A 57,671-nucleotide genomic window follows, 5' to 3' on the forward strand; every position below is an offset into this window, starting at 1 on the left:
AGTACTCCAAATGTAGAATCATTCCGTCCAGCGTCTCCACCGCTTCAAGCGTCAGATCGAACTTGGCGGTGCGACTTTTGCATTCCGTTGCGGTAAAGACGGCGCTACTGCCCTTCATGGCCAGCGGTTCAAGCGCTTCATGCTGAAAAACATACATCACATCAAATAGCGGATTCCGGCTCATATCCCGATCATCATTCAGTCGAGGAAGCAACCGCTCCAGCGGGAACTCTTGATGCTCGAACGCTTGAATCGAGCCAGCTTGCACCGCTTGCACCAACTCGGCGAATGCTATATCCGGGGATACATGATTCCATAGAGGCATCGTGTGGACGAACATACCTGTAACGCGCTCAATATCGGGATGGACTCGCCCAGATACTGACGTTCCGACTATGATATCCTCCTGATTAGCATATTTGGACAGCAACACGCAATAAGCAGCCAGCAAGTAGTTGTACAAGGTAATCCCGTTAGTCGAAGCGAATTCCCTGATGCTCTTCAATGATTCATAGTCAAGACTGAAGGAGTAGCGTTCTCCTTCAAAGCTGCGAACAGCAGGCCGCGGGTAATCTGTCGTCCAATCAAGCCGAGGGATGTCACCTTGAAGCTGACGGCTCCAGTATTTCTCCCCTTCTCGCAGATAACCGGCTCCGATTCTGCCAAGCTGCCACTGGCTGTAATCCTTGAAATGAATCTTCAACTCCGGCAGACTTTCCCCGGAATATATCCGGATCAATTCATCAAAGATCATATTGGCTGAGATCCCGTCTGCTATCATATGATGCATGTCCAGAAGGAGATACTGCTTGCCGCTTACCTCCCCTTGCCACGCTTCAATCCGTAGTAATGGCGCAGACTCCAGATCAAACGGCTTGATCGTTTCCAAAATCGACCCCACGTCCCCTGAATGAACCAGTGTATGCTCGGGAATATCAATGGATAGTCCTTCATGTATCCGTTGTACAGGTTCATTGTCCTCCAGGTGGAAGGAAGTTCGCAGACTTTCGTGCCTTTGGACTAACTTATTGGCGGCATGCTTCAAGCGATCAAGATCCAGTTCCCCTTCTATCGTAATTAGTCCGGTGACATTGTATGCCGTTCCGGCACCACCCAACTGCTCGACCGCGAATATGGAACGCTGCGCTGCGGACTGCGGATAGTGTGTGGCGAATTCTGCCTGCGGTATCCGCATGGCTCCGGAATTCGGTCTGTTGTCCAATTCCTTGGCCAATTCCTTGATCGTTGTATATTGAAACAGCAGGTTTAAAGGAATCACCTTGCCAAGCTCAGCCTGCAACTTGGCGGCGAGGATAGTGGCGGCTAGCGAATTGCCACCCAGTTCAAAAAAATGATCGGTTATACCGATATACTTACGCTTTAGAACCTCTTGCCACAATTGTTGCAGCAGCTTCTCCATGTCCGTATTGGGCTTGGCGAGTGAGTTCTCCGACTCGGCATGTACAGTGAACAACATTTCATAATCTACATCTCTGGATTTCTTGAAGAACTGGGTAGTGTTAGTATAAGAACCGGGCAGCCGTTTCTTCTTAGGTAAAGGTCCTGCAACTTTTACCCAACGGGTTGGAATTAATGATTCCGGCAACACCGAAACCGCATATTCCCGTCTTTCGCGATCATCCGGTTCATTCTCGCTGTCTGGTTCATAGTATGCAATTAGGTGAACTACGCCTTGGATGTCAGTCTCAAGCGCAACGGCAACGGCAGACAACCAAGGAAGCTGCTCCAATTGAGCCTCCAACTGATCGAGGTGAATGCGGAATCCGCTCACACAGACAAGCCGCTCCATACGGCCAAGTAGAAGAAGTTGTCCTTCTGCCCCGTAGACCGCCGCTAATTCTGTGGCATGGCCTTCACTGGTTTCTCGGTCGGCTCTCAAGTATAGTTGGCCTGGAATCCCCGGCAGACAGGGAAGTCCGTGGCTGTCCACTACGAAGCCGATTTCGTCCAAATCGGACATTCCGTCGAGCAACTCAGGCACTGGATGTTCTGGAATTCCGCATTCTTTTTCCGTAGAATCAGGCAATCCATATAACCGAAGCTCTTTCCCGTCATCGGCAAAAATGTCTTCAAGCAGACGGCAGTAGGTACTCAGCCAAGCCACTGCGTCTGCATCTGCGCATACACCATTCTCATAGTCCAATTCGAGAACCAGTTCCTGTTCCAGATCCAGAATATTCAAGCTTACAGGGTATTTGACTGCATCCGTCGGAGCTGGCTCAAGCGTCGCTTCCAGATTTCCAAACTGAAATACCGAGGGCTTGTCAAAGTTGAAAATCGTGCGGATGGTCGGAAAAAATACCGCCGCCCCCGTTATGCCTAGTTCTTTGACGATTTCTGCATAAGAACACTGCTGATGATCCAACATTACAAGCAGCTCTTTCTTCATCTGGGACAGATATAGAGCAAAGCTTGCTGACTTCGGAAGCTTGCTTGAAAAAGGGAGCAGATTAACACATTGGCCGACCAAATGCGCGGTGCCCATTTGGAGCTGGCCGGATGTCGGAATACCGACTGTAATATCCTGAAGACCCGAAATTCTGGATAACAAGATGTTATAGGTTGCGAGCATGAGCATGTACAGCGAAGTTCCGTTACGTCTGCAGTATGCTTTCAGATCTGAGGTCAAACGTGAATTGATAACCTTATGGATTCTTCTTCCCCGTCGTGCGGATGTATTGCCCAGAACGTTCGATGCAGGAAAGATTAAATCCGTGACAGGAGCTGACAGCTTGGCAGACCAGTACTCTCGGGCACGGAGGGATTCCTCCGAAGAAATCCGGCGTTGCCAATCGACGAAAGCAGAGAATGACACAGCTTCCGGCACCCGATAGCGGTCCTGATCACTGTAATATCCGGCAATTTCCTCTAAAATTCGGATAAATGACCAACCGTCGGCCACAATATGATGGGCCTGAATAACAAATAGATGCTCTTGCTTACTAACATGAAGCAGTCCGAACCGGATTAGTGGGCCCGTTGACAAATCGAAAGCTGCCGCTGTCTCTGGGAGCAAGGGTGTCGGAAGCTCGCCAGCCCTCTCATCCACATCGGCTTCATAAAGCGCGTAGCGCGAAAGACCGTTTCCAAAAGGTACCGTATATTGAACGCTTCCATCTTCGGCGAATCTCGTTCTCAGCATGTCGTGTCTTCGAATCACTTGATATATCGCAGTTTGCAGCTGGCCCGAATTCACGTTTCCTCGCAGTCTCAGAACGGCCGTTTCCGTATAGGCTGCTGATATCTCCGGCTTCATCCGCGAGACGAACCAAAGCTGCCGTTGTTCTTCCGTTAGAGGTGTAATCTGGGTCTCCATAGAATCTGTGGACTGCTCCGAAAGTTCTTGTCCGCTTCCAGGTGAGGGCGAGGGCGGAAGGAAACCTGCATTCCGCAGTTCTTCAATGCTGGATTTGACAGCGTTGATAATCTGCTCTACATCCCCCATCGTATGGGCGGTTGACAGAAAGCAGTTCCGGCCTTCCCAGATATAAACGCCCTTCTCAATCAACAAATAATAAAGCAATTCCAAATCGGTCTTTTGGACAAACCGGAATAGAGAGCCAAACCGGGCAATGTGAAGCGGTAACTGTTCTGCTTTGAAATAAATGTTAAGAGTATCGGCCAGTACAGCCGTCTTCCGATTCACTTCCTCCTGCAGGGCGGGACCTTCCTCCTGCAGCCGCTGCAATACTGCTAATGCAGCATTCATGGTCAGAGGATGCTGGCAAAAGGTTCCCGCCACGAAGGTCCTCCGCTCTTCATATGGTGGAAATGTATCGTTGCCGAAGGTCCACATGCCGCCATCAATGCAGTCTAAATATTGAGGTTTGCCCGCGACAATACCGATCGGCAGTCCTCCGCCAATAATTTTTCCATATACCGCCATATCGGCTTCTACATCGAACCAGGCCTGTGCCCCTCCCGGATGGATTCGAAAGCCGGTAATGACTTCATCGAAGATAAGCGCGATTCCGTACTGGGCAGTCAGGGTCCGAAGTTGCTTTAGGAACTCCGCAGGCTGCACATCCGGTTTTCGGCTCTGCACAGGTTCGACCAGAACTGCGGCCAGTTCTCCCGACCGCTCCTCGATGATGCGCAGCGATTCGGGATGGTCATAGTTCAGCACGATAACGTCATCGATCATGCCGGCTGGTATTCCCAGAGCAATTGGTGTTCCTTCACCGTTCGTACCAGAACTCATCGTCAGCACACCGTCAAAGGTACCGTGATAGGAGCCCGAGAAAATGGCGATTTTGGACCTTCCCGTTCCGGCACGAGCCAGACGCATGGCAACCATAACCGCTTCTGTTCCTGAATTGAAGAAGGCGGTCCGGTCCATTCCGGTTAAGTCGCGCAAAGCGGATGCCACTTGCCCTGCAGTATCATTAATCGGTCCGATGCACATTCCCTTCTTCAAAGCTCCGTCTACTGCTTCATTGATAAACGAATTATTATGTCCAAATAAATTCACGCCAAAGCCCATCGTCAGGTCAATGTATTCGTTACCATCGATATCGCGGATGGAAGAGCCTTCGGCACGATCCACAACAATCTGGTATACGATATCTTTCCAGTAAGGTCTAAACCCAGCTACGTTCCGGTTGTTGGCGATAACCTCGCGATATGCTTGTGTATGGAGCTGTGACTTCTTCGTCTTCTCCGTATATCTTACGATAAATTCATCGATAAACCGCTGTTGTGGCAAAGTGAAACCTGACTTTACCAATCGCTCAATCTTCTGGTAGGGCACATAGGGGCGATCCTGGGAACGTGTGGACAATGGCATAGTCGGCTCCACTTGTCTTTCCGTCCGGAGCTTAACGACAACTGCATCCTTTTCAGCCTTCTTCGCGGCGATATGTTGCATCGTGGACGCAACGGAACTCGACTTAGCGGATGGGCGATTCTCCATGATGATAAGCTGCTGGGCCATAAGGTCCAACTGTTTATGGATGATTCCCTCCACTCCCGTTGGCATCCCCGCGTACTGTTCGACTGGACATTCCTCGCTTTCATTCTCATCCACTGCAAGTGCAGAGGCGATCTCCTGCACAGCCTTTTCAGCCCGCAGCTCAGTTACCGGTGTCGGAAGTTCCGGGGATAGACCGGCTATATATCGTCCCACATCCGCTACCGTTGATAGTTCCTCGAAGAAAAGTCGCATCGGAATATCGATACCGAACCGATCCTTTATGGCATGCCTTGCATTTACCAGCATGATGGAATCCAGACCCATTTCCATAAAGCTTTTAGTGCTTCCGATGTTTTCATGTTCGTATCCGGAAATGTTCGCAATAATTCCGCGTACTGACTCCGTAACCAAATGATTGTGTTCCGTTTCACTGCTGAGCGTCATTCCTCGATCAACCTCCTTATTCTCCGTCCTGTCTTTAACAGCGGTATCTGAATTGTTCCCTTCAGAAGAGGCTGTCCAGTGCCTGAGTTTGTTAAATGCATAGGTCGGTGCTGACACTACTCTTCTGCTCTTTCCAGCGTGTAGATCATCCCAATCAAGACTAGCTCCGTTGGCATAGCGGTTGGCTACCTGCTGCCAGAAATTGTCCTTGAGTGGTTCTAGCTCACATTCCATCTTTTCAACCGGGTCCGGTTTATTCTCTGCATCCGGTCCGCCGAACCAGACGCCTTCCTCCAGTTCACCATATGTAGAGGAGAAAGACGCATACCGAAGTCCAGCCAATTTCTCTCTCATCTCTTGTGGGTCCCACGCCACAACGGCCAGTCTGTATTCATAATGCCCTCTCCCAATATTTGAGGTGTAGCAGATGTCCCTAAAAGAGTTCGGATCGGCTGTGATCAAGAACAGGCGATATTTCTCAATTAATGAACGCAATGATGTCATTGATTTAGCGGACAGGGTCAAGAGCACCGGCTGAACTTCATCAATCGGCAACAGACGGTGCCGCGTATTCTCCCCTGCTTCCTCCAGAATGACATGACAGTTTGTTCCGCTCATTCCGAACGAACTGACGCCACATCTTCGGACTTCTTCACTCCTTTTCCATTCGGCCAGATCCGCATTGACATATACAGGTGATTGCTGAAAGTTGATTCGGGAGTTGGGTCTTTCAAAATGAATGGATGGTGGGATCTGTTCACGTTGCAGCGCAAGCGCCGACTTGATCAGACTGACAATTCCCGCCGCGTGATACAAATGCCCGATGTTGGGTTTTAGCGAACCGACGGCGCAGAATTGTCTCCTGTCTGTATACTTACGAAAAGCGTTCTGAATGGCATGGATCTCGATGGGATCTCCAATAGGAGTCCCCGTTCCATGGGTTTCAATATAAGATATGGTTACCGGATCAATGCCGGCCCTTTCCCATGCGCTGATCAATAGTCGCTCTTGAGCCGCCATATTTGGAGCTGTAATGCCTATGGACTTCCCATCCTGATTGGAGACGCTGCTTTTGATCACTGCATAGACAAGATCATTATCGGCAATCGCTCTGGATAAAGGCTTCAGGAGCACCGCTCCCATTCCCTCTCCCCTGACTGTGCCATCAGCATCTTCATCAAATGCTTTCACAGTCGAAGAAGACGATTCTATTCCGATCTTGGGTTGGTGACCGGATAGATTGACCATTAATTGAATACCTCCGGCAATGGCCATGTCGCACTCCCGCAGCGCCAAAGACTGACAAGCGAGATGAACGGCCAGAAGGGAAGAGGAGCAGGCAGTATCAACGACTAAACTTGGGCCTGTCAAATCCAGCAGGTAAGATATTCGGCTGGCAATGACAGGAGGCAGGTTGCCCGTCACTGCCGCCGAGAGAAGATCAGGGTTCATGGTAGCAATCATTTGTTTATACTCGTGTTCATGCCCAGAACCGACATAAACTCCGGTTCGGCTGCCCTTCAGTCTGTCTCCTCCGTATCCTGCATCTTCAATAACACACCATGCCGTTTCGAGAAACAGCCTTTGATACGGGTCCATCAAATCGGCCTCTTTGGGGGGAATACGGAAGAACAGTGAGTCAAAGGTATCCACCTCCCCTAAATATCCTCCTCGCGGCGGAAGATCTCGGGATAGCTGGAGAGCTCCAGCCTTTAGTCTCGATGGTGGCGCCTCTCCGATCCAATCTTCACCTCGGCAAAGATTGCTCCAAAACTGATCCAGCGTATCAGCTCCTGGCACCTTTATCGCCATTCCGATAATCGCTATATCCCGGCCCGACAGCTCCTCAATTGCAGGGGGAGTACTGCTTTCTTTTTCCGTCCGAGATAGCAAATTCTTCTTCATCGCTAGCCCTCTCCTTTCTGAATTATTGTTGTGCCGTTTCGGCAGCTATAGCCTCTAGGCTCAGCAAAGATTCCAATGCATCTGCATACGACAGAAATAGCTCGCGCATCCGAGTTCCGTTCATTCTTGCAGCGTTGTAGCCGAAATTAAACACTGCTGCACCGGGAGCTTCTTCCCATTCGAGCATCATATCAAAATGGTCCGGCAGACCGCCTCGCTGTGGCTTCCATTCCTTTCGGCCCAAGTAGCAGAGTGCCTGACCCTTCTTCGGACGGGCGACCTCTGTGCCAATATCATCGATGTGGTATAGGAGGGCCTCCCCCGGTTTTTTCTTCGCGTTGGCAAGATTGAGGAGTTCGTCGATGGTATCAATGGTGGCAAAGTCGACGCAAAAGGGAATGATCCAGCCAGGACCGTCTATCATGGTATGAACAGACACTTTCGATTCTGTGCTGATTTCATACAACATGTTAGCCAGCAAAGCAAGATATACCGCCTCCTCTGCAACATGACGATTCAGGCAGAATGACCGCAACCGGTTTCGTTTCGTTCCTGATAGGATCATTCGATAGTGGTTCTCCGCCCCGTTCTCCGCCGCTTCAAAATATGGAGGAGAGAGGTGCACGGTCTCCATATGAAACCGGATCTGCTTAGGCTCGCACGAGCCTGATATCAGCCGTGACAGCCGGGCTACCGAGGGAGAACCATAAATATCGGTCAATCTAATAACGCCTGGATAAAGCTCCTCAATCTGCTCGAACAATTGCACAACCAGCATAGATGTGCCTCCGAGTTCAAAGAAACTGTCCTCGAGATCAAAGCGTTCTCTTCTTAGAAGGTCGCTCCATAACCGGAACAACGTTTCCTCGATTTCACCATCTGGTTTCCTTCCCGTTAAATGGGCTGCGGCTTCACGATCTCGCTGCAGACGAGTCAGTTCAGCTTCAATCTCACGATAGGAGCCTACCTTGTATTTCGCAGCATATTTGTATCTTTGCAGCTTGCCGCTGGTTGTCTGGTAGATCTTGTGAACCGGAAGGATAACGGAGATCTGCAGACCCAACACGCGGTTCAAATGTCTGCGAATCTGCTCGGAAACACTCAGGAATTCTTCGGGCTTGTCCCTATAAAGTATGAATAATGCAGCTTCCTCGGTGCCTGTCCTTTCATTGTATATTCCACATGCGACCATTCTTTTGACCTTTAAATCCGCCCCCTCTTCCGCAATTCGCTCAATATCATGGGGGAAATAATTGGACCCGTTGATAAAAATGATATCTTTAGTTCTCCCAGTTACGATCAGTCGCTCCTCTACCAGAAATCCTAAGTCTCCTGTTCGGGCCCAGCCGTCGGATGTGAACAGCTTCTCTGTTGCTTCCGCGTTGTTATAGTATCCGGATGTCACATTGTCACCGGTGATCTGGATATGCCCTATAGTGCCTTCCGGCAGTTGGCGATCCAGATCATCGCATATCCTTACACGGCAATCCTGTATGGGTGTTCCCGTTCCTACCAGCGCCAAAGTATCGCCCTGACTATCTTCTGGTAGAAAAACCGCTGAGTCTCCAACTAGCAAAAAGTCCCTTCGCACATAATAGGTTCTAAAAGCCTCATCCTGTTCCTGAATGCATACGCCGACACAAGCTTCGGCCATTCCGTAGCCCATTTTCATTGCTTTTCTTTCAAGGCCATATGGATTCAGTTCTTCGAGAAACAGTTCGCATACCCCGACATCAATAGGTTCTGCGCCATTGACAATTGCATGGATGGAGCTTAAATCCCAAGCGTAATCTCGTTTCGATGCAGTTTTGTGGTAAGCGGTTAAAAAATATTTGAGTCCAAAATTGGGGGAGGCCAGAATTGTTGCACCAAACTGATCCGCTTTCTGCATCCAGAGAATCGGACGCCTGATGAACAGCCAGGTCGGCATGAGGTATTGGCTTGTCCCACAGAATAATGGAAGGAGATGGAACATAATCATTCCCAGATCGTGAGTCAGTGGCATCCAGCTAAGAAAGACATCTTCAGCGCCGGCTCCAATACGTTCCTTTAAGGCCCGGATATTTGCCAGAAGATTGCTGTGGGTCAATACCACTCCCTTGGGATCACCTGTGGTACCGGAAGAAAACTGGATAAAAGCGATATCCCCAGGCAACACTGTTCCGTTCTCACCAGATATTTTTCCCTCTGGCTGCTTCATTAGGTCTGCGATAGACAGTTGATGATCACTTGCATTCTCGAACCGAGAAGCCCAATCTCCTAGTTTCTCAAAATGCTGTGGGTCCGAGACAATAAAAGGGTTGTTCAGCACAGCTGCGATCCGGACGACCTTGGCAAGGTGTTCTTCATTATTGCCTACCGATAAAGGAACAGGAATGATTCCACCTAGAAGGCAAGCCCAGAAGACAATAAGAAATTCCCGGTTGTTGTCCAACTGTAGAATAACTTCATCTCCAGCCCCCACCCCCTTCATTCTTAGGTGATGCAGAGTACTCAGGGCGGACTCGTAGAGTTCGGAATAACTACAAAATACACTCTCAGATTCACCCAAGATGAAGGTAATTCCCCGTTGCCCGCTGGCGGCTTCGCTTCTTAGTGTTTCGTTAAGCGTATTGTACATTGTGTACGTTTCCTCCTTCTTCACCCAGACGGTTTAATATGTCCTCTCGCCGGAGGGAAGGAGTTTTTTTGATTTCCAGAATCTTATCCAGGGCACTAACGACCAGATTCTTCCAATCCGCCCCTTCCGATTCACCCTTTCGTGCTCCAGAGGCCAAGCGTTCCAACTCCCGAAACGGTTCTGCAATCAAGTTCATATATTCAGAGGCAGTATCAATAACGTTATAATTTTTTGCACACAATGCGGCTTTTAGATAAGCATCGTAATTCGTTCCCCGGGCCATGCGGCCTCCGGCGCTGAGCAGATTCCTCCAGTCATCTTCCTGATCGGTCGACTGAATGAGGCAAGAGGCAGCTTTCTCTCTTCTTAGCATATTGCCCAGCACATTTCCGGGTCCAATTTCGATCATACGATCCGTTTCCCGCTCGACAAGAAAGCGCATACAACCTTGCCAATTCACAACAGAGACCATCTGTTCAGCCAATAATGCCGGAATGAAATTCTCATCTGGATAAGGAAGAGCAGTCACATTTGACAATACCCAATGGCGCAAGGGCTGGAAGTGAATACGGGACAATTCAGCTGCAAACTTTGCAGCGCCTTCTTTCATCAGGGGGCTGTGAAAAGCAGCGCTCACGTTCAGTGGGACAACTCTTCCTCCAAGCCGTGTAAGGTTTTCACTTATGCGGTTTAGGGAGCGTTGTAATCCCGAAATAACGATCTGTCCGCCACCATTCAGATTGGATACCGCAACGGTTCCACGAACGTCCGGCCGACCGCATTCCGCTTCGATGACGGAACTGTCCAGTCTGTGAACCGCCAGCATTCCGCCTTCTCCCTCTTGTTGCGATTCCTGCATCAACCGTCCCCTAAGGCGAACCAGGCGCACAGCATCAGTAAACGAAAGAGCCCCAGCTGCAGTCAGCGCGGATATTTCGCCAAGACTATGGCCAGCGCAATAATACGGCTCAATGTCCAGATTCTCCAAGAGCACTCGATAAGCAGCGATGCTCACAGTAAGAATGCAGGGCTGTGCATTTTCGGTCCGCGTCAATTCTTCGAGGCTTCCGTCAAAACAAAGACGGGATACACTGTATCCCAGTGCCTCGGAGGCTTCTTCAAATGCCCTTCGGGCCGACTCAAAGCGGACAAACAAAAATTTCCCCATCCCTACATACTGCGAACCTTGTCCTGGAAACAACAGAGTGGTTTTCATAATCACATTCCTTTCTGATAAGGTATTAATAGTGAATGTAATCATAGATGTGAGTAAGGCGGGGAAATCAGAAAATCTGGAAACTAGCAGAGCAGTAAGTGGAATATACTAGTGAATCAAATGGAATTTTAATACATTATATCAATAAAATCATAAACATATCAATCAATATAATATATTGTTTATTTAGTTATTTCTCATTGCAAAATGAACCGTGTGTCATTTATAATAATAATGACACACGGTTCATTTTATTTTACGAAAAGTGAAAGGAAGCAACGGAATGTCGCCTAAATTATCGAGCAGTCGAAAAGAACTACGGAGCCTACAAATCCTCGATGCGGCTAAGCGAGTGTTTGCTGAGAAGGGCTACGGGGCAGTCACTCTAAAGGATATTATCGATGAAACCGGAATGAGCCGGGGCTGGATTTACTTGTACTATCAGACTAAGGATGAGATCTTCGAAGCGCTTTTGGAACATCAGGATGTAGAATATAATCGATATCTTGAGCTGCTTATGGAATCTTCGCCATCCATTTGGGATGTGATTACTACTCTGTATTCGCAGCAGTTGCAAAATCTTCAGCAATCACCCCATGGCGGTTTAATGCCGGCCTTCTATGAATATTTCCTGATTGGATGGCGCGATGAGACGCGCCGGGGGTTGCTTCTCAATCGTTATGAACGGGGAATCACCCAATTTGCAGTACTGCTTCAGACAGGAATTGACCGCGGTGAGTTTTTCCCAATCATGGATGTTATGGAAATCTCCAGACTTGCCGCTTCCTATCAGGAAGGCATTATGACCCATACCATTACTGTGGGACCGGAGAAGGCGAATACCCGAATGCAGCTTGAGGCGCTCGTCCACTACCTGCAAAGTCTACTCAAACCTGTGCTCCACAGCGAGCACCCAAGGGAGGGAATTGAATGAGGACGCTTTTTCGCAATCCAATGTTCAATAAGTTGTTCATTGCAGCTTTTGCCTCACAGCTAGGCACTGTGGTAGGGAACATGGCATTCGCCTACTATTTGATCGACAGGTACAGCGAGCGGCCCGCTCTGGCTACTACAGCAGAGCTGATGTACTCGCTGCCTACTCTTGCAGTATTCTGGATTGTCGGCGTCGTTGCGGATCGGTTCGACCGCAAGCATATTGCCGCTTATAGCGACTGGATACGGGCGGGACTAACCTTACTGCTGCTGGTGTTTGTTCATTTCAATGTGCTAGTCGCCTGTTTTTTGGTGCTATTTCTGCGCAGCTCGATATCCAAGTTCTTCGGTCCTGCGGAAATGGGGCTTTTGCAAGGCAGTATTGATCAGGAGCAATATGTCCAGGCTTCGGGGCTGAATCAGATGGTGATGGGGCTGTTTATGCTCTTCGGCATGAGTTTGGGAGCTATGGCCTACCATTTTATTGGCATTGAAGGCGCCATTATCATCGATGGAGTCAGCTTTTTATTGTCTGGGTTGCTGCTTGCCTGGGGGGATTTCCCCGAACATGCCCGTATTCCGAACGGAAAGAACCGTATTCGTGAGCTTCGATTCTCGCTGCTGCTAAAGGATTTTTGGCAGGGCCTCCGCTATATTACAGGAAATCGACTGCTTATGGTTCTGATCAGCGGTTTTTTGTTCTTTGGTATTGTGAACGGCGTATTCGCCGTGCTTCCCATCTTCGCCATGAAATACAAGCTCAGTCCCGATAATTACGTCGTCAACTCTTCGTTGATTACAGTCTTTCTAGGCGTCGGCTTTTTGCTAGGTAGCATCTTCGGTCCCTGGCTGATTCGCCGTTTCACAAGAACGCCGATCCTAATTGGGGGATTATTTATCTCCAGCCTGCTCATTACGGGACTCGGGTTAACCGAAAGGATTGAAGTTTATTTTTTCCTTGTGCTGCTAGCCGGAATCGCTATTGCCCCTATCAATATTGCGCTCGGTAGCTGGATGCCAGAGCTTGTTCCTCCGCAGAATATGGGCCGTGTTAACGCCTTGATCGAACCGGTAATGATGCTGGGCCATTCACTGGCTTTGGGGGGCATCGCGTTAGCCTTTCCGGCTTTGATCTCCGTCACCTGGCTTCATTATATACTTGGCTTTTGCACCATAGCGGTCAGTTTATTTTATATGGCTGCACTACCCCCGCTGGTCCGCAAGCGCATGGTGAACGTGACGGCGGAGGGGACAGTCGCCGAAGGGGAGAACGCATAACTATATTTACAGGATAGATTCTCGGAGACTCTTAGAAAGATTGTTGACAACCAAATCGTAAGAGTGGTTAATCATGTCAAAAATATCCGACTCAGATAAGGAACCATCAATAATAACTGTATTCCAGTGCTTTTTGTTCATGTGGAACCCTGGGCGAACGGCTTCAAGTTGCTCTCTCAGGTTCTCCGCTATCACCGGGTCACATTTTAGGTTTATGTAAACATTAACCCCATTGCCCTCAAAAATAAGCGCGAACATTTTACCAGCAACTTTGATCACTAATGGATGGGGTCCAAACGGATATTCCAGAGTCGCTCCCTTCTTCTTTAAACAGTATTCGATGATAGTATTCTTCAAATCAACATCCCCTTTTGCTTGGGCGATCGAATCCATCACTATTCTATACAAAGTATCGCCCTAGCTTATGATTAAATTTCCTATCTGGACATGGCCGCAAAATAGTCTACAACGACCTCACGAAAGTCCAATGCAGCCCGTGAAATGTACCGGCTCTTGTGCCATAATAAAGCGATCTCCCGTACCAATTCTTGATTCTCGACTTGAAGAAATTTAATGCGATCCGGTGAATTTTTTGCCGTGCTTGGTATGAAAGCTATGCCAATTTCGGCTTCCACAAGAGCGCCTAACCTTGCAGGTTCATCCCCCTCGTACACATATTTAGGCGCAAATCCAACCGATTTGCATATAGAGTCCACTAAATCGCGAGTTCCATAACCTCTCTTTACACCAACAAACCATTCATCTCTTAGTTCTGTCAAGGATACGCTACTTCTGTCTGCTAACCGATGCCCCATTGGAACAGCTACAAGGATGGGGTCGATGAACAAGATTTGAGATTCAATGTCGTCCGCTTCTATAGAAGGTGAAGACAAGCAGAAATCAACCTCTCCTCTATGAAGAAGCGTAATCATTTCCTGCGTGGTCAGCATTTGCACATGAAATTGGATGTTGGGTCGCTTTTTCCGAAACTCTCGAAGAATATTAGGTAACGTGCTTGCGGTAGTCACCGCCAATTCGAGTGTGCTAGGTTCCGGACTGGATAAATCACTAAGCTCCTGCTTCCCTTGTTCCAATTCAAACAAAGCTCTTTCTGCCCGGCGCAGAAAACGGCTGCCGAACTCATTCAATCGTAGATTCCTCCCATTTCGATCGAAAAGGTGGACCCCTAAATCGTCTTCTAATCGCCCAATCGTTTTGCTTAATGATGATTGAGTCACATGTAGACTTCGTGCAGCTTCGGTCACATGCTCCAAACGAGCTACCACGAGAAAATATTTCAGTTGAAGAAGCTCCATTTCGCACCCTCCATTCATTCCTTTGAGTACATGATATCATAACATTAAATGCGTTGGAATAAATAATGGATTTCAAGTACGATAGCATCAATACACATTGGGGGGACTGAAAATGAATGTTCGCAGCAGGTGGTTGTTAATTTCCGTTGGTCTGGGGGTACTATTGAACCCATTAAACTCTTCGATGATTTCTGTTGCTATAGCAAGGTTGCAAAATGTGTACCACCTTGATTTCACTGGTGTTTCCTGGATTATTTCCTCTTTCTACATTGCGAGTGCTATCGCTCAACCTGTTATGGGAAAGGCTAGTGATTTATTCGGTCGCAGGAAAATATTTCTCGCCGGGCTTGTTGTATCCTTCGTAGCATCCTTGTTAGCTCCGTTATCTCCAAACTTTGGATGGCTCATCGTATTTCGCATTGTGCAAGCCATCGGAACAAGTATGATCGTATCCGTTGGTATGGCCATTGTACGAATTCATATTACAGAGAAACAAGCGACTGCGCTGTCCGTAATGTCCATATTTCTATCAGGGGCGGCAGCCATTGGACCTTTTATTGGTGGGGTCTTGATTCACTGGTGGGACTGGCATGCTATCTTTATCGTTAATATTCCATTCGTGGTGATGAGCTTTCTATTAGCTTGGAGGACTATTCCTAAGGACAAACCGCCAACATCCATTGCACGGGACATGTCCATTCGTAAATGGTTTGATTTGATTGATGCGTCAGGGATTTTGCTCTTTACAGTAGGCTTGGTTGCCCTACTTATTGGATTACTGTCAGCAAAAACATCTGGGAATGTCTCTATTGGACATGTGATAGTCGGGTTGATCGGCCTCATGTTACTTACGGCTTTCGTTCGACATGAGTTAAAAGCAACATCACCTTTTATTCCTTTGCGCACCTTCGCCAAATATCCTGCCATGACTTGGATCAATATCGAATTCATACTCGTTAACCTACTTTATTACTCGCTCTTTTTCGGACTTCCCTCCTATTTACAGATAGTACGTCATGTCAGCGAGTTCCAAACAGGAATTCTCATGTTAAGTTTGGGATTGTGCTCGCTCGTTACTTCTCCAATAGCAGGCCGATGGATAGATAAATCAGGACCCAGGCCGGCGTTGATAGTATCTGGAATGCTGATGACATTTGGGTCAGTGTGGATAGTGACACTAAATCAAACATCACCGGTTATCAGTGTGTGTATAGCGTTAGTTGTATTCGGTATTAGCAACGGGTTGAACAATGTCGCTATGCAAGTGGCCTTGTTCAAATCTTCTCCAAAAGAAATTATCGGTGTAGCCTCCGGAGTATTTATGACATCAAGATATCTGGGGACTATCCTCTCTTCATTGTTAATAGGCGTCTTAATGGGAAATAAGTTCAGTGCCGGTGGCTTTCGACTGCTTGGAGTTATCCTCTCGGTCATTGCCTTGTCCTTGGTATTCATGAGTTGGCGGCGACGAGAGTCCGCGCAATTGGAAGAATCGTAGATTCAATAAGTGCTGAGAAAGTAAGAAACTATTCGAATATATGGTAAAATTGTCTTACCAACCTTAGGGAGAGGAACAATATGTCCGATGATCATGACGAGCTTGCGGCACAGAGGCGCAAAAATTTAAAACTTATTCATTTTAGTAAAGATGATCAGTCGTTAATCGAGTCGGACAAGCCAAAGGAAACGTTTAGTGATGTAGGTGGTTTGGAAGACGTAAAGAAGAAAATCAGGATGAACTTCATTCTGCCGCTGCAACAACCAGAGTTGTTCGCTGCATACGGTAAGGAAGCTGGGGGCAGTCTCTTACTTTTTGGGCCTCCAGGCTGCGGTAAAACATTCTTAGCTAGAGCTGTAGCAGGAGAAATAGATGCAAACTTCATGCACATTGAGCTCCAAGCCATTCTTTCGATATATACGGGTCAGAGTGAGAATAACCTCCATGATATCTTCGAAAAAGCTAGAGAGAACAAGCCGTGCGTTATCTTTATTGATGAGTTGGATGCTATGGGGGGAAGCCGACATCAGATGCGTCAACATCACGACCGAATGCTGGTAAATCAGTTGCTGTTGGAACTTGATGGACTGCAAGCAGAGAATGATAACGTATTTGTGATCGGAGCGACAAATACGCCGTGGTATCTGGATTCTGCGTTGCGGAGACCGGGTCGCTTCAACCACCTTGTATTCGTACCGCCACCAGAGGAAGCCGAACGCCAGACGATTCTGGGACTCAAGATCGCTGGTAAGCCGACACAGTCATTAAATTTATCAAGGATTGCAGCAGAGACAAAGTTCTTTTCCGGTGCTGATTTGGAACAGTTGGTAAGTGATGCTGTCGAGTTCGCGATGGAGCGTACATTCGAGACTGGTGAGATTCAACCGATCACCCATGATGATTTGAAGAAAGCACTGAAGTCCCGTAAGGCAACTACGCTAGAATGGTTCTCGACGGCCAAGAATTACGCCACCTTTAGTGACATCAACCAGGATTACCAAATCGTCCTAGATTTTGTGAAGAAACACGGAGTGAAGTAGCAGGACGGGGATTGGGAGGGTTCTGGTATGGCAAATGAAGCTAGTGAAGCAGCCTATACAATGGTACAACAACTCATCAACTGGAAAAGATACAAGGAAGCTATTGTGGAAGCAGAGCAAATCCTGCGACTGGAACCGGAGGACCCGAATGCCTTTGCGTTGATTTCGCAGATATATTTATTAATGGAAGAATACGAGAAGGCATTGCATTGGACGAAGGAGACGCTTCGGCGGGAACCTGAACATGAATTGGCTTGGTTCGTGCGCGTAAGTGTGTATTACGAGACAGATGATGAGAAGTCCTTTAATGAAGCATTGCAGGAAGCCATGCGAATCGATCCTTATGAGGCTCATTATTATTTTATGAAAGCCAATAAATTGAATAAGAAGGGTAAATTCAAGGAGGCTAAGGAGCAGCTGTTACAGGCCCTAGAGCTGAAACCGGAATCTCCGTTATATCTGGCTATGCTAAGTTATATCGAGGCACTAGTGGGAAACGACGCAGAGTCCAGTCGACTGGATCGCCAGGCTATCCAATACGATGCAGAGCTGCCTTATGTACTTATATATTTGGCATGGGCGGCGGGTTATCGCAATGACTATAAACTTAAAGAGACATACATGCGGAGTGCAGTCCGGTTAAATCCAGAGGATAAACAGTTTCAAGATGAATATTTAGAAACACTGCAGCAAAGCAATAAGCTGTTTCGTATATTTTTATGGCCAAGGAAGTATATACGTAAGCTGAAACGATGGCAGATTCTGGCCTCATGGATCATTGCCTGGCTTTTATTTAAACCGCTCATCCTTCTTTTTATTGTGTTATACGTGCTTGCACATTGGGTAACCAAGGGTGTTGTACACGTGCGAGTATTCGGTTGGAGACGAAGAAATTCTTGAGATTCACGACAGCAGAACATTCTGCGCCTATTTGAATATCTAATTGCAGCCCACATCTTGAGGTCATGGTGTGGGCTATATTTTTAGAATGTGGATGCTTTAAAAAAAGCTGTGATTGAACTAATGTCTGAGAAATCTTTTGATGATATTACGATACAGGAGCTTTCTGATAAGGAAAATGTCAGTCGTGAGACTATCTATCTTCAGTATATGGACAAATTTGATCTGTTGGACAAGCTTTCTCAATGATGTTAGCGAGTAAATGAGCCCCTTACTTTCGAACTTGGTTCGTTAAATTTGTGGTTTCTGCTTATGTAGGAGTAGTGGAATGGTGGTTTACTAGCGAAAAGCCTATTTCGCATCAGGCCTTAGCAGAATAATTGGGAACATTGGGAGAGTGGATTTGCGATTAGAGCGAATTCGCTATCCTGCTTGGTCATTCCTTTGAATCTGCAGAAGCACCTAAAATTTTTGGCGCAATTATAGCAAACTGTGAGCGCTCAGTCTCACTAAGGCCATCGATTCTAACATGTAGTTGACGCTCGATTTCGACTATCTTTGGGGGAAACCTGCAATGCTACTTTGAGGTTTGTTCGTTGTGTTTAAAACTAATACCCAAAGTGTTCCCCTTCCATCAGCAAATACACTTTGGTTCAAGCCTTAATTGTTCATTACTCTCTCTCACGTCTTACGAACAGAGAGCGAGTAAAACACATCGGCATGCATATGTTGAATTTTGTCCCAGTTGCCGGGATTGGTCGTATCTGGTGATCGGTGCTCCAGAATGTCCAGATATAGGGCTGTTTTTTGTTCCAAATGGGCTACATACCGTTTGGCTTCTTCGAGCTTAACGAGCGCCACCTCTTTATGCTCCATCATGAGTGCGCTGCGTTGCGGAATGGTTGAATCTCCTTCGAGACAGAGATCGATGTACTTTTTGATGACTTCAATCGGCATCCCGGACTGCTTGAGACATCTGATGCCATGCAGCCAGTTGATTGATTCTTCGTCGAACAGCCGGATATTATTCTCATTTCGCTGTACGCTTGGTACCAACCCTTTATCGGTGTAAAAGCGTACAGCGTGCTCGGTGAGTCCAGTTATCAGGGCGGCTTCTTTGACCTTATACATGTGTAATCCTCCTTGAAAAAATTATAAGACTGCTTGACTTCGTGTAACACGAAGGCGATAGGCTTATTGTAATACAACTTAGACGTAAGCGGAATCCCCACTTCAGTGCCCGATTCCCGATAAATGCGCCGTTTGCTGTTGTACATTTGAATACTGGGAGGAATTTACAATGCTAACCGTAACATTGAACAATGGTGTAAAAATGCCGATCATCGGCTTTGGTGTCTACCAAGTTCCGGATGCTGAAGAGTGCGAGAATTCCGTATATGAAGCGCTGATGGCTGGTTACCGTCTGATCGACACCGCGGCCGGTTACCTTAACGAGGAAGCGGTAGGACGCGCGATCAAGCGTAGCGGTGTGCCGCGTGAGGAGCTGTTCATCACAACCAAGCTTTGGATTCAGGATGCCGGCTACGAGAGTGCCAAGCAAGCTTTTGCTAAATCCTTGAAGAAGCTGCAGCTAGACTATCTCGATCTATATCTTATTCACCAGCCGTTCGGCGATTACTACGGCGCTTGGCGTGCAATGGAAGACCTGTACCGCGAAGGTAAGATCAAGGCGATCGGTGTCAGCAACTTTCTACCCGACCGTCTAATGGACCTTATCGTGCATAACGAAATCGTGCCCGCGGTGAACCAGATCGAAACGCACCCGTTCTACCAGCAGACAGAGAGCGCTAATTTTATGAAAGAACAGGGAGTTCAACACCAATCGTGGGCCCCGTTTGCTGAAGGACTTAACAACATATTCGGGAACGAAGTGCTGGCCTCGATCGCAAAAAAATACAACAAGTCCATCGCCCAGGTTGTTTTGCGCTGGCTTGTTCAGCGTGATGTCGTTGTCATTCCAAAATCGGTGAGAAAAGAGCGAATCGTCGAAAACTTCAACATTTTCGATTTTGAGTTGAGTGCGGACGATATCGAACAAATCTCCGTACTCGATACGCGTGAAAGTCTTTTCTTATCCTACCATGATCCGAAATTCGCCAAGATGCTGGGCACCTTGAGAGTGGATCTGTGAACCTTGATCGAACCGCAAACTAATCACGCATTTATCTTCAACTAGTAAAGAAAGGACAGGGCGTCTCCCTGTCCTTTCTTTACTTGCACTGCAAATTTTAAGTATAGCAAAACTGCTGCTAGCAGTGTACCGAAATCTATACTCTCACCGATGCAGGTAACACAGAACCCCCGAGACCTCTTATAACTACCCTGCCATTAGCTTAATGGCTATGACATTCCAACACTTTATTTTCTCAGTCTACAAGTTCATTTGCTTATGTTAATGATCTGATGACCTCTCCAATGGAGCTATTTTCGGGCAAGGAAGCCAAGCTAACAATTGCATCAACAACCGAATCGGGATCTTTATCATCTCTAGGGTTTTGTTCGGTTTTCATATTGCCTGGATCGAACATGTTCACGACTATCCCATATTTCCTTCCGTCTTTCACACTGCAGCAATCCGCTTTCTACACCAATGTTTCCATCCAAGCATCCACGGTTAGTACCTCGGCATGGCGAGGGAATACTTTCTCGTTGAGCACTCGATGAACCTCGGGATCGGCATCTAGACAAGCATCGGAAAGAACGGTAATGGCAAAATCCTTATCCGCCGCTTCACATAATGTGGACAGTACTACCCCACTTGTTGCAATGCCACTGAGAATCAGCGTATCAATCCCGCGGGTGTGAAGAAGAGTTTCCAGTTCGCTACCAGAAAACGCGCTGACGCGGAACTTGTCGACAACTGGCTCTCCCGATAGGGGCTGCACGGAGTCATGGATTTGCATCGACGTGTCCTGAGCGGTCTTTCCGCTGTTGCCAGCCTTTTTGCCAAACATCTTATTGCGTGGACTAATTTGAACTTCTTCACGAACAGCTACTCCTATAAAAATCACGGGGATGTCATGCTTACGAGCTGCCTCTACTGCTCTCTGAAACGGCAGCAGGTCACCCTCCTGTTTCGCATATATTGAGACAATGATGTTCTGCATATCCATAACCAACAGTGTAGTATTGTTCTGGTGATTCGCCATGGGTTGCACACTCCTCTTCTATCGATTAATATTAAGTGGAGAACTCTCCGCTTATCTTCTATCTGATATTAAACGGAGAACTCTCCACTTGTCAAGGAGAGGGCCGACAATGAATGGGAAGTGATGGACAATGAAACAAGCGAAGTCAAACGGCCGTTCCGAACGCCGGGACGCCGCTGAGAACCGCCAGCGTATTTTGGATGTAGCCTTTACGTTATTTGAGCTGCAAGGAGTCGAAGATGTCAGTATGAATCAGATTGCCGCCGAAGCGCAGATCGGATCAGGAACGCTGTACCGCAGATATCACAATAAAAGTGAATTATGCATGGACTTAATCAAAGACAGTAAGGAACTTTTGTTCGAGGATATTGAGGTATACCAGGAAGAGAACGCAGCCCGACCGCCGGCCGAGCGATTGCGGGGACTGCTTGCTTTATTCATTAAGTTCAAAGAGAAAAATGCGCAGCTCCTTGCAGGTATCGAGAATTCTTTCTCTTCAGGGGCTCAATCCAGAACCGAAAGTCCACTATATATCGAATTACATGAACTTGTAGTCAGACTTTTTGAAGAAATGGCAGCGCAAAACGGAGACCCCCAGCCAGACAGCGTGTTCAGAACGGATATGCTATTGACTGCCCTGAGTAGCAATTCCTATCTATTCCAAAAAAATATGCGTGGCCTTTCTCCCGAGAGTATTTTGGAGCAATTGTGCCAGACATTCATTTAAAAATTTAAATACGAATAAGTCTTGTTCAACCCGGCAGTCTGCCGAATGAACAAGGCTTATTCTGAATTATTTGTGTCGGTCGGAGTAGCGCAGGTAGCGACCGTTTATTGAATCAACTGTTGAAGCTCAGCTGTACTTGCTGTGTACTGTGGCTTGAATTCCTTGGATGCCATATAATTGGCCAAGCTGAACAGGAATTGTCTCCCTTCCAGTGTTTCGCCTGCTTTACCTGCGTCTAAAGCGCATACCATCAGGTTCCCAGAGCCAACTTGACATTCAAAGAGGAAACCGAGCTTATGATTGCGCTCAAAGTTATCAATGGTCTGCACGATGGGGCTCCATTCCCGGTTGACTCCGTCCATAATGATCGACTTCGAGTTCTGAACGAGACTCCACCAAGGGAAGGTGGAATATTCTTCGCACGGAAAGTCACGGAACACAGGGTGGCTGTTGTTGATCATAAGCCCCATAGTACCGACAGGTACCGGCCGGTTCACACTCTCAGAAATGGATCGGAACATCGGGTAGCACCAGAAATCCGTACAATAGAAGCCTTCAATAGCGTTGTGGAGCGACTCCGGGTTCGGCATAAGCAATACATTCCCACCTTGCTCCAGTAGCGCAAGCGCCTCATCAGAAAGCTCCTCGAATACGTGAATACCCTCAAGCATGTTGTCGTTCTGCTCCGGATAAATCCACAGGTCGTAGGTCTTGCGGATATCTGTGCCCACGATCTGTAGGTTGAATACGCTTTTGGTCATGTGCTTGACGGCTGGAAGATCAATGTTCAGGTCGCAGATATCGATGTAATTCGCCCCCGCCGGGATTTTGGTTTCGGTTGTGCCCTCAGCCAGCGTACCACTATCTGCGGTCAGCTCCCAGTGAAGTTCGAGGTTATCAGGGGTCCCGCTCCGGTACCAGCTCAGCTCGACGCTGGTGGTGAAGCGTTCTCCAGAGAGATAATTATACTTCGGAAATCTCGCCATCAGGACAGCATCGCTGCAGAAAGTGCGCCATTCCTCAGGCGTTATCATTCCTTTGGAATCCATAAAAGCATCAAGGATGCCGACTAGCGCTGTCCCTTGTCCGCTGAAATCCTGCAGGTCCAACAGTTGGAAACCAGCAAGTCTCCGCGAGCGGAAAGCGGCCTCCAATTCCTCTTTGTAGCAGGCTACAGCTAACTGTCCCGAGCACTCGAAATATTTGGCAGCGAGATGTCCCAGCCCTTTACTTTCCAACCGTTCGCGGAAGATTTTGAAATTCTCAGCTTTGAGCGGTCCTTTGTACTTCTCGATTTCCTCATAATTTGGATAGGTCGCATATTGCCCGATCTCATGTGAGATCACAGGAATCCGTGGAATCCATTCCCCTGCTGCATCGCCGAGTTCAACAGTCTTAGCTTCGGTGCCATACTGGATCTGGATTGTACCTCCAGCCTCAACGTCCACTACTTCCCCATTTCGTAAATCTGGAGGAATGATCTGGTCGTCATAATCCTTCATTGTTCCTGGCAGGTCAGTCTGGACATGTCCCAAAGGTGCGTCGCACATCGCATAGGAGCCCCTGAATAACCGGTCCCTGGAAAAGCGCACTCCGCTAAAGAAATCATCATGCTCCAGAATGGATGGTAAAAATTGATGGTTATTGGAACCCTGTGTGTATAGGTGTCTGTTATCAAATGTTTTATAGTCTTTCAAAATAGAATCTATCTTCGTTTTGCTGCCCCATAGCTCATTGCCGAGTGACATCATAACGAAGGAAGGATGATTGCCGAATGCTTGCAAAATGGCATATCCTTCGCTGACCAGATAATCCTGCTCCGCTTGGTTATGTCCCTCATCGGTTTCTTCCGTAATCGTTCCCCAAAACGGAAGTTCCGGCTCCATGTAAATGCCGAGCATGTCTGCAGCGGTAAAGGCTGCTTCCGGCGGACAGCAAGTGTGGAAACGATAATGATTAATGCCGTAAGACTTGGAAATCCCAAGGATTCTAAGCCATTCTTCTACATCTGTTGGTGCATATCCGGTCAGCGGGAAGATCAGACCGTCATGTTTGCCGCGAAGAAAAGTCTTCTCTCCGTTGATCGTAAATTTGTCGCCATCCGTTTTGAATGCCCCTAGGCCGAAGATCAGCTCGTATCGGTCAATGGCTGCGCCTTCATTGTTTTTCAGGGTGATGCTGATGTTGTACAGGTTGGGCGTGGCTTCGCTCCAGAGCTGAGCGTCCTTACCCAACTCGTAGACGATGGTGAACTCGCTCGATGATATGGTGAACTCCTGCTCGGGCACCGAATGCGTTGCCAGACCGTTAAAGCTTGCGGCTGCTACAGTAACTGGTCCTTCGGCTATACCTTTCAGGGATGCTGTAATTCTGACCGACCGTACCGACAAATCTGGATCTAGTCGAATTCCACTCAAATACGACTCACCGTAGAACTGCAGCTCAATCCGTCCAGTGATTCCATTCCAGTTGGTCTGGGTATCCGGCGAAGTTAAATGTCCGCCTTTGGTCGGATAACCGGTATTGTCGACACGGACGGTGATCGTCTGCTTGCCTGCCCGAAGGTGTCCGGTCAGTTCGTAAACATGAGGGGTGTTCAGACTGTCACGACTGCCAATCTCTTGGCCGTCCAGCCAGACTGTCGTCAGCCGTGTTCGCTCCAGATATAGAAAACACGCCTTATCGGCGAGCTCGTCCGGAATTATTACCTCTTTCGAATACCAGGCCGATCCTTCAAACATGTATTCTTCCGTCAGAGCACCGATTAGAACATCCTCGTTCTTCGGTCCCTTGCGGGCGTACGACGTCGTACCTGGCAATGTTATGACATCCGAAAAAGGGAACTGCTGCCCCTGTTTCTCTGCATCCAATTGCAACTTCCATTCGCCTTCAAGGCTGATCATTGTCTGCAAAATTATCACTCCTATGTCTCTGAATCTGCATATGCTCGTTGTCGATAAGCAATGCCCGAATTATACGCTATCCATTTTCCTTAGTACAGGAATATCCTCACAATTCACTAAGAACAAATCGAGCAATAAAGTTACTTATCTTCGGGGGAAGATCCAGCTAAGAATTCAGAAACCGGATGCGGAACATATGGCTCCTCCAGGCTCTCAATTCCAGCTGCATTCTTCTGAACAGATGTGTCGAATAATAGTCCTTGATCTATTAATGAACTTTCTGGTTGAAAAATTTCTATCTGGAGATAACAAAAAACGCCACCACACATAGTGATGACGCTGTAATCCAACGAACGGCAAGTTACTTCTTTTCCATAACCGCAAAGTAGTTATTCTCATCATCGGCAAAGTTGAATACGCGACCCGAAGGCATACTAACCAAATCTCCGACCGTTATGTCTTTCTCCTTAAAAGCCTGATACAAACTGTCAAGATCGTCGCTGTAAAGCATGATTGAAGGAGTGTTTAGGTTAAGCTCTGGCTCCATCTGGGCAATGAATTGCTTGTTATGAAGCACGAAGGACGTTTGCGCGCCTTGCTGAGGGGCGATTTCAATCCACCGTAGCCCTTGGCCATTATCCTCTTCCGAAACGACGATAAAGCCGACTTTTTCCGTCCAAAACCGCATTGCTTGCTCTTGATCATTCATGTACAGCATAATTTGACCGATTTGATTAATCATGTTTTATTCTCCCTACTATTCAAATTAGCTAATGAAATCGCCAGCCCTATATCCAGCATAACGCAGCTATCTTAATATAATCAATTTTCATACCCGAAAACAAGTCGAGTCGGTTGTTCGCAGGCAACAGTATTCATTATCGCTATTATTCTTTGCAATAATTTTATCTAACTAGTAATGAGCCCTAATCAATGTATAGTCTTTACTGTTAATCCGTTTTTCAATTTCAATGACCTCATCTTCATTTGGGTTCATAATCTCAATAACATACTTGGCAAATCCTGCTGGCCAAATATATTCCAATTCATTTAATGAGGTAGTCCTTTTACAACAAGGTGTTGTTACTGATAAATCATTAAAATTATTCAAGTTGCAGCTATCCATTTTCTCTGACCACCATTCAGTTCCTAATACCTAATTTGATCCTGGATCAATAAATGTAACCTCATCAAATAGTCGCTCATGTATATCTTTGGTGAGGGTATCGGTTCTTAATAGATTTAAAATCTCATCTCTCTCTTCACTTGTAGGGACGGTGTTCTCATGTTTTGGAATGATCTTCACGATGTAATTAGACATATTGGGCTCCTATTAATAATTTCATATCCGGAAAATGATCTTCCCAATATTCCTTCATAGTTGAGAGTATTTCGCTTTTCATTTCATCAGTTATTCCATAAGCTTTACAATCGATACTATTCCAAAATGGATAGTTTATAAAAATGAATTTCCAATGTTCCTTAATCTCACAATAGAAATCCATTGCATTATGATCTAATATCCCTTTCCAGACGATAAATTGTTCTATTAAGTTTTTATCCTCAAATATCGTCCCGTCTGTACTTAACCCCTTATACTCATCTCCATAAAACAAATCCACTAACTGAATTCTCCCAACAATATTATGATTCAATTCTTCGAGTTCTTCGGCTGGAACCCATAATTCATTGTGCTTTTTTGATCCAACCATTTGTTCATCATATTTATCAATAAATGGACTTTCTATTTTAAACTCAGTAACAAACCCCACATATCCTGAAAATTTATCCTTAGTGTTCCATTCCCGAGCAATTTGATCTGCATAAGGTTTGTTTAAAACCGGATAGAAAATAGGTTGTTCAGGAAGCCTCGGTGGAAACCCCTTCAGATCGCGGTCTAAAATCAAATTCATTTCTAAAAGTCCTACAGGTCTATACAACGTTTTCATGTTTAATTACACATCCTTTTTTCGACGCACCTTCATTATTATAAAAATAATCACAAAAATTAGCGCTCCAATGGTTACAATAGCCCAAATACGATATTGGGTTTCAATTTCATCATTGTCATAATGACCTTTATTAATTGCCTTCAAATACGTATCTTGTATAGTCTCTATTGCAATTACTTCTTTTGGATCTTTATCCTGAATTGAATAATAGGCGGTACCTTTCGGGAAAGTATTTGAAAAGTTCCCTCTGTAAGTTCCCTCCTCATCTGAATACCGTGTTACATGTCCAATTTTTTGATCAATTACACTTGGAAGGATAGGTTCATCCGTTATTTCGTATATATCATTAGAATAAACGACAAAACGAGAAGTCCAGTCTGCTGATACGGAATGAAGAGGTGTGAGGTTTATTAAAATAAGAAATAAAAAAAGTGTTTTCTTCATTTTAGCCTCCTTGAATCTATTCTCAAAGTATTCGTGAATGCATTGAGATAATCCTGTCTGTTAGAGATGTTCAGTCAGACAAGCGACGGAAGTCATCCACACAGCCTGTAAAATCAAACAGCCGGTCAGACTGCAGCAATCTGCAGTTTGACCGGCTGTATTTTATGCCTAAAATTACAAAACTGCCTTACAACTCAATTACCTTTGTAGCCACATTGTTGCAGAATTCCCTGTCATGCTCCACAAAAAGAATGGTTGATGAGTATTCAAGCAGCAGCTCTTCAATCTGCATCCGGGAGATGATATCAATGAAATTTAGGGGTTCATCCCAAATATGCAAATGAGCTTGCTCGCTAAGACTTTTGGCAATCAGCACCTTCTTCTTTTGCCCACCGCTAAAAGCGGAAATATCCTTCTCAAATTGCACTCGGGAGAAATCAAGTTTTCTCAAAATCGATTTAAACAGGCTTTCATCGATCCCGTTGTTTGCCGCATAGTCAGATAAATTGCCCCCAAGATCCGAGGTATCCTGGGATACGTAGGATATTTTCAACTGGCTATCCTTCTTAAAGGTGCCTGTATAGTTTATATCCTCACCGCAAATGAGTTTGATGATACTCGATTTCCCGGAGCCGTTTTTACCCAAAAGGGCAATTCGCTCACCTTGCTCAATCGAAAAGCTAATATCTGCACAAACTCTCTTGTCACCGTAATAAATTGAAACTTTTTCAAGTTCAACAAGTTGGCTTTTATGATACGCAAGTTGCGAAATTTCTAGGCTGTCAGCATTTTCGATATTTTTAAGGAGTTTAGACTTTTCGACAATCGCAGATTGTTGTCTTTGCTCAATGGATTTAGAGCGTTTCATCATTTTAGCAGCTTTGTGACCAACATATCCTTTATCTAACTTAGAACCAGAGTTTCTGGTTCCGTTTTTGCTTTTTTCCACTTCGTGTGACCAGTTGCCCGTCCGTTTAGAAGAATCAGACAAGCGTTTAATATCTCTTTTAAGTTTTTCGTTCTCCGCCAGTTCAAAGTTATCTTGTCTCAATTTATTGTCCCACCAACCGGAAAAATTACCTTTTTGAATTTCAATGTTGGTCTTATTGATGGAAAGAATGTGATCTACGCAGTGATCCAAAAATGATCGGTCGTGAGACACCAGAATATATCCGCTTTTGGAATTGAGATAATCACTAACCAGTTTTCTTCCTTCCATGTCCAGATGATTGGTAGGTTCATCAATTAACAAGAAACTATTTTCCTTAATAAACAAAGTAGCCAGTAACACTTTCGTTTGCTCTCCATTCGACAATGAATCAAAGGGCCGATATAGCACATCCTCAGACACCTTTAACAAGGAGAGTTCACGCATCAGCTTCCAATGAAGATAGTCTGGAAACATCTCTTCGATCACATCAAGGGTATTATGATCCTTGTGCTCGACTTGGAACGGGAAATATTCAAAAGTAACATTAGCCGAAATATTTCCACTATATTCATATTTGCCAAGCAACAAATTGAGGAATGTTGTCTTGCCTCTACCGTTTCTCCCCGTAAATCCTAATTTCCAATCGGTATCAATCTGAAAACTTACGTCTTCAAATATATTATCGTAACTGCCCTCATAGGCATACGTCAGGTTTGTAACATTTATTAATGACATATAATTATCCTCCTGTATAAAAAAATAAAAGCTACAAGAAAATTACTTTTCTTGTAGCTCAAATAAATACAGAAATCTAGCCCACTATTGGAGTTAGATAAAGATATCCCGTTTGAGTTAAAAAGATATAGTAACTTTCTTGCTTATAAAGAATAAAACACGCGAAAAATATCGCTCTTAATGTTTTATTATTTTATAAAATCAGCAAGAAATTCTACATTATATCTTTCAACTCCATTCAATTAATTAAGTTAACCTTACCATACCTCTTTTTGAATTTCAATAAAAGCTATTATTCCTACTTACTCGACGACAACTCTACGGACTGTGTATCCATAACCGGATTACAATACCGCTCAACCTTTATGGTAAGCGGCTGTGGATAATCCAGTGCTGCTTCTCCAAAATTATAACGAACCTCGTCCACCACCGTACCCTCTTTTGACCTACTAAAGCCGCCAAAGTTGATTGCCGCAAATTGTTTGTTCACTGTCTGATGTACTTGGCCCTCCGCATCGGTATAGCTGCTGGGCAAGCTCATGCTGAAGCTGCTCGAATAGGGGTCGTTTATAGGCTTGCGCCGCAACAGGATTTCTCCTGCTTCTGCATGTTCCTCGGGTACGGGCTCAACGACTTCAAGATCGTTTCCCGGAGCTTCAATAATTTGTTTTTTATTGAGATCGACTACAATTTTCAAACGATCCTTGTCTTGCGCCGCAATTCCGGCTATTTTCAATGCAACCGAATCTAACGGTCCAGCTAGACTCTTTTTGAAAATAAGTGTGGCCTTGGAGTCATCCGAATAAACTTCCGAATTATGGGATGTGAGTAGGTCTGGATAGTATAATTTTTCGATGTGATCCCCGCTTTTACCGATCAGAACCGGATTAATCCACTCGAAAATTTGTTTGTCATTGTTCTTGTCATACTCCACGTCCACATAAGTGCTCAGCGGAGTATACAATAATTGATTCACAATAATCTTTTGTCCGCCCACGGTCAGTGTCTGCTCTGGATAAATTGTATGGTTCTGGTCTTTTAACATATCGGGATCTAGTTCGAAGGCAACATCCAGGCTCGTCCGGTACTTGTTGCTGCTGGAAAGGAGTGCCTCATCAGAGGTTTCTGTAAGTATGACACCCAGCTTCGCATCCTGCGAATATTGCCTCGAGGGCAAAAGGTTGGTTGAATAAATAAAATTCACAGTTTGACCCGCTCGAATCCGGCTGTCTCCAGGCAGAATTCCCAACGATGTTCCCTTACGCGGGTAGGGGTCCTGATAAGTACCGAAGTGGAGCGAGAAATCCGCATGTACCACTTCCTTATCCGTATTGTTCTGGACACTGTACAGGACAAACACTTTACGGCCGTCTGTAACAGCACCAGCTACGTCGATGCGGTAACCTTTGTTCTCTGCGCTCTGGCGAATCGGCTTTACGAGATTCTGTTCCAGAGCACTTGCAAGGGCAGGATCTAGCACAGAATCCTCACGGTACGCTTTGAAATCATCCCAATGTCCAGTGCTGGCACTTTGCACCGATGGTTCATCCTTTACTGCCACCGGCAATCCACTGAAGGAGAATATGAGCAGAACTGCTGCCACAGCTGCAATCGCACCCATTCCCAATGAGAATATGCGCTTTCGGGAACGTTTCTTCCCCCGTTTGATTCCATCTCGCATGGCGTTGTAAATTTTCATTTCCTGAATCGTTTCGGTATTTTCTTTTACTTCATCGGCATTCTGCCGTAGAATCCGTTCTTCTTTTTCTATCACTCCATTCGCCTCCTTTATAGATATTTCCGCAGCTGTCTGAGTCCTTCACGCAACCAGGTTTTGATCGTGCCTTCGGGTTTATTTAGCACTTCGGCTATTTGGCTAGTTGTCATGTCCTGATAGTATTTTAGGATCACAGCATGCCGATATCTCGGCTTCATCCGCTTCATTGCCCGTTCCAGGTCGATTCGTTCATTGCTCTTCATTTCCTGAACGGCTTCCTCCACCAGCTTCTCCGCTGGAAACACCCGTTTTTTGCGGCGTAGTTCATCCATGCAGCAGTTGATAGTAATCCGGATCACCCAGGGCGTAAACGCCTGATCGTCCTTAAGCCTTTTGCGCTTCATCCATGCCCGGCAGGACGCTTCCTGCACCACTTCCAACGCATCAGATTCTGTTCTCAGGTAACTGAAGGCGATTGCATACATTTTTCGATGTTCGAAGTACAGGCGTTCAAAAAAAGTTTCTTCATCCATCCGCGCAAAATTCGCCATTCTGACCTCGTCCAATGTATTTCCCACCATTCACCACTCCCCCTATTTTTATAAGTATTGGCATTGGGAAGAAGTTATCTAAATAATCTACTTATAAGTAAGACGCAGTTCGACGGGAAAAAGATTGGTTTTTCTCAAAATATAACATACGAAAAAAGCCGGCTTTTCCTACGCTAGGAATTACCAGCTTCCTTGAACGATCCTGCCTGTAAGCTCAACTCGGATCAAAATCCGCAACGATTAACATATCCATATGACGAGCATACCGGAGTAGATAATGGATAAAACTCTCTTTGAGAAAAGTACGCCATAGTGGTTTTCGTGACTGCCCGATAATAAGCTGGGTCGTCTGCACTTCGTTCATTCGGTTTAACAAATGCTGATGTACGTTGGTACTGCTGACTGCCTCGGTTATCTCCATCTTCCCACCAAGTCGTTCCGCTAAGTGCCGCAGCACGTCCAGACGCTTCTGCTCCTCAGGAGATCGTACCGCGCCGCAATGTACATAATGGACATACCATTCTGCTTTCAGGCGATGTGCGATGCGGAATCCGCGGCGGATCAGTCGTTCTGCTCGCGGTTCCAAGTCCACACAGACGAAGATCACCTCGCGCCTGCTCCACGGCCCCCTTAAAGAAGTATCCCGGTCCCATGCCTCCAGCCGTTCGTCTACATCATCTGCAATTTCACGGAGGGCCAGCTCGCGCAGCGCAATCAGATTACCAATCTTAAAAAAGGATTCCAGCGCTTGATTCACTTTCTCGGTTGCGTAGATTTTCCCCTCCCGCATTCGGCCCTGCAGCATTTGCGGTGTTACGTCGATCAGTTCTACCTCGCTTGCCATTCGCAATATCGCATCGGGCACAGTTTCCCGCACGCGAATACCGGTTAACTGGGCCACCGCGTCGTTTAGACTTTCCAGATGTTGGACATTCACGGTAGTTATGACTGAAATGCCGTTTTCCAATAGGCGGATAACATCCTCATATCGTTTTTTGGTCTGACTGCCGGGGACGTTGGTATGCGCTAATTCATCAACAAGTACGACTTCCGGATGGCGGGCAATAATCGCATCGGTGTCCATTTCTTCCAGCTGCGTTGACTGATATTGGATCTTGGCTCGCGGGATAATCGTCAGTCCGCCGATTTGACCTTTGGTTTCCTGCCGGCCGTGAGTCTCTATCAACCCGATGACGACATCGATGTTTTTGTTCAGGAGTAGATTACCTTCCTGCAGCATTTTGTAGGTTTTCCCTACGCCGGGAGCCGCTCCGATATATACTTTAAAGGTGCCCCGGTGTATTTTATCAATCTTCTGTTGTAGTTCTTCACTGCTTAACCGATGAAAAGGTACTTTCGTCCCTTTAGGATTCGGTTTGATTGGCAATATCCGCTCCCCTTCCTGCTCAGCCCGGTCTGCCATTAGAAACACATCAATATTTCGTGTTTCTCGCAATACACGGTTCGCGATGGAGCCCTGCCACTTTTCCTGCCAACGAGTCTTATTGGAGTGGCCCATGACGATCCGCGTCACGTTATTTTGAATTGCAAAACGTACTAAAACGGAAGGAAGCTGACGCAGATGGGTTAGTTGAATCTCACTAAACTTGGCCTCCACGCGCTCTACAAGCTTCACTATTGAACGCTTGAAGGTTTGCTGTTCCTTCGTCAATGGCCGATTTGGTATAACAAAGGTCACTACAATAAGATCACCACCCAGCCGCTTGGCGATTTGTTGACCTCTTCTCACGTAGAGTGAGCCGTTCCAGTGGTACTGCGTGGATACCAGTATCCGCTCCGTTGCGCCGGAAGGACCGATGAGTCCCTGACCTTCCCGATGTTTTTCAAGAGAATCATTGACTCCTTCTGCCACCAAACGCAGGGATAATTCACGAAGCACACCGAGATTTCCACGGGCGGACAAAGCAGGATGCGTCTCACCACCCAGTACACCTTCCTCGATCCGCTTCAGAATGGTTTCCGGAGATACATCAATCAAGCGCACTTCATCTGCAAATTCAAGTGTATTCAAAGGCACCGTTTCTTCCGCTCGAATTCCTGTCATTTGAAATATCATCTCGCCCACTCCCGCCAACTCATAAACATTAATGGTCGTTATCACGCTGATGCCGTTGCCCATTAAATAACGGATATCTTCCAGCCGGGTTGGAAAACGGGCATCTATGCGATTGCGATGAGCCAGTCCATCTACAAGCAGGACTTCGGGATTACGTTCCAGCAGAGCATCCAAAGGAAGATCCTTTTGCTCCTTGCCGTCTTTCCACCAATGGATGCTCGGGACACGTTCCAGATCCACAAGCTGCTGAACGGTCTCCGCTCGTTGCATGGTAGATACGGCACTGATAACTACATCAATCCCTTGCTGCTTCAAAAGCTTGCCTTCCTCCAGCATATTATATGTTTTTCCCGATCCGCTGACGGAGCCGATAATGATCTTCAGCCTGCCCTGATGCAGCCGGTATATGGAATACAAGATTTCCTCAGGGGTCTTTCGTTTATATGGCGCCATTGCTTAACCTCCTTTCCGACAAGTGACACTCCAAAGTCTAAACCGAAAACTACCCTGACCGCCAACTGCGCGGGCAGGGTATGAGCCGGACTATTTCGCCGACATTTCCGATAAAGCCATATTCAGCTTCAACACATTGACACGTTCCTCACCAAACAAACCAAGATCACGGCCTTTGGTAGTCTTCGCCACCAATTCCTCTAGCTGTGAAGTTGGAATCCCAGTCAGATTACTAATCCGCGGAATCTGCACAATCGCCGAGGCCGGAGTAATATCAGGATCAAGTCCTGAACCTGAATTGGTAATCAGATCTACCGGAAGTTTATTCAAAGGCACTTCGGGATTATCCAACTGCCACTGGGTAATGAAATCCTTCGTCCGCTGCAGCATATCCGGATTGGAGGGTCCGTAGTTGTTGGAGCCGGAAGCTTCGGCTTTATAATCAATACTCGATACCCGGCCATGGAATAGCGCTGGATCTGTAAAGTTCTGGCCGATTAATTCCGAGCCCACAACGACTCCGGCTTTATTGGTGAGTAGACTGCCATTGGCCTGTGACGGCATCACTACTTGGGCAATCGCTGTGGTAGCCAAGGGATAAATGATCCCGCAGAGTACAATAAAGACCACACTGAGCCGCACCACCATCAAGAAATAAGCACCTTTGGACATGGATTGCTGCTCTTCTTCCAGTTCGATAGAGTTCACCATAATACTGTCACCCTTTTCTGTCTATAGTCAAATATACTGTTAAATCCAGATACTTACGATCATATCTATGAGCTTAATCCCAGCGAACGGAACAATGACTCCACCCAAGCCGTAGATAAAAAGATTACGTCTCAACAGCTTGGCACTGCTCATCGGTTTATAAGGAACGCCTCTCATCGCCAACGGAATTAACAGCGGGATGATGATTGCATTAAAGATCAGGGCCGAGATAATTGCCGAGCTAGGTGAGCCGAGTCCCATGACATTCAGGACTTCCATCTCTGGAATCGCCAAGGTGAACATCGCCGGAATGATCGCAAAATATTTAGCGATGTCATTCGCAATACTGAATGTGGTTAACGCACCACGCGTCATCAGCAGTTGCTTCCCAATTGCAACAACCTCAATAATCTTCGAAGGGTCTGAGTCCAAATCGACCATATTCGCCGCTTCTTTGGCAGCCGTTGTTCCACTATTCATCGCAAGGCCCACATCGGCCTGCGCCAAGGCGGGTGCATCATTCGTGCCGTCACCGGTCATGGCGACCAGCTTGCCTTCGTTCTGCTCGCGGCGGATGACCGCGATTTTATCCTCGGGTGTGCTTTCGGCAATGAAATCGTCAACCCCTGCTTCGCGGGCAATAGTGGCCGCGGTTAGTGGGTTGTCGCCGGTACACATGATCGTTTTAATTCCCATCTTCCGCAGTTCCTCGAAGCGCTCTTTCATGCCGGGCTTAACGGTATCCTTCAAATAAATGAGCCCATAGATTCGGCCGTCAACGGCAACAGCTAGCGGGGTACCGCCTAACCGGGCGATCGCATCCGAGTTACTGTCTAGATTGTCAGGGATCATCCCGCCATTTGCCAGCACCCATTTCTTGACGGAATCCACCGCGCCTTTGCGTACACTACGTCCGTCAAGCAGATCCATACCGCTCATCCGCGTTTCCGCCTTGAATTCGACGAAGGTTCCGCCTTCTCCCAGACTGCTGTCATAGCTGCGTTCTAGCTTTTTGGCTAGCTCAAGCACGGAACGTCCTTCAGGAGTTTCATCCTTCAGTGAGCTTATGGCTGCCCAGGCGGTGAGCTCAAGATCGGATTCTTTGCCTACGGTTACGAATTCACTCGCCATCCGATTCCCGAAGGTAATCGTCCCCGTCTTATCCAGGATCATTGTGTTAATATCTCCGGCAGCCTCAACGGCCTTCCCGGACATCGCCAGCACATTAAACTGGGTGACCCTATCCATGCCCGCAATACCAATAGCAGAGAGCAGGCCGCCGATCGTTGTTGGAATCAGACAAACCAGCAGAGCAATCATTACTGGAATATCCAGTTCCACACCCAGAAAGCTTGCAATGGGTCGCAGTGTCACTACGACAATCAGGAAAATAATCGTCAGACTGATCAGGAGTGTATTCAAGGCAATTTCGTTCGGCGTCTTTTGGCGCTTCGCGCCTTCAACAAGAGAGATCATCCGATCGAGAAAAGATTCACCTGGATCACTCGTAATTCGTACCTTGATCTCATCGCTGACCACCCGTGTACCACCCGTGACCGAACCAAAGTCTCCACCGGCTTCTTTAATGACAGGGGCTGACTCGCCGGTTATGGCCGATTCATCCACCGAAGCCAATCCTTCAATAACCTCGCCATCACCCGGAATCAGTTCTCCCTGGCTGACAATGACGATATCTCCCTTGCGCAGCTCGGAGGAAGCAACAATCTTTATTGCCGTTCCAACCAGCTTGTTAGCCGTAATATCCTGCTTCGTCTTCTTCAAGGAATCCGCCTGAGCTTTACCGCGACCTTCTGCCAGTGCTTCAGCAAAGTTGGCGAACAATACGGTAAACAGTAGAATGAAAAATACGGAAATATTAAAGCCCACCGCTTGTTCTGCGTTAAAGTAACCAGGAACCAGCACCATGAGGAGGACGATGATCGTGCCGATCTCGACCACGAACATTACTGGATTCTTCATCAGAGTAACCGGGTTAAGCTTGATAAAGCTATCTTTTACAGCGCTTAGGAGTATAGGTCCGCTCAGCAGCTTTTTTCTTTGTACAGTACTCATCTAGATCTCCCTCTTCCTACCGTAAGGTCAAATATTCTGCAATTGGACCGAGCACAATGACCGGCAGGAACGTCAGTGCACCAATGATCAGCACCGTACCAATCAGAATACCGGTAAACAGGCCATTGTCTGTACGAAATGTACCGATAGTCTCTGGAACCGGCTTCTTCTTAATCATCGAACCCGCTACTGCCAGCATCGCTATTATGGATACATAACGGCCTAGCATCATGACGACTCCAGTTGTAATATTCCAAAAGGAGGTGTTATCCGCAAGCCCTTCAAAGCCGGAACCGTTATTGGCAGCAGCAGAGGTATATTCATACAATACCTGCGTCATTCCATGGAATCCCGGATTGGATATAGAACCATTGCCCAAATTCGTTAGGAATGCCCCAGCAGTCGGCACCAATATAATAAGCGGGTGAATCAGGATGGCAATAGCAATCAGCTTCATTTCTCTGGCCTCTATCTTCCGCCCAAGAAATTCCGGTGTCCTGCCAACCATCAGACCGCACAAGAAGACACCCAGGATAGCGTACATCAGCATATTGACCAGCCCGACACCTTTACCACCGAATACGTTATTGAGCATCATCAGTGTTAACGGAGTAATGCTGCCAAGCGGTGTCTGTGTATCGTGCATATTGTTAACAGTACCTGTTGTAGCTGCGGTCGTCACTGTCGTAAACAGAGCGGACTGCGCAATGCCGAAGCGTACCTCCTTGCCTTCCATGCTGCCTTGTGAGGAATCGATTCCCATAGCGTTAATAGCCGGATTGCCTTGAGTTTCACTATAATAATTCAATCCCAGAAACAGCACGAACAAGGTCATCATGGCCGAGAAGATCATCCAGCCCTGCCGTTTGTTCTTAGCGAACAAGCCATACATATAAGGAAGTGAGGCTGGCAGCATCCACATGGAGAGAATCTCCAGCACGTTCGTTAGCGGGCTTGGATTCTCAAAGGGATGCGCCGAATTGGCTCCGAAGAAGCCGCCGCCATTCGTTCCCAGATGTTTGATGGATTCGAGCGATGCAATCGGACCGATGGCAATTTGCTGAGTCTGTCCATCGAGTGTGGTTACCGCAAGCGTAGGCTTGAGCGTCTGCGGCACATGCAGTCCGACCATAATCAGTGTAACCAGTACAGCTAGTGGGATGAAGATACGGATATGCGCCTTGACGAAATCCTCAAAGAAATTCCCTACCGATTTCTGTCCGGTAATCCCTCTAACAAAAGCAACGGCGACTGAAAATCCGCTGGCGGCAGAGGTGAACATCAACATGGTCATCACGGCCATTTGCGAGAAATAGGAGACGCCCGTTTCCCCGCTGTAATGTTGCAGATTCGTGTTGGTCATAAAGCTGATGACTGTATTGAACGTAAGCGTTTCTTCCATATTCCCGATTCCACTTGGGTTCAGCGGGAGCCCCTTCTGCAAGCGGAGAAAGATGTAGCTGAACGCTACCAGTACAATATTGGTTAATACAAAGCTGATCGCATATTTTTTCCAGGACATGCCGCCCCGCTTTTTGAGTCCGATCAGGCTATAAATGCCTTTTTCCGTACGTGCAAACCATCGATCCGTCCGATTGGGTTCATTGGAAAACACATGATATAAATAGGTTCCAACTGGTTTAACCAGCAGCAACAAAATTACAATAACTACGACTATTTGCAAGACGCCCATAAATGATCCTCCTTAACTTTCGTTACATTGCATTACATTCATTTTTCAATAGATGATATTAGAATTCCTCTGGATGAATCAGGGCATATACCAGATACAGGAACAGCAGTAGGGTAACAGCCATTACAACAATCACAGCTCATTCCTCCCCTTGTCTTCAACCACGTCTGCGCAGAAGTGCATAAATCCGTAAAGCAAACTGAAAAGCACTGCTAACGCAACCACCATATACAGATCCATCATCGCCTTTGCCACTCCTCTCTCTACTATCTACTGCTGATCTCTCTACGTTTAACTTCCGATTTAGCTTATCACCTCTGCCATTAGTTCTGGGTTAGGGTTTCCATGAGCGGATTAAGATTACATTAAGATTCAGTTATATTCATCTTCGCCCAACACCTTATTTATAGCCTTTATCTTTAATATCAATACCGTTCGGTAAAATGATTCTGGCATCATCTGTTGGCGCTGCTCTCTGAGCAAACTCTTCAGCCGCTTTATCTATGTCATCGTCCTCATATAAACCCAAATTTTTAAAATAGGAATAGTCGTATATTTTTTTAATGATATATAGCAACACCATTATGATTGATATAAGACCAACATTTTTCAATAATTCATTCAACTAAATCACCCCTTCTCCCGTATGCTTTCCTTCTGATTTAGCGTATCACTCCCGCCATTAGTTCAGGGTTAAGGTTTCCATGAGCGAATAAAGATTACGTTAAGAGGGATGTTCCTCCGTTTATCGTCTGGATAAAACAGAAATAAGGGGCTGTCCCATAAGCCATGAAATGGCTTGGGACACCCCTTGTTTTTGGAGTCAGATAGACGGTTGCGCTTGTGAGGACGCTCCGCGAACGGACCGTTGTTCCAATCGCTGTGGTCTCCAGATTTTTTTTTATTCCCCTTAGCGGTGAAAATCCGGAGACAGCATATGCTTTCGAAGCGAGCTTTCCTTCGGAAAGCTTTCGGGCAACCGCTACCGCTTTTCCACAATCAGTCCGTACTCTCCGCTGGTTTCAGCGGATAAATCATGCTCAAAATCTTCATTGAAATCACAAAAAAAATCACCCTTTGGTAAAATGGAAGTACCAGCAACCATTTCAAAGAAGCGATTTCTTTGTACATTCAATATAGCATGATGGACCCGCTTTACCTGTAAATGGATTAAGAGGATGACATTCCAGCAGATCATTTGGTTCGTGTCGTGAACACCGCCGTTATCAGGCTGGACGACGCCTTCTTTGTCGCGGCTTATCCCGGTGGTGGCTGGGATAACTGTTATTTCATCATTTTCTTACCCAGTATAAAAGGCTCTATTCTAAAATAAGTGCTTGACTTTACGAGTAAACGTAAGTGGAGGGTCGGAGGGATTCTGGAGAAACGGTAGTGTTCGCCTTTAAAGCCCAATTTCAACCTATAATTCACTTTACAATCAAGAAATTGGGCTTTAACAGCGATCGCAAGAACCCTCCGAACCGTAGCGGCTTGTTTCACAAACGTTCAACCGCTGATTTTGAACAACAATTCAGATAACTCTACTGTCATCTCCAACCTGCAGCATCCGGTAGCCCACTCCAATATGGGTCTGGATATACTTTGGCTGCGAAGGTGTTTTCTCTATTTTTTTCCTCAGGGTGGCCATGAAAACACGCAAGGCAGGAATATCGTAGGTATAACTACCCCAGATTTCATTCAGAATGTAATTATGGGTCAATACTTTGCCTACATTTTTTGCCAGCAGACCTAAAAGCTTATATTCAATGGGAGTCAGGTGAATTTCTTCTTCTTCCAGCCACACACAACCCGCCGCATAATCTATTCTCAGATTTCCGTTGGTGAACATGGACGCATCTTTCAACAGCTTGTCACTGTCATAGCGGATTCGTCGTAAACTGACCCGCAGCCTGGCCAGAAGTTCTTCTACACTAAAGGGTTTGGTCAGATAATCGTCTGCGCCTGCATCGAGCGCTTCGATTTTGTCTCGGTCTTCACTGCGTGCGCTGACCACGATGATGGGAATATTGGACCATGTCCGTACCTTTTTGATGATGTCCACGCCGTCCATATCCGGAAGTCCCAAATCCAGAATGATAATATCTGGCTGCTTGGAAACGGCCTCTAAAATCGAGGCTTCGCCAGTTTCAGCCGTATGATATTTGTAGCCTTGTGTCTCCAGTGTTGTAGTAATTAGTTTGCGAATAGGCTTGTCGTCTTCTACGACAAGAATCAAAGGTTTATTCATGAACATTCACCTCCACAGCCTGCAGGGTAAAGCAAAACACCGTACCTCGCGGAACATTATCTTTTACCTCAATAGTACCACCAAGCGCATTTACAATGGATTTACACAATGAAAGCCCTAAGCCTAATCCACGGCGCCCATCGCCGCGGATATTGTCTGCCGTATAGAACATGTCGAATAGTTTAGTCTTTGCTTCCTCTGAAATACCAGGTCCGTCGTCGGAAACTTCGACAAGCACCATATGATTTTCACGTCTCGCCGAGACCGTGATGTGTGATCCGTACTGTGTATATTTTATTGCATTGTCCACTAGATTGATCAAGACCTGAATAATAAGCTGGGAATCCATTTTAGCCATTAGAAGCTCATCATCCAATACGGTTTTGATCCTATGCTCCTTACTGTTCCGGTTAATATGAAGCAGTGCTTCGGCAAAAACTTCTTCTAGAAGTTCCGCCTGTAAGTTCAGATTTATATTGCCATTATCAATCCGGGTAATGGACAGCAAGTTCTCCACCAAATTGATAAGCCACATAGAATCGTCATAAATATCCGTGTATAGCCCCTTTTTCTGTTCCTCACTCAGCACCTTAGAGTTCCCAATGAGTATGCCCGCATTGCCGGAAATTGTGGTCAGAGGGGTGCGCAAATCATGGGAGATGGCCCGCAACAGGTTAGCACGAAGCTGCTCCTGCTGTACTTGCATGGAGATTTCTTTTTGTTTTTCGTTTAATCGTTCTTTTTCAAGCGCCAGTGCGCATTCTCCCAGCATAGCAATCATCAGACTCTTCTCAAAAACCTCCAGAGGTTCTTCATTATCCATGACTATGGCCGCTACTGCAAACACGCGATCGCCTGCCCGCACCGCATGGTATAAGCAATTAGCGGTGGAAAAGGTATCCGTCGTCGCTCCGGCTCGCTTGTTATTTTTCAGCACCCACTCTGCAACTGCACGTTCCTTCTCATCTGTATAAGCCTGCGGATCAACAGCCGATTCTTCCTTCACAAAAATCAGCGGCTCGGATAAAATCTCTTGCTGTACCGCATAAAAAATGATGGTTCTGTCCAGCAGTTTCACCATTTGCTGTGCCGTTTCATTAATAATGGCTGAGGTATCTTTGGCTTGCTGCAACTTTCGACTCGTCTCTAAAAGCACCTCTGTACGGTAGGCTTTTTGGGCTGATTGTTGGGCTTGCTCCTTTACCCGCATCGTCAGAGTACTGGTTATGAAGGAGGCCGACAGCATCACAAGGAATGTAACCGGATAACCCGAATCATACGCCTGTAAAGAAAAGTAAGGCTCGGTAAAAAAATAATTGAACACCAGCACACTAAATACCGAAGTTGCCGCACTATACAACCTTCCCCTTGTAACCATGGCATTGAACAGAACACCCAGAATATACACGGTGATGATATTTGCTTCTCTAAAGCCCAAAGAATGAAACCACAATCCGATCAAGGTGCAGCCCACCAGAATTCCAATGGTTTTGGTTGTATCGGCCAGTGACAGCTGCGGGGGTTTCGAATATTGGGGAAACCTTTTGTAGAAAGAAGGCTGATTGTCTGGGATGATATAAATGTCAATATCTGGGGCGGATGCAGTCAGTTTATCCACAAAATTAGTTTTTGCAAACCATCTCTTTTTGTTTGTTCGGGAGCGTCCCAGGACAATCTTCGATACCCTGCTTGTTTTGGCATACTCCGCTATTTGTCCGGGGATGTCCTCTCCATATACTGTCGCAATCTGTGCGCCTAGCTGCTCAGCCAGTCTCAGATTCCCCTGCAGTTCCGTCCTGCTTTTTTGTGTTAATTCTTTGGTTTCCGATGTTTCCACAAACAGGGCCGTAAATCCCCCGTGAAAAGCATCAGCCATTCTCGCCGCTGTTCGAATTACCTTTTTGTTGGAAGTAGCCGAGGACAGACAGACTAATATATGGTCTTTGGTATAATACTCGCTATTTTTTTCTTGTTTACTTATTTTTACCGCGATTCGGTTCAACTGATCTGCTGTATAACGCAGAGCGATCTCACGCAGAGCGATCAGTTTTTCTTTGATATACAAATGGGCATGTTCCCTTTGAGCTTGATCTTCAGGGTAGATTTTCCCCTTATGCAAGCGATCTATCAAATCATCGGGTTCAATATCAACTAATTCAACCTGATCGGCACTCTCAAATACACTATCTGGAATGCGTTCTTGCACAGAGGTACCGGCAATAGAGGCAATGATATCATTCAGGCTTTCAATATGCTGAATATTAATCGTGGTATAGACGTGAATTCCCGCCCGCAGTAGCTCCTCCACATCCTGATATCTTTTCTTGTGGCGGCCTCCCGCTGCATTGGTATGAGCCAGATCATCCAATAATATAAGGTCAGGAGTTCTGTGGATCGCTCGGTCCAGATCAAATTCTGTAATAATGGCACCTTTATGGATGAGCTCTAGTGGCGGCAAAAGTTCCAGTCCTTCTAAGAGAGCTGTTGTCTCCGGCCTTACATGAGACTCAATATATCCGGCTACCACATCTATTCCATCTCTTTGCTCCTCATGGGCAGCACTCAGCATGGCACAGGTCTTGCCAACACCTTCTGCATAGCCGACAAATATTTTGAGCCTTCCTCGTCTTTTCTCTGCCGGTGTATTGGAAAGACGCTCAAGCAGGGAACCTGAGTCTGTTTGATTTGTTACCATCCCAATGCCCACCTATCTGTTCATCTTTGGTTTTCTTCTAATATATCCTGTTCACACAGCGCTAGTATATCATGTGCAAAATCAGCATAGTATTACAACATTGGCTATAGCATTAAGATTACATTAAGATGATCGCACATTTAAAAGACCTCACTATCCGAATCAAGTCTGGATTCGGTTTCGAGGTCTTTTTTGAGAGCAGGGGTAAAATCCGAAGTTACAGCGTGGGCGCATCTAAAGCAGTCAGAATGTTCTTCAGGTCATGCTGGAATTGCTCCTTTACGTTCCACGGATGATACCATTCACGCTCCAGCATATAATTCAGGATTTGTTCGTGGGTATCGATGGCTTCCTCCAACTGTCTCGTTAGAATCGCCTTGATTTCGGGTGTCCCGGTCTCGGTTACTGCCAGCGCATAGTTTCTCACACCGCTCTTCGCATTGATCAGAAAGTCCATCGCTATTACTTGATCGGTCAGGGTGTTCATGCCTGTTAAATGCTCAAGAATGAAGTTCATAGGTTCATCTCCTGTTCAACGGCTTGGGTCAGAATTGAACCCAACTCCTGCAACTGGCGAGTTGAGATTTCAGCATCTTGTTGCAGGATACTCTGTAAAGTCGGATCGGAAACTAATCCTTTCATCGTCTTTGCTTTGGTCATACATACTATTTTGAATGCTGCTAATTCGTGAACTTCTAGCGTTTCGTGCAAGGCATAGACCATATAGGAATTCCACCTTTACGTACAGCCTGTGAGGCAATCACGAAACCACCCATAGCACCACCATGCAATTTAAGACCCGCAGCCAGAGATTCAAGCGGAGACATTTTTCCGCTCATTCCTGAACAATCATCAGCCGAGAGCTGATCCAGTTGGTACTGCTTTTGAAGATCATAAGGATGAAACCATTTCTTGCGGATCATAAGATCCGTAATTTCCTGGTGAAGCATTATGCCTTGCTGAAGCTGACTGCGCAGCAGGGCTCTGACATCAGGAGACACGCTTTCAGTTAGTGCTACTGCTGTGTTTTGAACCCCTTCTTTGGCGCGAAGAAGAAAATCTGTGGCAAACGTCATATCGCCATTTCAGGCATATTCAGCGCGTTAGCCGGGTCAACATAATCCATCTTCATGGGATCGGCCTGTTCCATTGTCATCATTTCCACCTCAATTTAAGATTGGTGTCGGTCGGAATTCCGGGACAGGCGCATGAAAGGGAGCTTTGGCATATACAGCTTGCAGTTCGGCAATAGCTTGACTGGACTGCTCCACATCTTTCTGCATCAAATCTTTCAGTTCCTGATCGAATACCAGGCCTTGCATTAATTTGGACTTGGCTAAGCAAAGGGTTTTGAAGTTGATCGCTTCATGGATTTCAAGGGATTCATGAGCGGTTAATGTTTGCTGCTGATTGATCATATATCCACCTTCTTTTACAATATTTCATCTGAGATATCTTGTCTCTCTAAATTGAACTTATTCATTGAAATATATCAAGAAGAAACGGGTCTTTTAAAACAAGGATAACTGCGAGATTTTTTGCGTCTTAACGACTCTGTCGTAACCAAATGATCAGGATTTGGCTCACCAATCAATAGAGGTGGTTTTTTGTTGTGCAGTAGCAATAAACACAGCCGTAGGAGCAACTTTCATAACTTCCAATATCCACGCTTCCCTATGCATCCGCAGGCCGCACGTTGATTCGCGTCTTTTCACTTTAATGGGGCAGTCAATAATCTTCTCCACCATTCCTTGATCAAAACAAGCGGCATGTGTAATCTTGAATTGGCTTAGATCAATTGTCTCCGAACAGGGATTTCGCGGATTCTTAACTAGCACTTCCCCATCTTTCAGCCGGTTCATAAACCATTTCGAATAAAAACTAGGGATATCTGTCCGTGTACTCGCACTAATGATCATGTTCTTTCCCTCCAATTCTATATTACTCCTGGTTGCTTGACTTCGGAAGTTTACAGAGTGCGGTTTTCGATCATCCGATGACAATTTCAACCGGAATTGAAAAACGGTCTCCACAGAGAAAAGGATCTCAGAGCGGAATAATAAGCCGCCTGTGATCCTGCTATTGAATGTATATTAAAATGAATTAGAATACCTCGTAATTATAGCCATAGTTATTATCCCAATACGTTTGCCCACCAGCTGTATACGAAATCGAATATTTAACATTTGTAGCACCCGGAACATTGAAACTGTAGTTCCATCTTTCAACACTATTGAAATTATTCAAGGAGCCATTATAAGTGGAGTAGCCCTCATGAGTCGTTGCCCAGTCGTCCGTTGTGTACAGTATTTTTACTGTTTTTGTCGGATTCAGGTTTTTCACATAGATATTTCCGCTAAAATCACCATTGCTCAGAGTACTATTGGCATTAAGCACATTTGGTGATCCCAAAATCACAGAACTTAGGGGGACTGTGTGATTCACTTCATTGTAATAATTCGCTCCTCCGTTGTTATCCCAATAGGTTTGGTTATTCACATCGTATTTGATTGCAAATTTTATGAAGCTCAGATTCTTCAACTCGGAATGTTCTGTTGTAGAATCAGTTCTGGAAATGCTAAAATGCCATTTCTCACGGTTTACATCCGCCGTCCCAACATAAGACGCACTCGTATCATACCAATTTGTGTTATCTGTCGTGTAGTGGACAGTCACATTCTTCACGGGTCCCAGATTAGCAACTTCAATATTGCCGCTGAATCCGACATATCCAGGTTTATAAATGACGCTGACATCCGAGTCAATAAGCTTGACCTCATTACCGCTGGCAAATGCCGATCCGGCAAAGGATACACAAAAAATCAGAGTAAACATCATCAATCCAGCAAAAAGTTTTTTCATTGCTTTCACAGTTATCTCTCCTCTAATTATAAATTTTCACATCTGAATCTGAGCCGACAAGGAAGACATATATTTGTACGCGTTATTGTTCTTTCATTCCTCCTTTAAGGTTTTGAAAACAAAATGTAATTTACGGAAATACATTCATTTCCTTTTAAAACAATAGCTTTATTTGTTCTTGGTGTAAATAGTAAATAAGTAACATATTTTATATATTAAGTAATAATATATTTTGTCATAAAAAGTCTAAATAACAGGAATGCAGCACAAAAATCCCTTGAAGACAATCGACATTCTGCTCAAGGGATTTTGATAAAAAGCTATATCTTGATTAGCCGCAAAAAAGGTCACACAAATGAGATTACCTTAAATTTTAAATTCCATTAGGTCTAAAACTTTCTCTAAGCTTTTCAGCGAGAATCACTCTCCTCTATTAAATTCCCTACATAAGATGTAACTCCTCCCGACCCAAAGAGACCACCCAAGAAGTCATCCTTCTTTATAGTGGTCTCTATCATATCAACGTTAATGAGATCTTACTCCGACAAGCTTTCATCCCAAACCAGACGGGCCAGTGGAAACGGGGAAATAGCTCTCTCCAAAATACCCTGGACATGTGCAATCGCAACGCCATAGTTGACGATCGGAACTCCAGCCTCTACCGCTTGCTCCACGCGCCAGAGCATCTGGCGGCGATTCATCATGCATCCGCCACAATGAACGATCAGCGCGTAGTCTTTCACGTTATTCGGGAATTCCATCCCATTCGCAAAATCGAACTGTATCTGTTTCCCAGTGGCCTGACGAATCCAACGTGGAAGCTTCACTTTGCCGATATCATCTGGCTGCTGGTGATGTGTACAGGCTTCTGCGATCAGTACTCTGTCGCCATCTTGCAGTCGATCTATCGCCCGGGCGCCCCTAACCATCTCTTCCAGATCACCTTTGTTCCGGGCAAACAAAATCGAGAATGAGGTCAGCGGAATATCCTTTGGCGTATCTGCTGCAACCTTCAGGAATACCTGTGAATCTGTGATGATAAGTCGCGGCTTCTTGCCAAGACTCTCAAGTGTTTCTTTCAGCTCATATTCTTTGGTAACAACCGCAATGGCGTCACTCTCCAGAATGTCACGAATGGTCTGCTGCTGTGGAAGAATTAATCGGCCTTTCGGCGCTGCTTTATCAATCGGCACCACCAACACTACCAAATCTCCTGGAGAGATTAGGTCACCGACTATGCGGAATTTATCATCCTCGTCGGGTACAGCAGCGATCAGCTCTTTTTTGAGGTGCCCCATCCCTTGCTGTTCTAATGCAGATATTGGGATGACCTTAAACCCCAGTTCCTCCGTAACCTGGTTAACTAGAGCTGTTAGGTCGTCCGCATGGGATACGTTCGTGTTTGTTAACAGATCAATTTTATTTAAAAGAACAAGAGTTGGAATAGCCCGGCTGCGAACGATCTCGGCAATTCGCTGATCGAATGGGGTCACTCCACAAGCAGCATCAATTACCAGCAAGGCCACGTCAGTCTTGTTTAGAACTTCAAGTGTCTTCTTCTTCCGCAGCTCCCCAAGCTCTCCTTCATCATCCAAGCCTGCCGTATCTATCAATACAACCGGCCCAAGTGGAAGCAGCTCCATGGATTTGTATACGGGATCTGTCGTTGTCCCTTTAACGGGAGACACGACAGCGATATTTTGTTTGGTTATGGCATTAATAATGCTTGATTTACCTGTGTTGCGCTTGCCGAATAAGGCGATGTGCAAGCGACTTGAGCGTGGGGTAGCGTTCATACTCACGCTGATCTCTCCTTTAAGCAGACCCGTTAACTCCGGTCTCCACTTATATGCCGGGTATACCCGGCTTGGTCACTTGAAATATAAGAATCTTACTAAAAGCACGACGAAGTCGTTTCTTCTTGAAAGATAAGATACCCATGCCGCAAATCTACTGGCTCAACGCCATAATCAGCTCTTGATAAAAAACCTAAATAGTTAAAACACTCATGGAGCAAATTCTTAGTGATGTAACTGATATTCTCAACCAATTGCTCTCCAGTGAAAATTTTGTATAATATACAATAATATTCGTTATATCTACTCCACAAGTAGGAATTGTTGTATGAAATACAACTTTCTCATGTTGCAGAGTTCCTTTTTAAGTAAATTGTTGTATTACATACAGCAATTTAACATTAATCGGCTATTACCGAGAGAGATGTTGTAAAAAATACAACATTTAGCCGACATCCGCTGCTCCCAGTCCATACTCTCGACTTCTCTCCATTCATTAACTAATACCAATGATGAAGTTCTTCCTCTCCCCAATAAGACGTGAGCATGGAAGCTTAGGAAGCCGTTTAGAGAACACGGAGGCAGTCAACGATGTCTGTTGGGAGTCTAAGCACACGGAGGAAATCGCGATGATTCCGTCTCCATTCACTTGTGAGCAACAGCGGCCCAAGCCCCATACCAATTCCCTATCCTGCTCAGAAAGTATGGATGTAGACAAGGACCTGAGGCGGAGCCTCGGGTTTTCTTAATAGAGACTCAGAATCTTATCGATCTGCGCCTCCGGGAGAATCTGCGCCTCTAGCAACACCTGGCGCACCGTTTTGCCTTCTAACTTGGCCTGTTTGGCAATCGCTGCACTTTTCTCATATCCGATGTGGCTTACTAATGCAGTAGCCAGCACAGCAGAGGTTTCTACCCATTCGCGACATCGATCAGCATGAATAACAATCCCACGCACACAGCGGTCTTCGAACAGCCGGACGACATTAGTCAGGATCTCTAAGGATTCCAGAAGCGCATCCGCGATCAGCGGCATAAAAGCGTTAAGCTCCAGCTGTCCAGCTGCAGCCGCCATCGTTACTGCCGTATCATTGGCAATGACACGCATAGCAACAAGACCGGTCATCTCTGCTATCACTGGATTTATTTTGCCCGGCATAATCGAGGAACCCACCTGCACCGCCGGCAATCCTAGCTCTCCAAAGCCGCCTGTCGGGCCGCTTGCCAGCAGCCGCAGGTCACTGGAAATTTTCAAGAGATTAACGGAAGCGGCCTTCAACAGACCGGATACTTCAACAAAAATATCCATATTCTGCGTGGAGTCCATCGGATATTCGCTCCGTGCCAGTCCGTAACCAGTCAAATCTTGCAACAGATCGGTGATATAAAACGTATATTTCGGCGGTGCATTAAGTCCTGTTCCAATGGCTGTCGCTCCAATATTGACCTCTCGCAGCCGTTCTTCAACCTTGTATATCCGCCAACGATCTCGGGCTATGGCTTTGGCGTAGGCTCCGAAGCCTTGCCCTGCCGTCATCGGCAAGGCATCCATTAGCTCCGTACGACCCAGCTTGAGAACGTTTGCGAATTCCTCTTCTTTCTCCTGAAGGGCTTCCTGCAGGGAAGCAAAGGCTTGACTTAACTGCCGAACCAGACCGATAGCAGCCATTCTTAGCGCAGTTGGATATACATCATTAGTGGATTGGCAGCAGTTGACGTGGTCCAGAGGATGTACCCGTGAATACGCTCCCAAGGCTCCACCCATGAGTTCATTTGCGCGGTTAGCTATAACCTCGTTCACATTCATATTCGTGGAAGTCCCAGCCCCACCTTGCAAAGCATCCACAGTAAATTGCCCCCTGTAACCGCCTGCTAGAAGTTCATCACAGGCTTGCACGATAGACTGAGCTATTTCTGCTGGATAGGTATTCAGCTTCAGATGAGCCAGCGCTGCTGCCTTTTTCACCATAACTAAACTATGGATTAGATGAGCGTTAACAGCTCTACCGCTTACAGGGAAATTGTCCATGGCCCGAGCTGTATGAATACCGTAATAAGCAGCCGCTGGGATATCCTTTGCACCTAATGCATCCTGTTCACTGCGGGAATGATTTCGGGATTCCTCCATACCAAGGCCGTCCTCTACTAGCGGATGCACCGCCGATTATTTATACCTCTCCTACGCTCAAGCCTCCACTTGCAGGACTTCCAGCACACGCGGTAGAATTCCCCGGAAATAAGCAAACGCAATGCCATAATTGGTGATGGGCACACCTTGCTCCCCTGATTTCATCAGGCGCATCATCAGTTGTTTACGGTTAAATATACAACCTCCACAGTGAACAATCAGTTTATACTCAGATATATTGTCAGGGAATTCCGGGCCTACACTCGTAGTGATATCCAGACCGCCACCAGCCATTTCCTGAAGCTTGGCATGAACTAACACACGGTCAATCTCTCCATTATGCGGGTGATGAATACAGGCCTCTGACAGCAGAACCTTGTCTCCAGGTTTCAAACTTGAGATCACTTCGGCACCTGCCACAAACGTATCCAAGTCGCCTTTGAAGCGGGCCATCAGGATCGCAAAGGTAGTTAGCGGCACATTAGCGGGAATGATCTCGTTCACTTTATCAAATACCTGGGAATCGGTAATGACAAGGTTCGGTAAGCCATTTAAGCGCGTGAGCAATTCGGGCAATTCTTCTTCCGTAACAGACAAGGCTATAGCGTGATGATCGAGCAGATCCCGAAGGATTTGCTGTTGCGAAGCAACCAGCCGATATTTGGGAGCAGGGATCAACTCAGGCATAACCATAAGAACCAGATCCCCATAGTTGACCAGATCACCCACAATACTGGATCTTTCAAATTCAGCCGGAGCAAATTCACCTATGGCGTGGCGAAGACTTCCAAGGTTGGTGTTTCTCTTCACGCTAATCTTGACGATGGGGATGTTCTTCAATGATGTCTTTAAAGAATCAATATCTACATAATGATCATCCGTTTTGGCAATAACCCCGATGACTGGGATATTCCGTTTAGCCAGCTCGTGAACCCATTCTTTTTCCAGCTTATAGTCATCGGACTCTTCCGAGAAGATCATGATCCCAAGATCGGTTAAATCCATAACCTCTCTGGTCTTCTGAACCCGGAATAGGCCCTGGTCTGTATCATCATCAATTCCGGGTGTATCCACGATTATGGTGGGACCCAGCTTTTTCATCTCTAAATATTGGAAAATCGGTTCAGTCGTTGTTCCCGGCTCATCGCTAACCAGTAAAGTCGTCTTCCCGGTGAGTGCGTTAATCAGACTCGATTTCCCGGAATTTCTCCGTCCATAAACGGCAATGTGCATCTTGTTCGATTGTGGTGTAAACTGCATAGCGAATCTCTCCTTTAGATTGGATCTTTAGAAACGCAAATCTCGTTCGCCTTTTTCAATGCGCTGCAGCCGATCAATGGTGGCTTTTCTCGCGGATTCCTTCGGAATATCAGCAAGACCCTTACGAATGATTTCATCCCCCAGTGTACGGGTCTCTTCATCCGCATAATCAAGCAAGTATTCTTTAAAGGTTAAAAGAGAGTTCGGTTGGCAAATATTATGGATCTGCCCGGATTTAGCCAAGCGCATGAAACGGTCACCTGTACGTCCTTCTCGATAGCAGGCAGTACAATAACTCGGAACATATCCATCCTGGCATAGCCCGCGAATAATCTCCTCGGGTGAACGATGATCACTGACTTCAAACTGAGGTTTCTCTTTCGACTGACCGGCGGTTCCTTGTTTGGCTTCCATGTATCCGCCGACGCCTGTACTAGAGCCTGCACTCACTTGAGAAATACCAAGCTTGATTACCTCGTCACGGAATGATGGCTCTTCGCGGGTGGAAAGAATCATCCCGGCATAGGGAACAGACAAACGCAGGATGGCCACAAGCTTCTTGAAATCTTCATCCTTCACCAAATGGGGATACGTTTCCAGATTTACACCTTCTGCCTCGCGTAATCTAGGAACAGATACGGTATGGGGGCCAACACCAAATCTCTTCTCCAAATGTTCCGCATGCATCAGCATAGCGATGGTATCGTACTTATGATCGTATAGCCCGTAGAGAACGCCTACACCAACATCATCGATACCCCCCATTTGCGCACGATCCATGGCTGTAGCATGCCAGTCGTAATCACGTTTGGGTCCTTGGTGATGCATGGCTACATAGGTGGGTCTGTGATACGTTTCCTGAAATAAAATGTAGGTCCCCACCTCCGCCTCCCTAAGCTTCTGATAATCCTCGATGGATGTAGCGGCAATGTTAATATTCACGCGGCGGATGCTGCCATTATCCACTTTTACGGAATAAATCGTCTTGATCGATTCGACAACGTAGTCAATGTCACAGTTCACCGGATCTTCTCCTGCTTCAAGCACAAGTCGTTTGTGACCTAATTCCTGCAGCACACGGACTTCATTCGCTAATTCATCCATCTGCAGCTTCCGCCGCAGGAAATCTGTATTGGTGTGTTTATATCCACAGTATTCACAATTATTGACACAATAGTTACTTATATATAACGGTGCGAACAAAACAATGCGGTTTCCGTAAATTTTCTCTTTAATAACCTTCGCAGATCGGTAAATATTATCCAAAATATCTATATCTGTAACTTCTAGAAGAACCGCTGCCTCCCGGTGGGTAAGTCCCTTGCACTCCCTTGCTTTCTCTAGAATGGCCATTACATAGGCAGGATCACCAGCCTTCAATTTAGCCTCTTCCAGACTCCATAAAATTTCCTCGTCATCGATAAAATCGGCTGCTTCCCAATCCTTTCGCAATTTCGCCAACCTCCTAATAGTAGACAAAGGCACCCTGCTTATTAATAATTGGAACGTTTCACGTATCGAGTGTGCAACAGTTCATGCGCTAGGTGACTGTTAGGCTCCCCTAAGAATTCTTCGTAAAGAGCTTTGATATAAGGATTGTTATGCGATTTACGAATACTTTGCGCCTCATCTTCGCTGTAGATCGCTTTGGCGCGTTCTGCCTTAATATCGATTCGCTCAGAGGTTCGCGCATCTACGATAGGCTGACCACCACCTGTGATACAACCCCCGACGCAGGCCATCACTTCCATGAATTCATAGCTTTTCTCACCACGTTCCATCGCTTCCATCAGCTTACGCGCATTGCCGAGACCATGCACAACAGCCGTACGAATCTTCTGTCCGTTAGGCAGTTCGATGATATTTTCCTTAATACCCTCCATTCCCCGGACAGCCGTGTATTCGATGGTATCCAGTTCCTTTCCAGAGGTGATCTCGAATACGGTACGAAGTGCGGCTTCTGCAACACCACCGGTGGCCCCAAAAATAACACCGGCCCCAGAGCCCGAGCCAATCGGATTATCAAAGGCTTCACCCTTCAGATTCACAAAATCGATCCCGGCTTCTTTAATCATCGCGGCCAGCTCTCGGGTCGTCAGCACCCAATCGACATCCTGCATCCCTTCATGAGACAGCTCGTCACGCGCACCCTCGAACTTCTTCGCGGTACAAGGCATGATCGAGACCACAACAATATTTAACGGATCTATCCCCATCTTCTTGGCAAAAAAAGATTTAACCATGGCCCCTTCCATTTCATGCGGCGATTTGCAGGTAGATAAGTTATCCAGCCTATTTGGAAAGTTATGCTCCATAAATTTGACCCAGCCTGGACAGCAGGACGTCATAAGCGGCAGGTTCTCTCCGCTGGCAAGGCGGGAGATTAGCTCTGTACCTTCCTCCATAATCGTCAGGTCAGCAGCAAAGTTGGCGTCGAACACTTTATCGAAGCCAAGCTTCCGCAGTGCAGCAACCATTTTGCCGGTGACACGCGTCCCCACAGGCAGGCCAAATTCTTCTCCAAGAGCAACACGTACAGCTGGTGCTGTTTGGACCACAACATATTTGCTTGCATCCGCGAGATCCTTCCATACATCACTGATGTTCTCATGCTCAGTAAGAGCACCAACGGGACAAGCCATAATGCACTGACCGCAATTCACACAGGTGGATTCAGCAAGCGAGCGACCGAACGCGGTCGAGATCACCGTATCAAAACCACGTTTGGCAAAGCTGATAGCGTTAACTGTTTGCAAAGTTCCGCAAGCTCCGACACAGCGGCCACAAAGGATACATTTGGAGGCGTCACGGACGATTGAGGGTGAGCTATAATCCTTCTCCTGACTGGATTTTTCACCAACGTAGGTAACTTTACGAATATTGAGATCATTCGATACCGTTTGCAGCTCACAGCCCCCACTTCGGGAGCAACTAAGACATTCCCGGTCGTGATCGGACAATAGTAGTTCAACCGATGTTCTACGAGCGTCACGGACTTTTTTCGTGTTCGTCTGAATCTTCATGCCTTCTTCCGCAATCAGCGTACAGGAAGCAATGAGTCTTGGACCCACTTCAACCACGCAAATACGACAACTCGACGAATGGTTGATACCTTTCAAATAACATAGAGAAGGAATATGAATGCCCTGATCACGGGCCGCTTCGAGCACCGTTGTACCCTTGGCGATTTCGGTCTCGATCCCATCGATCGTAATTTTAATCGTATCCAAGCTTAATCACTCCTATCGTCAGACTATCGCTACGGCTTTGAACTTACAGACATCGAAGCAGACGCCACACTTGATGCAGGCCAGCGTGTCGATTACAAACGGTTCCTTCACTTTGCCGGAAATGGCATTGCTTGGGCACTTCCGCGCACAGAGGCTGCAACCCTTGCAGAGATCAGCATTGATCTGATACAAGATCAGAGACTTACAGACACCAGCCGGACATTTCTGGTCATGAATATGGGCCATATACTCTTCACGGAAAAATTTAATAGTGGATAATACCGGATTTGGAGCGGTTTGACCTAAGGCACATAGAGAGGCGTTCTTGATCTGCAGGGAGAGGTTCTCAAGCTTCTCAAGATCCTCCATCGTTGCTTTGCCTTCGGTGATCAGATCGAGCATTTCAAGCAGACGTTTGGTCCCAATACGGCAAGGCGTACATTTACCGCAGGACTCATCGCGGGTGAAATCCAGATAGAAACGGGCAATATCAACCATACAAGTATCTTCGTCCATGATGATCATGCCGCCGGAGCCCATCATTGAACCGAGACTGGTCAGTGTATCAAAATCGATAGTAGAATCCAGATGCTCTTCCGTTAGACACCCGCCGGAGGGCCCTCCGGTCTGGACAGCCTTGAATTTTTTGCCCCCTGGAATACCGCCGCCAATTTCAAAAATGACTTCGCGCAAAGTAATCCCCATCGGAACTTCAACAAGTCCGGTATTCACGACTTTGCCGCCCAATGCAAATACTTTCGTGCCTTTGGATTTCTCCGTTCCGATACTTGCATACCAGTCAGCACCGTTAAGAATAATTTGGGCTACGTTAGCCAGTGTTTCTACATTGTTAATGATCGTGGGTTGACCCCACAGACCTTGGACAGCTGGGAAAGGGGGTTTGGGGGTTGGCATTCCCCGGTGGCCTTCAATAGAGTGCATCAAAGCTGTTTCTTCTCCGCAGACGAAAGCTCCGGCACCCAGACGCACATCAATGTTAAAAGTGAACCCAGTTCCAAGTACATTATCACCCAGCAGCCCGTACTCGCGAGCTTGGTCAAGTGCTTTCACAAAACGTTGAACAGCGATGGGATATTCCGCACGAACGTAGATAAAGCCTTGGTTGGAACCGATCGCGAAGCCAGCGATGGCCATCGCTTCAATAACAGAGTGAGGGTTGCCTTCCAGAATGGAGCGATCCATGAACGCTCCGGGATCTCCTTCGTCGGCATTACAAATCACGTACTTCTGTTCTTTATCTTGCTTGGCGGCAAACTCCCACTTCAGACCCGTGTTAAATCCACCTCCACCACGTCCCCGAAGCCCGGATTTCTTCATGGTATCGATGACCTGTTGGCGGCTCATGGTCAAAAGCACTTTGCCGAGGGCTTTGTAGCCATCGCTGGCAATATATTCATTGATATTTTCCGGGTCGATGATTCCGCAATTGCGCAGGGCGATCCGAACTTGTTTTTTATAGAAATCGGTTTCTTCAAAGTTGAGGATTTTGCCATCCTGCTTGGTCTTCTCGTACACTTTTTTCTCGTATGGCTTGCCATTCAGCAAGTGTTGTTCAACCAAGTCTGGAATATCTTTCACTTCCACTCGGCTGTAGAAAATGCCCTCAGGATAAACGATAACGACTGGACCCAGTTCGCAAAGGCCAAAGCAGCCTGTACGCACAACCTCCACCTGCTCCTGAATACCCTGATTGGAAAGTTCCTGATTCAAAGCGTCGATGATTGTATTGGAATCTGAAGAGGTGCAACCCGTACCCCCACACACCATCACGGATCTGAACTGGATGGAATCCGCGGATTGTCCTGTAATCTTGCGGTTCTCCAGACGACCCTGTGTAAGCGTTCTGATGGCATCAAGATCCGTTAACAGCAACATGCTAAACCCTCCCTATTAAAAGTACATGTGTTGCACAAGATGATCACTTGTATTCATTCAGAATTTTCGGGACATTGTTGGGGACCAGCCGTCCGTGTACTTTCTCGCCAATCGTCATAACCGGTGCAAGCCCGCAAGCCCCCAGACAACGGGTCGCTTCAAGCGTGAATTTGTTGTCCTCTGTAGTACCTTGTACAGCCACATTAAGTTCAGTACTCAGGCGGTCAAGCACTGTTTGTGCACCCTTGATGTAGCATGCAGTACCCATGCAGACATGGATAACATGCTCTCCTTTAGGTGTAAGTGAAAAGAAATGATAAAACGATGCCACACCATATATTTCACTCATGGGCAGATTAAGCTCGGTGGAAACCACCTTAAGCACGGGTTCTGGGAGGTAGCCGTAAATATCCTGTATTTCATGTAAAACAGGAATAAGAGCGCCTTTGATCATTTTGAACTGCTGTATAGCCAATTGTATTTTTTCCAACTTCTCATCAGCTTCGGCTACGCCCCCACTGCTGTTGGTTTGTTGCTGTTCCATTGATGATTGCTCCCTTCACTCAAGAATTCAGCATCTTTTGCTCAAATCTGGATATAATGTATTGAGAATGATTTTCAATTGAGAAATTCTTAGAGCAGCGAGTTTTCGTGTCTAAGCTTTAGACGGCTCCAACGACGCTCAATTTCAGTTTCAAAGTTCTGCAGCAGCGCTTCATCCTTCAGAAGATGTTTGGTTTTGCCCATTCCTTTCAACCATTCGACTGCTGGAATACGCTTGCCTTTCTCTTCTGGATTGTAGGTGATATTGGTGATTCCTTGTTCTATTTCATATAGCGGGAAGAAGCAGGAATCCACGGCTGCTTTCACCAAATCATAGCCATTCTGATCGGAGGTCTTCCAATTCAACGGGCAAGCACAGAGAAGTTTACCGTATGCTGTACCCACGTTGTTGGCGTACCACTGTGCTTTTGCAGCTTTTTGCAGCAGATCCTGCGGATTGCACTCAGCAGCCGTAAATACATAAGGGATATTACATGCTGCCAGGATTTGCGCCGTATCCTTGTGATGGCCCTTTTTCCCCTTCTGAGTTTTACCGACACCGGATGTGCTGGTCATGTGACCCATTGGCGTGGAGTAGGACAGTTGTGATCCAGTGTTCATGTAACCCTCGTTATCGTACTCAAGGATAATCATTTTATGGTTGCGAAGTGCGGCACCTACTGTTGCTCCCATCCCGATATCCATCCCTCCGTCACCGGATACCATAACAAAGGTTACATCGTCGGAAACCTGAACTTCGCCGCGGCGCTTCAATTCATAGAAGGCATCCACC

At 46.4% G+C, this 57,671-nt stretch carries 44 protein-coding genes and 2 pseudogenes (2 of these 46 cut by a window edge); 8 read left to right on the plus strand and 38 right to left on the minus strand.

Annotated features, from left to right (window positions below; genetic code table 11):
• The 3 genes in view from GJB61_RS18435 to fabD are tightly spaced (at most 22 nt apart) and all read right to left on the minus strand, a layout consistent with a single transcriptional unit that may run on beyond the window.
• Nucleotides 1-7,282, minus strand: the 5' portion of a protein-coding gene (locus GJB61_RS18435; RefSeq protein WP_154120492.1) for a non-ribosomal peptide synthetase. It extends 4,685 nt beyond the left edge of the window; only the first 7,282 of its 11,967 coding nucleotides appear in the window; it begins with the start codon at nt 7,280-7,282; its stop codon lies off the left edge, out of view.
• Nucleotides 7,283-7,304: 22 nt separating this feature from the next.
• Nucleotides 7,305-9,902, minus strand: a complete 2,598-nt coding sequence (locus GJB61_RS18440; protein WP_154120493.1) for a non-ribosomal peptide synthetase — start codon at nt 9,900-9,902, stop codon at nt 7,305-7,307.
• Complete coding sequence (fabD, locus tag GJB61_RS18445) at nt 9,886-11,118, minus strand: ACP S-malonyltransferase (protein ID WP_195724387.1); 1,233 nt, start codon at nt 11,116-11,118, stop codon at nt 9,886-9,888. The genes GJB61_RS18440 and fabD overlap by 17 nt, the downstream gene beginning before the upstream one ends.
• A 283-nt stretch (nt 11,119-11,401) precedes the next feature.
• Between fabD and GJB61_RS18450 the strand changes: the two genes are divergently transcribed.
• Both GJB61_RS18450 and GJB61_RS18455 read left to right on the plus strand, forming a co-directional pair.
• Nucleotides 11,402-12,052 carry a TetR/AcrR family transcriptional regulator gene (locus GJB61_RS18450; RefSeq protein WP_154120495.1) on the plus strand — a complete coding sequence of 217 codons (651 nt, stop codon included), beginning with the start codon at nt 11,402-11,404 and terminating at the stop codon, nt 12,050-12,052.
• Entirely contained in the window at nt 12,049-13,329 is a 1,281-nt protein-coding gene (locus GJB61_RS18455; RefSeq protein ID WP_154120496.1) for an MFS transporter, read from the plus strand. The genes GJB61_RS18450 and GJB61_RS18455 overlap by 4 nt, the downstream gene beginning before the upstream one ends.
• 6 nt (nt 13,330-13,335) lie before the next feature.
• Here GJB61_RS18455 and GJB61_RS18460 read toward each other — a convergent pair whose 3' ends face one another.
• Both GJB61_RS18460 and GJB61_RS18465 read right to left on the minus strand, forming a co-directional pair.
• Nucleotides 13,336-13,686 (minus strand): MmcQ/YjbR family DNA-binding protein, encoded by a 351-nt coding sequence (locus GJB61_RS18460; protein WP_154120497.1) that lies wholly within the window; start codon nt 13,684-13,686, stop codon nt 13,336-13,338.
• 80 nt (nt 13,687-13,766) lie between these two features.
• On the minus strand, nt 13,767-14,645 hold the full coding sequence (locus GJB61_RS18465) for a LysR family transcriptional regulator (protein WP_154120498.1): 879 nt from the start codon (nt 14,643-14,645) through the stop codon (nt 13,767-13,769).
• Between the two features lie 112 nt (nt 14,646-14,757).
• Between GJB61_RS18465 and GJB61_RS18470 the strand changes: the two genes are divergently transcribed.
• The 4 genes and pseudogenes from GJB61_RS18470 (at nt 14,758) to GJB61_RS31800 (ending at nt 18,463) form a co-directional block, all read left to right on the plus strand.
• Nucleotides 14,758-16,143 (plus strand): MFS transporter, encoded by a 1,386-nt coding sequence (locus GJB61_RS18470; protein ID WP_154120499.1) that lies wholly within the window; start codon nt 14,758-14,760, stop codon nt 16,141-16,143.
• Between the two features lie 80 nt (nt 16,144-16,223).
• A complete protein-coding gene (locus GJB61_RS18475) occupies nt 16,224-17,183 on the plus strand; it encodes an ATP-binding protein (protein ID WP_154120500.1) in 960 nt (319 codons plus the stop codon).
• A gap of 27 nt (nt 17,184-17,210) precedes the next feature.
• Nucleotides 17,211-18,083, plus strand: a complete 873-nt coding sequence (locus GJB61_RS18480; protein WP_154120501.1) for a tetratricopeptide repeat protein — start codon at nt 17,211-17,213, stop codon at nt 18,081-18,083.
• A 90-nt stretch (nt 18,084-18,173) separates the two neighbouring features.
• Nucleotides 18,174-18,463: pseudogene (locus GJB61_RS31800) on the plus strand (TetR/AcrR family transcriptional regulator).
• 301 nt (nt 18,464-18,764) lie between these two features.
• On the opposite strand, the gene GJB61_RS18490 reads toward GJB61_RS31800, so the two are convergent.
• The gene (locus GJB61_RS18490) at nt 18,765-19,214 is read right to left on the minus strand and encodes a MerR family transcriptional regulator (RefSeq protein ID WP_154120503.1); all 450 of its coding nucleotides are present in this window, start codon (nt 19,212-19,214) and stop codon (nt 18,765-18,767) included.
• Between the two features lie 169 nt (nt 19,215-19,383).
• Between GJB61_RS18490 and GJB61_RS18495 the strand changes: the two genes are divergently transcribed.
• Entirely contained in the window at nt 19,384-20,235 is an 852-nt protein-coding gene (locus tag GJB61_RS18495) for an aldo/keto reductase (RefSeq protein ID WP_154120504.1), read from the plus strand.
• A 256-nt stretch (nt 20,236-20,491) separates the two neighbouring features.
• Here the strand turns inward: GJB61_RS18495 and GJB61_RS32220 are convergent, their stop codons facing one another.
• Both GJB61_RS32220 and GJB61_RS18500 read right to left on the minus strand, forming a co-directional pair.
• On the minus strand, nt 20,492-20,614 hold the full coding sequence (locus GJB61_RS32220; RefSeq protein WP_267490826.1) for a hypothetical protein: 123 nt from the start codon (nt 20,612-20,614) through the stop codon (nt 20,492-20,494).
• A gap of 72 nt (nt 20,615-20,686) precedes the next feature.
• Nucleotides 20,687-21,253 (minus strand): cysteine hydrolase family protein, encoded by a 567-nt coding sequence (locus tag GJB61_RS18500; protein ID WP_154120505.1) that lies wholly within the window; start codon nt 21,251-21,253, stop codon nt 20,687-20,689.
• A 130-nt stretch (nt 21,254-21,383) separates the two neighbouring features.
• Here GJB61_RS18500 and GJB61_RS18505 point away from each other — a divergent pair, with 130 nt between their 5' ends.
• The gene (locus GJB61_RS18505; RefSeq protein WP_154120506.1) at nt 21,384-21,980 is read left to right on the plus strand and encodes a TetR/AcrR family transcriptional regulator; all 597 of its coding nucleotides are present in this window, start codon (nt 21,384-21,386) and stop codon (nt 21,978-21,980) included.
• A 104-nt stretch (nt 21,981-22,084) separates the two neighbouring features.
• Here the strand turns inward: GJB61_RS18505 and GJB61_RS18510 are convergent, their stop codons facing one another.
• From GJB61_RS18510 to GJB61_RS18650, 30 genes and pseudogenes are all read right to left on the minus strand, one after another.
• Nucleotides 22,085-24,883: a glycoside hydrolase family 2 TIM barrel-domain containing protein gene (locus GJB61_RS18510; RefSeq protein ID WP_154120755.1), complete on the minus strand. Its 2,799-nt coding sequence runs from the start codon at nt 24,881-24,883 to the stop codon at nt 22,085-22,087.
• Nucleotides 24,884-25,244: 361 nt separating this feature from the next.
• Nucleotides 25,245-25,625 carry a VOC family protein gene (locus tag GJB61_RS18515; RefSeq protein ID WP_154120507.1) on the minus strand — a complete coding sequence of 127 codons (381 nt, stop codon included), beginning with the start codon at nt 25,623-25,625 and terminating at the stop codon, nt 25,245-25,247.
• A 571-nt stretch (nt 25,626-26,196) separates the two neighbouring features.
• A complete protein-coding gene (locus GJB61_RS31255; RefSeq protein ID WP_195724388.1) occupies nt 26,197-26,832 on the minus strand; it encodes a hypothetical protein in 636 nt (211 codons plus the stop codon).
• Between the two features lie 6 nt (nt 26,833-26,838).
• Nucleotides 26,839-27,279, minus strand: a complete 441-nt coding sequence (locus GJB61_RS31260) for a hypothetical protein (protein ID WP_195724389.1) — start codon at nt 27,277-27,279, stop codon at nt 26,839-26,841.
• 187 nt (nt 27,280-27,466) lie between these two features.
• Nucleotides 27,467-28,945, minus strand: coding sequence for an Lsa family ABC-F type ribosomal protection protein (locus GJB61_RS18530; protein ID WP_154120508.1), 1,479 nt, complete (start codon nt 28,943-28,945; stop codon nt 27,467-27,469).
• Nucleotides 28,946-29,243: 298 nt separating this feature from the next.
• On the minus strand, nt 29,244-30,719 hold the full coding sequence (locus GJB61_RS18535) for a DUF4179 domain-containing protein (protein WP_154120509.1): 1,476 nt from the start codon (nt 30,717-30,719) through the stop codon (nt 29,244-29,246).
• Nucleotides 30,720-30,733: 14 nt separating this feature from the next.
• Nucleotides 30,734-31,243, minus strand: coding sequence for an RNA polymerase sigma factor (locus tag GJB61_RS18540; protein WP_154120510.1), 510 nt, complete (start codon nt 31,241-31,243; stop codon nt 30,734-30,736).
• A 184-nt stretch (nt 31,244-31,427) separates the two neighbouring features.
• Nucleotides 31,428-33,743 carry a histidine kinase gene (locus GJB61_RS18545; RefSeq protein ID WP_154120511.1) on the minus strand — a complete coding sequence of 772 codons (2,316 nt, stop codon included), beginning with the start codon at nt 33,741-33,743 and terminating at the stop codon, nt 31,428-31,430.
• A gap of 90 nt (nt 33,744-33,833) precedes the next feature.
• Nucleotides 33,834-34,415 (minus strand): potassium-transporting ATPase subunit KdpC, encoded by a 582-nt coding sequence (gene kdpC, locus GJB61_RS18550; RefSeq protein WP_154120756.1) that lies wholly within the window; start codon nt 34,413-34,415, stop codon nt 33,834-33,836.
• A 78-nt stretch (nt 34,416-34,493) separates the two neighbouring features.
• Entirely contained in the window at nt 34,494-36,527 is a 2,034-nt protein-coding gene (kdpB, locus tag GJB61_RS18555) for a potassium-transporting ATPase subunit KdpB (protein ID WP_154120512.1), read from the minus strand.
• Between the two features lie 16 nt (nt 36,528-36,543).
• Nucleotides 36,544-38,220, minus strand: a complete 1,677-nt coding sequence (gene kdpA, locus GJB61_RS18560; protein WP_154120513.1) for a potassium-transporting ATPase subunit KdpA — start codon at nt 38,218-38,220, stop codon at nt 36,544-36,546.
• A gap of 58 nt (nt 38,221-38,278) precedes the next feature.
• Nucleotides 38,279-38,344 carry a K(+)-transporting ATPase subunit F gene (kdpF, locus tag GJB61_RS32600; protein WP_154120757.1) on the minus strand — a complete coding sequence of 22 codons (66 nt, stop codon included), beginning with the start codon at nt 38,342-38,344 and terminating at the stop codon, nt 38,279-38,281.
• Nucleotides 38,345-38,620: 276 nt separating this feature from the next.
• Nucleotides 38,621-38,845 (minus strand): hypothetical protein, encoded by a 225-nt coding sequence (locus tag GJB61_RS18570; protein ID WP_154120514.1) that lies wholly within the window; start codon nt 38,843-38,845, stop codon nt 38,621-38,623.
• A 357-nt stretch (nt 38,846-39,202) separates the two neighbouring features.
• Nucleotides 39,203-39,355: a hypothetical protein gene (locus GJB61_RS31265; RefSeq protein ID WP_195724391.1), complete on the minus strand. Its 153-nt coding sequence runs from the start codon at nt 39,353-39,355 to the stop codon at nt 39,203-39,205.
• A 396-nt stretch (nt 39,356-39,751) separates the two neighbouring features.
• Complete coding sequence (locus GJB61_RS18575) at nt 39,752-40,468, minus strand: response regulator (RefSeq protein ID WP_154120515.1); 717 nt, start codon at nt 40,466-40,468, stop codon at nt 39,752-39,754.
• Complete coding sequence (locus GJB61_RS18580; RefSeq protein WP_154120516.1) at nt 40,461-43,163, minus strand: sensor histidine kinase; 2,703 nt, start codon at nt 43,161-43,163, stop codon at nt 40,461-40,463. Before GJB61_RS18580 ends, GJB61_RS18575 begins: the two co-directional genes overlap by 8 nt.
• Nucleotides 43,164-43,380: 217 nt before the next feature.
• Nucleotides 43,381-43,680, minus strand: a complete 300-nt coding sequence (locus GJB61_RS18585; RefSeq protein WP_154120517.1) for a spore coat protein — start codon at nt 43,678-43,680, stop codon at nt 43,381-43,383.
• Nucleotides 43,677-43,823, minus strand: a complete 147-nt coding sequence (locus GJB61_RS18590; protein WP_420819757.1) for a hypothetical protein — start codon at nt 43,821-43,823, stop codon at nt 43,677-43,679. Before GJB61_RS18590 ends, GJB61_RS18585 begins: the two co-directional genes overlap by 4 nt.
• A 35-nt stretch (nt 43,824-43,858) precedes the next feature.
• Nucleotides 43,859-44,295 (minus strand): annotated as a pseudogene (locus GJB61_RS18595) (spore coat protein).
• Between the two features lie 34 nt (nt 44,296-44,329).
• Nucleotides 44,330-44,581: a spore gernimation protein GerQ gene (locus GJB61_RS18600; RefSeq protein ID WP_154120520.1), complete on the minus strand. Its 252-nt coding sequence runs from the start codon at nt 44,579-44,581 to the stop codon at nt 44,330-44,332.
• Between the two features lie 165 nt (nt 44,582-44,746).
• Nucleotides 44,747-45,082: a DUF1848 family protein gene (locus tag GJB61_RS18605; RefSeq protein ID WP_154120521.1), complete on the minus strand. Its 336-nt coding sequence runs from the start codon at nt 45,080-45,082 to the stop codon at nt 44,747-44,749.
• Nucleotides 45,083-45,266: 184 nt separating this feature from the next.
• On the minus strand, nt 45,267-46,025 hold the full coding sequence (locus tag GJB61_RS18610) for a carbohydrate-binding protein (protein WP_229522039.1): 759 nt from the start codon (nt 46,023-46,025) through the stop codon (nt 45,267-45,269).
• Nucleotides 46,026-46,561: 536 nt separating this feature from the next.
• Nucleotides 46,562-47,827, minus strand: a complete 1,266-nt coding sequence (hydF, locus tag GJB61_RS18615) for a [FeFe] hydrogenase H-cluster maturation GTPase HydF (RefSeq protein ID WP_338115939.1) — start codon at nt 47,825-47,827, stop codon at nt 46,562-46,564.
• Between the two features lie 739 nt (nt 47,828-48,566).
• On the minus strand, nt 48,567-49,949 hold the full coding sequence (locus tag GJB61_RS18620; RefSeq protein ID WP_154120523.1) for an aspartate ammonia-lyase: 1,383 nt from the start codon (nt 49,947-49,949) through the stop codon (nt 48,567-48,569).
• Between the two features lie 57 nt (nt 49,950-50,006).
• Nucleotides 50,007-51,209, minus strand: a complete 1,203-nt coding sequence (gene hydF, locus GJB61_RS18625) for a [FeFe] hydrogenase H-cluster maturation GTPase HydF (RefSeq protein ID WP_154120524.1) — start codon at nt 51,207-51,209, stop codon at nt 50,007-50,009.
• Between the two features lie 27 nt (nt 51,210-51,236).
• Nucleotides 51,237-52,661 carry a [FeFe] hydrogenase H-cluster radical SAM maturase HydG gene (gene hydG / locus GJB61_RS18630; protein ID WP_267490827.1) on the minus strand — a complete coding sequence of 475 codons (1,425 nt, stop codon included), beginning with the start codon at nt 52,659-52,661 and terminating at the stop codon, nt 51,237-51,239.
• 41 nt (nt 52,662-52,702) lie between these two features.
• Nucleotides 52,703-54,439 carry an NADH-dependent [FeFe] hydrogenase, group A6 gene (locus GJB61_RS18635; protein ID WP_154120526.1) on the minus strand — a complete coding sequence of 579 codons (1,737 nt, stop codon included), beginning with the start codon at nt 54,437-54,439 and terminating at the stop codon, nt 52,703-52,705.
• Nucleotides 54,440-54,457: 18 nt separating this feature from the next.
• Nucleotides 54,458-56,335 (minus strand): NADH-quinone oxidoreductase subunit NuoF, encoded by a 1,878-nt coding sequence (nuoF, locus tag GJB61_RS18640; protein WP_154120527.1) that lies wholly within the window; start codon nt 56,333-56,335, stop codon nt 54,458-54,460.
• 43 nt (nt 56,336-56,378) lie between these two features.
• On the minus strand, nt 56,379-56,879 hold the full coding sequence (gene nuoE / locus GJB61_RS18645; protein ID WP_154120528.1) for an NADH-quinone oxidoreductase subunit NuoE: 501 nt from the start codon (nt 56,877-56,879) through the stop codon (nt 56,379-56,381).
• Nucleotides 56,880-56,968: 89 nt separating this feature from the next.
• On the minus strand, nt 56,969-57,671 hold the end of the coding sequence (locus GJB61_RS18650; RefSeq protein WP_154120529.1) for a thiamine pyrophosphate-dependent enzyme. Its footprint extends 1,589 nt past the window's final position; 703 of the gene's 2,292 nt are visible here — the last part of the coding sequence; its start codon lies off the right edge, out of view; it ends in the stop codon at nt 56,969-56,971.

Origin of the sequence: Paenibacillus monticola (assembly GCF_009664975.1) — a bacterium.
GTDB classification, from domain to species: domain Bacteria; phylum Bacillota; class Bacilli; order Paenibacillales; family Paenibacillaceae; genus Paenibacillus_AQ; species Paenibacillus_AQ monticola.

What these genes read in the sequence shown, in the direction of transcription:
- GJB61_RS18470 (WP_154120499.1), top strand. Translation starts at nt 14,758, where the DNA reads ATGAATGTTCGCAGCAGGTGGTTGTTAATTTCCGTTGGTCTGGGGGTA.
- GJB61_RS18540 (WP_154120510.1), bottom strand. Translation starts at nt 31,243, where the DNA reads ATGGTGGGAAATACATTGGACGAGGTCAGAATGGCGAATTTTGCGCGG.
- fabD (WP_195724387.1), bottom strand. Translation starts at nt 11,118, where the DNA reads ATGAAAACCACTCTGTTGTTTCCAGGACAAGGTTCGCAGTATGTAGGG.
- GJB61_RS18495 (WP_154120504.1), top strand. Translation starts at nt 19,384, where the DNA reads ATGCTAACCGTAACATTGAACAATGGTGTAAAAATGCCGATCATCGGC.
- GJB61_RS18610 (WP_229522039.1), bottom strand. Translation starts at nt 46,025, where the DNA reads ATGAAAAAACTTTTTGCTGGATTGATGATGTTTACTCTGATTTTTTGT.
- GJB61_RS18500 (WP_154120505.1), bottom strand. Translation starts at nt 21,253, where the DNA reads ATGGCGAATCACCAGAACAATACTACACTGTTGGTTATGGATATGCAG.
- GJB61_RS18465 (WP_154120498.1), bottom strand. Translation starts at nt 14,645, where the DNA reads ATGGAGCTTCTTCAACTGAAATATTTTCTCGTGGTAGCTCGTTTGGAG.
- GJB61_RS18600 (WP_154120520.1), bottom strand. Translation starts at nt 44,581, where the DNA reads ATGATCAATCAGCAGCAAACATTAACCGCTCATGAATCCCTTGAAATC.
- GJB61_RS18505 (WP_154120506.1), top strand. Translation starts at nt 21,384, where the DNA reads ATGAAACAAGCGAAGTCAAACGGCCGTTCCGAACGCCGGGACGCCGCT.
- GJB61_RS18440 (WP_154120493.1), bottom strand. Translation starts at nt 9,902, where the DNA reads ATGTACAATACGCTTAACGAAACACTAAGAAGCGAAGCCGCCAGCGGG.
- GJB61_RS18455 (WP_154120496.1), top strand. Translation starts at nt 12,049, where the DNA reads ATGAGGACGCTTTTTCGCAATCCAATGTTCAATAAGTTGTTCATTGCA.
- GJB61_RS18545 (WP_154120511.1), bottom strand. Translation starts at nt 33,743, where the DNA reads ATGGCGCCATATAAACGAAAGACCCCTGAGGAAATCTTGTATTCCATA.
- hydF (WP_154120524.1), bottom strand. Translation starts at nt 51,209, where the DNA reads ATGCAGTTTACACCACAATCGAACAAGATGCACATTGCCGTTTATGGA.
- GJB61_RS31255 (WP_195724388.1), bottom strand. Translation starts at nt 26,832, where the DNA reads ATGAAAACGTTGTATAGACCTGTAGGACTTTTAGAAATGAATTTGATT.
- GJB61_RS18475 (WP_154120500.1), top strand. Translation starts at nt 16,224, where the DNA reads ATGTCCGATGATCATGACGAGCTTGCGGCACAGAGGCGCAAAAATTTA.
- GJB61_RS18575 (WP_154120515.1), bottom strand. Translation starts at nt 40,468, where the DNA reads ATGAATAAACCTTTGATTCTTGTCGTAGAAGACGACAAGCCTATTCGC.
- GJB61_RS18530 (WP_154120508.1), bottom strand. Translation starts at nt 28,945, where the DNA reads ATGTCATTAATAAATGTTACAAACCTGACGTATGCCTATGAGGGCAGT.
- GJB61_RS18585 (WP_154120517.1), bottom strand. Translation starts at nt 43,680, where the DNA reads ATGAACTTCATTCTTGAGCATTTAACAGGCATGAACACCCTGACCGAT.
- GJB61_RS18510 (WP_154120755.1), bottom strand. Translation starts at nt 24,883, where the DNA reads ATGATCAGCCTTGAAGGCGAATGGAAGTTGCAATTGGATGCAGAGAAA.
- GJB61_RS18620 (WP_154120523.1), bottom strand. Translation starts at nt 49,949, where the DNA reads ATGGAGGAATCCCGAAATCATTCCCGCAGTGAACAGGATGCATTAGGT.
- GJB61_RS18580 (WP_154120516.1), bottom strand. Translation starts at nt 43,163, where the DNA reads ATGGTAACAAATCAAACAGACTCAGGTTCCCTGCTTGAGCGTCTTTCC.
- GJB61_RS18590 (WP_420819757.1), bottom strand. Translation starts at nt 43,823, where the DNA reads ATGACCAAAGCAAAGACGATGAAAGGATTAGTTTCCGATCCGACTTTA.
- GJB61_RS32220 (WP_267490826.1), bottom strand. Translation starts at nt 20,614, where the DNA reads ATGAAAACCGAACAAAACCCTAGAGATGATAAAGATCCCGATTCGGTT.
- GJB61_RS18490 (WP_154120503.1), bottom strand. Translation starts at nt 19,214, where the DNA reads ATGTATAAGGTCAAAGAAGCCGCCCTGATAACTGGACTCACCGAGCAC.
- nuoF (WP_154120527.1), bottom strand. Translation starts at nt 56,335, where the DNA reads ATGTTGCTGTTAACGGATCTTGATGCCATCAGAACGCTTACACAGGGT.
- nuoE (WP_154120528.1), bottom strand. Translation starts at nt 56,879, where the DNA reads ATGGAACAGCAACAAACCAACAGCAGTGGGGGCGTAGCCGAAGCTGAT.
- GJB61_RS18605 (WP_154120521.1), bottom strand. Translation starts at nt 45,082, where the DNA reads ATGATCATTAGTGCGAGTACACGGACAGATATCCCTAGTTTTTATTCG.
- kdpA (WP_154120513.1), bottom strand. Translation starts at nt 38,220, where the DNA reads ATGGGCGTCTTGCAAATAGTCGTAGTTATTGTAATTTTGTTGCTGCTG.
- GJB61_RS18515 (WP_154120507.1), bottom strand. Translation starts at nt 25,625, where the DNA reads ATGATTAATCAAATCGGTCAAATTATGCTGTACATGAATGATCAAGAG.
- GJB61_RS18480 (WP_154120501.1), top strand. Translation starts at nt 17,211, where the DNA reads ATGGCAAATGAAGCTAGTGAAGCAGCCTATACAATGGTACAACAACTC.
- GJB61_RS18450 (WP_154120495.1), top strand. Translation starts at nt 11,402, where the DNA reads ATGTCGCCTAAATTATCGAGCAGTCGAAAAGAACTACGGAGCCTACAA.
- GJB61_RS31260 (WP_195724389.1), bottom strand. Translation starts at nt 27,279, where the DNA reads ATGAAGAAAACACTTTTTTTATTTCTTATTTTAATAAACCTCACACCT.
- kdpC (WP_154120756.1), bottom strand. Translation starts at nt 34,415, where the DNA reads ATGTCCAAAGGTGCTTATTTCTTGATGGTGGTGCGGCTCAGTGTGGTC.
- kdpB (WP_154120512.1), bottom strand. Translation starts at nt 36,527, where the DNA reads ATGAGTACTGTACAAAGAAAAAAGCTGCTGAGCGGACCTATACTCCTA.